Raw genomic sequence first — 56,661 nt, forward strand, 5'->3', positions numbered from 1 at the left:
TCCAGGAAGATGAACTGAGGAGGCGAAAGAGCCGATCCCTTCCCCTCGCCACTCGAGGGCCGGTACGTAGGTCCCGTTAAAGTAGGCCACAGTCGCATTGTACCTCGCAAAGGTAGAGGAATTGAATGTCTGAGACTCCTCGATTAACGGAGCGTACCTACGCGGCTCTTGGAACTGAACCGACAGGCTCCTTTGGACCCTATAGATTACGGAGGCGTTAGTCGGAATGAGAGTTAGGGATATTCGTTCCGTTGAGGAACCTGAGCTTAGGTTCAATGGAACCTCCACTGTTGCCATGGAGGAACCGTTAATGAACTGAAGCTCTACCGTGGCTGTCCCATTAACGTAGGAGTACCCTCCCACCTTACCACCTCCCGAGAGTCCGGCCCACACCACCTGGAGTCCAGGTGAACCGTTGACAACCACCCTGGCCAGTTGAGGGAGATCCGTGTAGACTGTGATGTTGAAGGCGCTAGCGTTGACTTGAATAGTGCCGTTATATCTAGTGGGCGTGCCAGTGGGAGACAACTTGTAAAGGGTGATGTTGAGAGTGGTCAGCGTCCGATGAACTGGTGTGAATTTATAAATTGAAGACTCTACATAGTAGAAAACTCCTTGGCGACCTAGAAAGGAGAACACCCTGAGGTCCGATACGTACCTCTGAAATATTGCTTGACCTTGAGTCTGTTGCGGAGAGGCCATAGCTCCCAAGGAAAGCGAGACCAAAAACAACGGGAGTAGTAATAGCTGACTTCCTCCCCGCCCTGGAAGGGCGATGGTTCCCTCCCAGAGGGCTCGTCGTTCCCACCATCGGTTCGGGTTTACATGTCTCGTTTGGTGGGCAGTCGAGTGGATCAGAGATCCACTCCCATTTGAAGAGGAGGGGACTTTCACCCATTACGTCTAGTCCCTTAAGAGAAGGAGATAATAGCTGCTCCTCCCTCAGTCCCATTAAACCTTAGATCGAGCTGGGGAGGAGCGTCGTTAGTACCACTAAGAGAAATTTTAACAAAGAAGTATAAATATGAGGGGGCTATCCGTCCCGCCGTGAAGGGCGAGACTTTACGCCCCCTCAACCCCGACTTTGTAACTTCTCATGTGATAGAAATCCTTATTCAAAATATATAAGGATTTTCAGAGGAACTGTAGGAACCTGATGTAACTAGAGCAAAGAGGCTGTACCCTTTTCTGTACGTGACGGAAAAAGGGAAACGAAACGCTCCGGCTCAACAACACTTCGTCTGTATTCCGTCATATTCCTTAAGGCGCGGCACGTTCTTCTCACGAGGGAACAAGTGGGTGTAATTCCTTTAGCGCAATAACACCAATATTACTCTCCTAGCCTAATCCCCGCCTCCGGTAGGAGTTTGGCCTAACTCTTGGGAAAGAGATCCCGGGATCCCAGTCTACTTTTCAATACATCGACTTACCTCACTCCCAAAACGTAGGTCATCACCATCAAGTAGTCCCTTATGTGTCTAGGCAGGAGGAAGTTCTGCCTCACGTGCTCCCTACCGTTGGCCCCCAATCTCTCAGCCACCTGTCTCCACCTCAGGAGGTACAGTGCGTAGTGGGCGGCTTCCTCTGGAGTGTTAACTAGGTATCCAGTAACATTGTTCACGACTTGGAGCGGTATTCCTCCGGTATTGCCGCCTATTACGGCCTTCCCCTTCCACAAGGCCTCGCTCACTGTTAACCCAAAGCCCTCCCTTACTGACTTCTGCATCACAACGTCAGAGCCACTCTGGAAGGCATTTATCTCTAGGTCGCTGTTTGGAGGCAGCATGAGTAGGTGGATGTCGCTATCGTCTCCCGCCTCCGCCACCGTCTTTCTGTAGACCTCCTCTCCTTCTGGGTCGTCCGAGGCGGGACTTCCAACGTAGGCGAGCTGCACGTCAACATGTCTTTTCAGCATCTTATACGTCCTTATTACCCCCACCGGGTCCTTGGCATAGTCGAACCTCGAAATTTGGGTTATGATGGGCCTGTCAGTATCGAGTCCAAACTTCCTGAGAACCCTCTCCGCTGTGACGCTGTGGATCTTCCTGTTCTTGATACTTAGGGGGTCTATTGAGGGAGGAACAACGAACTGAGGCACGCTCAAGTCCTCCCTACCGAATATGGGAACCGAAATTATGGCGGCGTCGTACTTCTCTATTCTCCTCTTCAGAAACTCCCACGTTGGGGGATATGGGGAGGAGATGTCTATGTGACACCTCCATATCCACCTTCCCCTCCTCTTGAAATTTATGAGGCCTGCGGGCTGTGGATCGTGCACGAAGACTACGTCGTAGTCCGTGTTGAGCTCTGAGGCATTGATGGTCTGCCACTTGTCGTAAGTCTCAAAGGCACCCTGAGGCAACCAAGTGCTTTGACCTTGAAGTGAGTTGTGGAAGCTCTTGGTCACCCTGAAGAACTCCCCGTCTCCCCTTATCACCTTCCACTCCACGTTGAGCCCCAACTCCCTCATCAGTGGAACCATTTTGTTCAAGATCTCCGCCACCCCACCTCCCTCCTTCGTGGAGTTGACGTGTAGGACGGAAATTCCATGTAGTTTCTGAGCTATCCTGAAAAGACTATCTAAGGACTCTTCCCCCACGAACTCTGCGTACTTCTCTATCACTTCAACAACTCACCTCTGAGCACGTTTAGGACGTCCTCCCTCATCCTCTCCTCGTCGGTGTACGTCTGCGGGTCTATCTTGGAGAGTTTGATGGAAACCTCGTCTAGGCCGAAGTTTTCTGTCAGCCACTGGGAGAAGTCGTTGGTCTTACTGTAGCCCATAACTCTCCTGAAAACGAAGTGATAAACGAGGGCCCTAGCTGGCATCATGGCAACCTGGTCTAAGAGTTGTCCCAGTGTGCTCAATTTCACATCTATTGGGTACACCACGGGAACACATGTAAGGAAGGAGAACGGCCTCTTGGCCTTCCTTTGACGCAGCTCCTCGCTAGCCCCAGAGAGGATCTTTATCAGGTCTCTCCTCACGTCCTCTACGGTCCTGGGCTCTTCTCCAGGCACGTCAGAGACCAAGTGCGCCAACGTAGAGTCCCCTAGTTCGTCCCGTATCCAGAAGGCGAAGTCGTTGTGCACGTCGTCGGGGATGATGTGACTGGAGAAAATTGGGTGGAAGACGTGATAGAACACGGAAAGTCCGTCTACCCTCTCGAGACCTCTTAATAGTCCCTCAACATCTAAGGCCTTCACGCCAGTGTAAATAGGTGGGTAGTACGCTCCGTAAAGTTCGAGCTCGACTCCTTTACCTCGACTGTCAAGGAGTTCCAGCATAGTTGTAAGTGATTTTCCTCGTCTGTTATAAAGGAGTGTGTTATAAAGGAGGAGGTTCTTCCTCTAAGGCCTTCTCCCTTATGAGAGGCTTCCCTCGAAAAGGAGGGCCCATGTAGATGTACAAATTTGGGGACAAAGAAGGGTTCCAGCCACTCAGAGGAAGTTTGGCTCCTCGTAAACTGAACCGACAGGCGTTTAGGGCAAGAAAACGACGGCTCGACACGTGAGTTCTCCAATTCATAGCGTCACGTCAGGACGTCAGCAAGGAGTTGCTTAGTCCTTTGGTTCTCCTTGAGAGTTCTCGAAATCCAAGGGTAACCTCCAAAAAAGGAAAGCGGAGGAAAATGCGAAGATGGCGACAGCGCCCCATAAAACGAGACCGTCATAAGGGAACCACCCCATCAAGCCCGCACTGATGGAAGTCCCTATTGTCCTTCCCAGGGAGGTGGTGAGACCGAAGGCACCCATGTACTTTCCCCTGTTGGACTTATCGGCTAGGTAGTTGGCCAGTGCATTGATTAGCGGGGAGGCAATCATCTCGGCCGTAGTTACCCCCACCACACAGACCATTCCATCAAGAAAATTTCTAACCAACGAGAACGAGAAGTATGATATCCCATAACCTATCATTGCTAGGGACAGCCCAAGGACCGGATTGAACTTCGCAAGGAACCTTCCCACAGGTTCCTGGAAAGCCACTATTAGAACCCCGTTCAAGGTGAAGAGTAATCCAGCGAATGTAGTCGATACCCTCACGGTGGACAGGTACTCTATGAGGGGAAAGCCCAGTTGTCCCATGACCGTGGCTGCGAGGAAGTTAGGCAATAGAAATCTTACGTAACTCCTGTTCACCCTTAAGGATAAGACTCTTATCCCCCCTACCTCTACCCTGGGAACTAAGGGTACTGAGGCTAGGGTAATCGCCGCGGAAGCTAGTAGACAAAGAGAGAAATTATAGTGAAACAATAATCCACCTAAGGCAGGACCAGCGGCCCAGCCTATGTTTATGCCAACGCGAACCCTGCTAAATGCCCTTATTAGGTTCCCGATCTCTGACGTGGTGTCCCCCACGGCTGCCGTGTTGGCCACTTGGTAGACGCTGTTGAAAAAGGTCTGAAAAAGGAGAAAAAACGTCACCCATTTTCCCTCCTCAACAATGAACCCCGCTAAGAGGGCCAGAGCTGACAACATAGCTGAGACCTGCATAGCCTTCTTTCTCCCTAAGTAGTCCGCGAGAAGACCCCCGATCAGATAGGCCACGGAAGTGACTCCTCCCTGAGCCGCGTAGAAGATCGCCACATCGATGAGTGATAGATGATAAACTGTGTTAAGCGCAACTCCCACGAATGGCCAAACCACGGAACCACCAAAAGCTCTCATGCCTCCCAATACGGAGAGCCTGTTTACGGGAGAGACCACAGATCGAAGTGCCCTCCTTAATCTTTAACGGTGACCCTCAGCGAGTGAGCTCTTTACATTCTCATGAAAACGACAAAACAAAGGATCCCACCTAATCTCTATTCGGTAGCTGAGTCTTTTTGCGTGAGCTGGCCGTGTACCTAGCCTCTATCTTGTGATCTAAGCCCTCCAGGGGATCGGTGTCGTCAATGGCTGGTAGTTTCCTTCTGAATCTGTTTCACTGTCCTCATTAAGACCTTAATTACCTCACTCCTCACCGGCTCTTCGTAGTTCGTCTGGCACATAGTATCAACTGCCAGAACGTAGGTAGTTTGGCTCGTGTCGAGTATCTTTATTGAGGGTTCCTCAACTACGAAGTCCAGTTCCTTTACAGCTTCCTTCACTCTTGGTATCACGATGTCTGGGTCCAAATCCTTGGATACCTCGTACTTAGTCCTCACTTTTCTCAGTTCTTGGCTACTGTGCACGAAAATCGCGGCCTGAACCATAATGCTGTTAGGTATCTTTATTGGGACATTCTCGTCGGTTACGAACGTGGTGTAAAGGAGCGAGATATCGACAATAACTCCAGTGTAGCCAGGGATGAGGAAGTCAGCCGACCAGAACTTGGGTGGGTAGGTGGGAGCGAGCAAGCCGTACTGCCAAGTGGAAATCGTCACCCTGTCCCCTATTTTATATGGTCTTGAAACAAGGATCATGATTCCACCGAACACGTTGGAAAGAACGTCCTGGGACGCCAAACCTAGGACTAGCCCTGCGAAGCCTCCGGCTGCTAGTGCGGCTCCCAGTCCAATCTTCAGTAGAACGAAGAACCCAGCTATGGCCAAGACGTAACCTACTAACCTGACTACGAAACTCAAGGTAGACGCATTAGGGGCCCCAAGTACCGAAGACGCCTTCCTCTGTATGAAAGTAGAAAGAAGATACGTTATCACTATTACTCCGGCCACCCAAATCGCCGCGTAGTAGTACTCTGAGTAAACGTCAGGGAGTACACCTAGCTTGGCAAGGAAGTAAACAGCTGCACCAACGACTAATGTTCCAGCTATTGCGGTAAGGACGAGCGCTAGAACTTCCCTTTCACTCAGCTTCCTTACGGACATGAAACATCGATGAAGTAACAAGAACCCTTAAATTTAAACCGAAATCCGATGCACTTAGATTATCCCAGAGTTCAAGAGTATTGCCACCACAGTCAGGATGGAAAAGAGTTGGTGGAGCGCGATAGAGGCACCTGGCTTCTCTGGGTTCGAGTTGACCGTCCTGTACACCAGTAGACCAACTAGGCCCTCTAGTACGGCTACTCCTAACGTTAACCAGTAGTGAAGCAAGATCAGGCTTATCACAAATATCCCAGCCGCTAACCCGTGGACCACCCAAACCCACTGGAGTCTTCCCTTTGGCCTTCGCACGTCCCCTATGGGCTTCCTCATCTTCCTTGTCCCAGTCACCCATCCTCCCATGAAAATCACGAAGTAGAGGAAGTGAGGTGGAAGGACAGCCTGTTCGAAGAAGGTAAGAAGGTTTCCCCTGAAGCCGGCGAAGAGCAGGAGATATATAACGAAAGTCGTGTAGGCGGCTATATCGTGGAGACCCTGGAACAGGGAAGGAAGCTTACCCGCTAAGACGTAGAGGGTTGCCATGCCCAACAGAGCAGTGGCAGCAACTGCGACGAGACCCAAAACCGTCGTCAAGCCCGGGTCCAGTATCAAAGCGACTAGGGCTAGTATCCCTGTTAACGTGGCGGTTATCCTGTGAATGGCCTCCGGATCGCCCTTTCTAGCGACGTCTATCATGTTGTTCGTATAAGGCCAGTTGGTTCCCAAGGAAAGCCCGTATCCGTACCCCTCAACTATGCCCCCAAGGACTATGGTACTACCCGCAAGTAGGGACGTCACAAGGGCAATCTCCTGAATCATAGGCGGGTAGTGGCGAAGGGCAACTTAAACCTTTGTAAAGATGAGATTTGGAGAAGTGAACGAGGAACGAGAAGTTAAACTTGTCCAGAAGCCAGCTTGTTCGTTTAAATATAAACCGCTCCACGAGGGCTCACTGCTCCTAGTATCTTCACATAATTACGTTTGTAGGCCTGTTCCTGGTTGGAGTGGGATTCTATAGAGCTCAGAAAAAGGACAGACAATCCGTCACGTCACCTCACTTCCTGAGTTCCTTTAGGAGAGGAACTTCATCCATCAGCTCCGAGGTTACATAGTTCCAGATGATGCCTCTAGGCTTTTGAGGTGGAGTATGAGACTTCAACGCTGCTGAAGGTGTGAAAGTCTCGTCCACTCCGATGTCGAAGGGCTCTACGGGGAGCGAATCCTCGACCAACTGAAGATCGTGGACTGAGGTCAAGATAGGTACCCCTGGGTTAACTAGTCCATAGTGAGAGAGTATTCCCCATTCAAGCTCGGCATAACCGTGTCCCTTTCCCAACCTGGTTCCATCCCTGTGGTTTACTGCTACCGACCCTACCACAACCACCTCCACGGGCGGTAAGGAAGATGGATGTACTCTTTCCCCACTCCTGAAGGCTCCCGCGATCGTGGAGGCCTCCCGAGGATCTAGTGAGTTGCCCTCGAGCACAAGGAAACCTTGTCTGAGACGTGGAGTCGCCATTACCAACGTTGAACCCTTCCTGAGGGCTCTCTCCCTGCACTTGGTCTGAGGTGCGTCTGGATTGACCTTTATTACTCTTGCCCTAACGAAGTCATCAGAGGAGGCTAACCTTGCACATGCGTCAGCACTCCCGACGAAGTTGGGTATCCTTCCGTGAGGGGGTAAAGGGAAGGTGGCTATCCTAGATTCTTCCATCCTGTCCCATATCCTTTTTCTGATCACCTCTTTCCTCTCCACTATCGATCCGTTCCTGTCCAACCTTCTATCCTCGGTGAGGAGCGAGGGGAGTAGTCCTTATAAGTATTACCAGAAGCAAGCTAAGGGTCATGAGTTGGACTTGCTCCATATGTGGAGGGGAGAACGAGGGAGACAGCCCCGCCTGCACCTCTTGCGGGGTAAGCAGGGTGGAGGGTACAAAGAACCTTCCCAAACAATCCTCGCCCCCACCAAGTAAACTTAAGGTTGAATTCATTAATGGACCCAGCACGCTCCCTGGCTCCAAAGTAGAATTGGAACTGTCCACTTTTCCAAAGGTTACAATAGGAAGGGGTACAGAGAACGTGATAATAGTTCCAGATCCAGAGGTCTCGAGGAAACACGCCACGCTTTACATGGAGGGCGATGAACTCTTTCTCGAGGACTCCTCGAGCACTAACGGAACTTACGTTTACGACGGCGAATCCTTCAAGAAGGTAGAAAAGAAGACCAAGCTCCCTCAGGGAGCTGTAGTGAAGCTAGGTAGCTTTACCACGCTGAAGTTCACAGCGGAGTGATGAAATTGAGCATCTCCCTCTCCCTCGAGACCAGTCATAGGCATCCCTATACGCAAGACGTCGCAATGAAGTTCAGACTCAACGTCGTCCCAGAGAAAGTGGTTCCCACCAACGACATGCACTACATGGTTCTCCTAGATGTGAGCGGTTCAATGGAAGGAGTGAAGTTGGAAACTGCGAAGAAGGGGGTAGAGTCTCTTTTGGCCAAGATCCCAGAAGGTAATAGGGCTACTATCCTAACCTTCTCTGACGACGTCAGAACAGTTGCAAACTTCGAGGAACCACGAAACGTCAACCTAGAGTTTAAGGCTGGAGGAGGAACTCAGTTGTACGCCGCTCTCAGAACAGCTTACGCGAAGTTCAGGGAGAGGGGAAAGCCAGGATACATGATCCTTCTCACTGACGGCAAACCAACTGACGTTCACGAGTCCGAGGCCTATTCTAAAATAGAGGTCCCCAGCTCACTCACAGTTTACGCCTTCGGAGTAGGTGAGGACTACAACGAATCCATTTTGAAGTCCGTGGTAGACTCCTGCGGCGGTAAGTTGTACCACCTGGAAGACCCGGAGACTATATCCCAGGAGCTCCCTAAGGCCACCGTAACGTACGTTGCGGCCAAGGACTTGACGGTGGAATTCAGGTGGCCTAGGGAAGTCAAGATCCTCAACTACCAAGGTCCTCCAGTCAGGATATCGGCCGTCCAAGAGGTCGTAAAAATATACGGTGAGACAGTTCTTCCCGCCAATGCCAGTGGTGAGTCCCTGAAGGCGGTGGTGAGTTATAGGGACCCCACTGACGGATCAGTTAGGATAGAGGAGGAATCCGTCCGACTGGACGATGGAGACTTCCTAAGTGGTCTCAATAAGGACCTCATGAGGGAGTATAGGTACTATGAACTTCTTAAGAAGTATGGAGACGAGGTAATGACAGGTGAACTCGATCAGGCGACCAAGACTTTGGACATGATGAAGAAGGTGGCTGAGGAAACTAGAAGGGTCGAGCTGGTGGAGGCTACCAGAAGGCTAACAAGGAGTTTCGAGTCGACGAGAAGGCTTGAAAGCACAAAGAGGACGAGTAGGCTCTCCAAGGAAGTAGCAAGCGAAGTAACGAAGGCCCTGAGGTAATACAATTGAGGTCCCTCGTGTTCAAGATTGGAGACAGAGGGTATGTCTACCGAGGCTCCTTGTACTACGTGAAGACCGACTTCCAGGTAAAGAACGAGGTTGTAGGGTACGTGGAGGAAAACGGGAAGAGGAAAGGGGTCGTGATAGACCTAGGTAAGGTGAGGGAAGCGAGGGACCTCTTCGTCGATGGTTACGTAGACGATCTGAGTTCGAACCTACTGGCTGACGGTAAGGGTAACGTTTACGTCTGGGTCAACTCCCCACGATTGCCGATGGGTTCCAGGTTCGATGTAGTGGAGGGAGTTCCAATTAGAAAAGGGGATACTCGCTCTCTAATCAAGGTAATGTCTCTAGGGGAAACTTTCGTGAAGTACGCTCTATCGGTGAGCCAAAACGAGGAAGTTCTTATGGAGGCTGTAAGGAAATCCAGCGAATGTAGAACGGTTCTGCAAGTGTTCAATAAGTTACAAAGTTTCGGAAGGGAGGAGGCGTTGGCCGCAGCCTCCTGCATGGAGAAGGAGGGGATGCTGAGAGAAGCGGCCCGACTCTACGAAAGGTTCGATGAGGTCAAGGCCAACGAGCTCAGAAGGAAGTTGAGGGAAGAGGCCGATAGACTGATCTCGAGCGGGGACCTTAAAGCAATGGCCAAGGCGATGGAGCTGTGTCCAGACTACCCAGAACCAGCGGTGAAGATCGGACTGGAACTTATGAGAAGAGGGAAGACTAAGGAAGCTATAGATTACCTCATCGAAGCGGTGAAAAGAGGAGAATCCTTAAGGAACCTTTCTATACTGGGCTGGGCCCTCCTTAAGGCTGGGAAGGAGGAGGAAGCGTTGAGGGTCCTAGACAGGGCTGACGCACTCCGAAGGACACCAGGTATAGCGTTTCTTAGAGGGATAATCCTAGAAAAGGTTTCTCCATCAAAGGCATCGAAAGAGTTCGCCTTCGCGTGTAGTGAGGGGATAGCGGAGGCGTGTACCAGGGTGGTAGACGTAGATGACGAGTTAGAAGGTACAACCCTTTACGGGTACCATCTGAGAAAGTTGGTGGGAGATGGTGGAATGGGGAAAGTGTATTTGGCCGAAAGAAAGAGCAGGAAGTTCGCGATGAAAGTGATGAAGGAGGACTCCAAACCTAGGGAAACGCTACAGGAGGTGGCCAAGCTGCAACAGCTTTCACAACACCCTAATGTCATAAGGATTGTCGGGAGTTATATAAACGATGAATACGACCCAAACTTCCCGCCTGCCATAGTGACAGAGTACATGGAGGGGGGAGACCTCACTAACATTCTTGTGTCAAAGGAATATGCTACACTCAGAGGCTCGGTGAGCTGGCCTCAAGTCGTGTCCCACGTTTTCAAAGAACAGGCCGCTGCTCTAATTCACCTCCATAGTAATGGCTACGTTCATTGTGACTTCAAACCATCCAACGTACTCTTCAACGTTCCTCTCCCATACTACGGTGTTGAGGCATTGGATTCCCTGTCCACGGGCAAGGTCGTGAGTAAGCTCTCCGACCTAGGCTCCTCGGTGAGAATAGGAGAGCCGGTGATCCATTATACTCCTTTTTACGCGCATCCGCTTCAAAGGTTCGGAGTGAGGGCCGATACCACGCTAGATATCTATTCGCTAGGCGTCTCACTTTACGTGTCCCTTACGGGGAAGTATCCCACTCCTGACTGGCTAGAGAGGGAACTTGAATCCGCTGCGTCAGGAAAGTTGGACAAAAGCGAGGCGCTGAGAGAGTTCCATAGGGCAGAGCCGGAACTCTCTCAAGTCCCTCCAGAACTTCGGACAGTAGTCTACGGTGCCTTAAAACAGGAATTAACAATGGAGGAGATACACAGGGAACTCAAGTCCTTCTCGGAATATGAGTTCCCAGTAGAGTTGTCGAAATATCCCTCCTCTAACAAAGTTCTCTAGGTCCTTGCTAGCTCTCTAGAGACCTCCTCCAACTTCTTAGCTGACCCAGCTAAGAGGTTCCTGAGGAACCGCCTAGCGAAGTACTCCATCGGACCTTCGTACTCGGCCCTTAATACGCATCTCCTCCCGAGAAGGAAGACTGAAAGTCGTAGAAGTAGCCTGGGAGAGTTAGAGTGACCTTCGTGGATCACCCCGTCCACGTTTAGGGACTTCCTCACCAGCACCTTCGCTAAGGGCACCGGCACTCCAGGCAGTTGGACAGTAGCTGTATACTCGTCCTCTCCTATCGGTTGAACCTCCTTGACTATGGCCCATAGCTGTGGGGAGTTCCTCTCGTCGTAGAGATACTTCAGTAGCGCTATCCTATCGACATCAACCTCCACTGCTCTTTCTTCTGTTATCAATAACCTCTATTCATAGAATAGAATGTAACACTTTTTAAAGGAAACTTCTGAAAAGATGCCCAAAGTCTTCTACGATGATTATGTACTTTCGCGACTCTTAGCCCTTGGACCTAAGGAAAGCACACTCTGGATTTGAGAGAAGAGGTCTGGATCGTCCCTCTTCACTCTAGAAAGGCTCCATGGCTTAAGTCCCCTGCTTTTAACTCCACGTATAACCGACCTCAACCAGGCATCGTAGACCACCCCTCCTCCTATCTCGTAGAATTTCCTCAACACGTCCAATGCAGTCTCCTCGTCCATCGACTTTACGTTGACGAGATACCTGCTTGCTACGTATAAAATGAACCTCTTTCTCCCATCACCAAGTCCTTTCTCTAACACTTTGTCTATCCATGAGTAATCCACTGTAGGAGGTGGGAAGATCCCGCGAACTTGGAAGAGGAGCTTCTTCCTACCCTCGTCTATCTGATAGACCTTAGTGGAGCTACCGTCGTAGACAGCGTAACCAGCAAGGGTACCATCTGGATAGTGGAGTTTGATCCTCCTGTCCAAGAGTCTCTAAAATAGGTAGGGAGAAGTAAAGAAAAAAGCTCACATGAACTTCCTTGCCAAGATGTAGCCTACAACTACCACAGCCACAGTGGCTGGAACTATGTATATCACGTAGTCGGGTGAAGGATCGCCTATTAGGTTAGTTGAAACCAGCCTTATTTCCATGCTTAAAGTGTGTACACTACCCTGGTCAGAGAACTGGGCACCCATGAAATCTGCGCCGTGAGTACTATTCGAAGTACCGGTGAGCTGAGCCGAATAGAGCAAACCATCCTGAAGGACCTCCACATAACCTTTAGCGCCAGCTTCAAGGGAATAACTTAGCTCTACTGGTGTCCCGAATACTGACTTGTTGTAATTTAAGTAGACGTGAAGGTAGGCCGATAGGTTATGGAGATTGGCCTTCAAAGACTGTCCGTTCACTTGAACCTCTCTTACACCACCTTGACCATAGCGAATACTAAGGTTGTAAGTGAGGTTTCCTAAGACACCATTCCTCATGACATCTATAGTCTTGTTGAGCAGAGTTGATAAGTTGGACGAGAGTAATTGTTGTATTAGGCTGTAGTTTGCGTTATAGAATGTAGAGTAGTCTATTTTAGTTGTGGAGTTGAAAACATTTAGCTCGCCCACAAGCGTAAAGGTGTTATTGAATGGATGTCCAGGAGACGTCTGTATGGTAAGTAGGGCAGTTCCGTTGACATCTCCAGATGTAAAGTTGATGCTGTAAATTACGTACTGTGTCCCACTTGAGGAACTTAGGGCTAGCGGCGCCAATAGTAACGATATCAGAAGAAGGGCAACATACTTCATGCATTCTGACCTCGTGCCCAACGTTAAAAACTTTAGTTTAGGTGATCAAAAAAGGCTCGTCCCGGCGTTCGGTCTTCATTGAATTTTCACGAATTAGTGCCCGATCCCCGGCCCTTGGGCTTCACCGAACTCCCTGGGAACGTTCGCCTCTCTCAGCCCCATTTGCGAGATCATCTCACCCAAACGAGTGTTACTATCAGAGGAGGAAAACCCCGCACGTCCTCAGTTCACCGCCATACCTCGTCTGGATATCTTCGCCCCACCTGGTGTTACTGCATTTTGTTTAAACCTCGAAATATATACTTCTCGACTACTCGGAAACTGTTGTCAACGGCGCTAACGGGAGATTCAGGGGTCCTTTGCGAATTCAGTTTATTCAGAAAAATAAAATGAATTTAATTGAATACCCCCGCACGGACTAGGTAGGGATTCACGCTTAACGATATCCCTTATTTAATCTATCTTTGCTATAATTACAATTCGCAATTGAAACCTGAATCGCCCGCGCTAACCCCTTTTGGTATTTTACAGGCTTTAACTAAGAGCCGCGAGAGAGTCCCCTTAAGCGAATAGTTGATATAGAAGTCTAACCGAGAGAAAGCAAAGATTATTTTACCAGTAGCTATAGAAGATTTAACGAATGATTGTAGAGGAGTTAAGGGACAGGTTCGGAGACAATTTCAGTACTGAACTATCCGAAAGGTTCTCCCATTCGTCAGATATGGGGTTCGTTCCTCACATCGTGTGGGCTGGAGTTAAGATAAACAATATCCCAGATTACGTAGTTTATCCTAAGACCGCCGACGATGTAATTGACTTAGTCAGGATAGCGCGAAAGTACAAGGTACCCTTAACACCATACGGTAGGGGAACAAATAGATATGGAAACGCCATCCCCACAGAGGGAGGTATAGTGGTAGACTTCTCCAAGATGGACTTCGTCGAGGTGAACGCCGGTGACAAACTAGCCACGGTTGGGCCGGGCGCCACATGGAAGGTTGTCGACATGCATTCGCAGCAGAAGGGAATGCAGTTGAGGACGTTTCCCTCCTCCTACGACTCCACTGTTGGAGGAGGAATAGCCGGGGATGCGTTGGGCATAGGCTCCTACGAGTACGGATTCGTATCTGACAACGTAGCCTTCGTGGAAATGGTGAGTCCAAGAGGCGAACTGGTCAGACTTCAGGGAGGGGACCTAGCCGTAGCCTGCGGAGCAGAGGGAACCACTGGAATTATAGTAAAGGCGGGGATAAGGCTGAGGCCTTTCTCAGCGACCGAGGCTGTTACGCTCTCTTACGATTCCTTTGACGAGGTGATAAAAGCGATAGGGGAGTTCTATAAACAACTCATACCGGCGTGGCACGTCCAAGTGAGAGGGAAGGCGATCTCCACGTACATGGCCGAGAAGTACAAGGCACCTGTCGAGCCGAACAAATGGAACTTAGTGATCCTTTACCCGTCCACCAGAGCGGCGCTAGTGGAGCCAAAATTGAAGAGGCTTTCCTTAGACACTGGAGGTAAATTAACCACGGGGGAGTGGACGGGTTGGTGGTCCTTCAACCACGGAGTGATCGCGGCGATGAGAACTAAGGGGCTCCTCATACACCAACATGGACTGGTGGAATACACTAAACTGAAGGAACTGATAGAAAGGTTAGGGAGACATTTGGGGGAATTGGGCAGATTGGAAGAGGACGGTGGCTTCGATGTTGACGTAGCTTTGGAGAGGAGAGAGACTCTCCTTGTTAACGCATTTACAATGAGCTACCTGAGGCCTTACGACAAGAAACTCATCTACGAACTGGCCAAGAACACCTTAATGATGGAGGAGATGATTGCGGTAGGGGGTTCTATGCTTGCCGTGGGAATGTTCGTTCATCAATACGCTAAGAATAGACTCAATGTGACAAGCAAGACCTTCACACAGCTAGGAGTGGACAGGTACGAGGCGATGAGGCAGTATAAGCAACAAAACGACCCAGACGAACTGATGAATCCTGGCAAGGTTTTCGAACCCAAAGAGAGGGGCAGGGGAGTGATGGATATAGCCAGAAAGCAGAGGGACGCACTTTCCTTCAGATTTGCCATAGGACTGGCAAAGGCCCTGACTTCTGGAGGAGAAGTAAGTGGTTATCAAGCAGTAAAAAGATACATGGACGTGTTTGTGGACTACGGGATGGAGTGTATAGACTGTGCCATGTGTATCACTGTGTGTCCGCAGTACAGACTAATTCCCCAGTACCCTTACGCTCCAAAGGGGATGTTTGACTTCGTTAAGGGGGCAATCTCGAGTTACCACATAAAAGGGGCCGTAGATGTTCCACTATCAGCCATAGCTGAGATATCTGGGTGTCACAAGTGCGGTCTCTGTGACGGTGTGTGCCCCGCTAAGATACCTATATCCACCCTTCTGGTCAAGCTAAACAACTTGGTGGCCAAGAAGATCCCTGAGGAGAAACCGGTGAGCCTGAAGTTAGTAGACGAGTCGGTTCAGGAGGTAGTGGATCCTAGTTCGGACATAGCTTTGTGGGTAGGGAAGAGCGGGATAGAGAACCTAGAGAATGCCCTAGTTACTCTGAAGGTACTTAAGACCTTGGGAATAAAAGTCAGGCTAATAGGGACTGAGGGAGACAGTGGCTTCCTGGACTATATCAGCGGTAATGGTTCATCGCTTCAAAGGAAGGTGAGGAAGAACGTGGAGTCGCTCTCAAGCGTAAACGAGATCCTAACCGTGGCGCCTGAGGACTACAAACTATTCTCTGAGGTCTACATGGATTACTCCAAGGTCCTGGGCACTGAGTTCAGGGCAGTAGTCACGCCATTGGACTCTAGGCTACTCGAAATAGTCGACATCAAGGGAGAGGAGGAAGTTCCGTTGCACGTAGCCTGCTTCTCCCAGGAATATGCCGACGAAATCTTAAGGAAGTTAAGAGAGAGGGGATTCAAGGTAAGGAAAGTCGAAGGATGTTCGGGGGCTCAACTTGAGGCCAATCTCGGCAGAAGGGCAGATATGATGGCCAGAACGATAGGAGAGAAGTATAAAAGAGTAGTAACTCTTTGTCCCTTTGCCGCCGCCAAATTTAGAAAAGTGGGCATAGAGGCAGTTACTCTGACGGAGTTCATAGCCTCTAAATTGGGGATCTCCATGGAGAAAAGACCTGAGGTCGCCCTCACTCCACAGGTGAGAGACGGCCTCAGGGATGTACTGATTAACTCACTGCGTAATAACGTTCTAGCAGTAGACCAGTTAGTGGCCGACACAGTGGCCTTCGCGACTGACGAGGAGGAATATAAGAAAATGATAGACCCTGTGCTAGCTCAGGCCGTAGATAAAGTCGCTGAAGATGTGCTGAAGTACATGGAAAAAGTAGTGGAGTCTACTAAAGGATCCTCAGACGCATCGATGCTCCTAACGAGAAAGGCACTCGTGGATGTGGTCTTATCCTCGCTCTCCTCTATAAATAGTGAACCTCTAGCCAGAGAACTCGTGGAAAAGGTGAAGGAGAAGGCCACCGACTCGTTCGATGAACAGGTGGTACTTAGGACCTTACTCTCCCTTATAACTGACAAGTACAACGATTTACGGGTGAAGATAGCCTCGTCGATGAACTATTCATAGACTAAAGTTTTTACAGAATCTTCTCGAACTTAGATGTTTTCGACTTGTCTTTCCCTTCATTATCGTAGAGGTTACGTCTATTATGCCATAATAGAGCCCCGTAAGGACGTGCGTCAATTTACGGACCTTTGAGTTTAACCCTTATCTCTATAACTCCTCCCCTTTACAAATTCCGATCATGGCTAAAGTGTTTCTAGGGCCAGCCGGTGTTCCTATAGCGGCCCAAGGTAAGGGAACTGAGGAAGGAATTAGGAAGGTGAAAGAACTAGGGCTCAACGCTATGGAAGTCGAGTTCGTGCAAGGAGTTAGGATGAACCAGACTACTGCCTCGAGAGTGGGTGAAGTAGCTAGGGAAATGGGAGTTCGCCTATCAGTTCACGCTCCCTACTTCATAAACTTATGCTCTGACGAAAATGAGAAGGTTGAGGCTTCTAAAAAGAGACTACTCGACACAGCGGATAGAGCGGAAAGGATGGGAGCAGACGCCATAGCGATTCACATAGCGTTCTACGGTAAGCGAGGCCCAGAGAAATGTCTACGATTCGTAGAAAGTCAGTTGGGTGACGTAGTTGACAAAGCGAGGAGTGCTGGAGCATACAGCGTCAAGTTCGGCGTAGAGACAATGGCTAAGGAGACTGCAGTTGGAACGTTAGACGAGGTCATAGAGTTGGCAAAACAAATTAAGGGGGTTATACCCTACATCGACTGGGCTCATACCTTCGCCAGACAAGGGGGACAAATAAACTACGGCGACATCATAGACCGACTTGTGCGCGAACTTGGACTGCAACATATAAATTCCCACTTCGAGTCAGTGACGCCAAGGAAGGGTAAGTTTGTAGACGTACATAGGCCGATTGAATACGAGACACCGCCCTTTCAGCCATTGGCGGAAGCCCTGGTTAGAAGGGACGTATCAATATCTCTTATATGTGAGAGTCCAAAGCTTGAGGAGGACGCCCTGAAGATGAAGGAGGTGCTTGAGAGAGTTGGAATCAAGATTTAGGATAATGGTGGCTTCCGACTTCGATCGGACCCTGTCGTCAGAGAAGGACGGCTTCGTCATGAGGAGAGAGGTGGTGGAGGAAGTCAATAGGTTCTCCAAGTCATATCACTTCGTGGTGGTGACAGGTAGGGAAAGGAAGTATATGGAAGTCCTAGCTCCAGGACTCAATCCCACGGCCTGGGTAATGGAGAACGGTGCCCTCCTAGTTCACAAAGTGATCGATGTAAACGCGCCTTCGAACTGGCCATCGGTGAGGACACTGGTGGAACAGACCTTAAGAAGGAGAGGTGTCAGATACAGTAGAGGAGAGGTCATAATCTACGTTGACGGGGGAAGATCTCAAAAGTTAGAACTAGACGTGAAAGGAGCGAGTATAGAGTGGAACAGGAACGACGCAATGATAATGCCGACCGGCGTTAACAAAGGTACTGGACTCACGAAATTGAAGGAGGCCCTGAACTTCCAAGGCAAAGTAATAGCGGTTGGAGACAGTGAGAACGACTTCGCCCTATTCAAGGTTGCCGATTTCAAAGTAGCGGTGGGAAATGCTCTCCCTGAGGTGAAGCGAGAAGCAGACCTAGTCTTAGATGAGGATGACGGTGAAGGTGTGAAGAAACTGCTTAAGATGATAGAGGAAGACGAATTGAAGATCTGAAGGGACCAATTTCAGGTAGTGAGAATGATAGCAGTCACGGATGAGGGACCTTTCAGTAGGGCAATCACGTCTGACTTAGAAGACGAGGTGAGAGTAGTCGACACTCCGTGGCGAGTGAGGGAACTCAACCCCGACTTCCTCATCCACACATACGAGGTAGGATATTATTCACGGAACAGGGCTGAAATTTGGAACGTCAACGTATGGCGCGTTCTGAATATGGCCCGAGCCGCGAATTCCGTCGGGGCAACCAACATCTTCATTTCGTCCTTCATGATCTTCGATGGAAACAAGGGAATGTACACCGAGAACAGTCCACCGTCTCCCTTGAATTACTACGGAGTGAGCAAGCTCGCAGGAGAGGCGGCAGTGGCTGCCCTAGGGAACTACCTCATACTGCGATTAGGGTTACTTTACGGATCACAGATTCACTCTATTCTTTCAGGAATGTTGAGGAACATGACGATTGGTAGGAGAACCTTATGTCCTCAAGGGTTCTACGTGAGTCCCATAGGCGTGAAGAGTCTATCTAAGATAATAAGTGAGCTAGTGAAAGCTAGAATCAAGGGTATATTTAACGTCGCAACACAGCGAATAGACCTTTACGAGTTTTGCAGGAAATTGGGTGAACTTTTTGGAGCTGAGCCCTCGCCAGTTCACGTGAGGAAGAGGGACTTCTCCCTAGACACCTGGCTACTAGGGACGCTTGGAATAAAAGTCTCAGTCAACTACGATATAAAGACTACCTTTGGAGCTGACGACTAGGGAAAGGATATATGAGCTTTTAAGAGCCTCTCCAAAGGCTCTAACCGGAAGGGAGATTGCTAGGAGAGTGAAAACTCGGGAAAGGGACGTGTACGAACACATCCTCCACATAGCTCTATCCTCTAGGAGAAGGGGAGAGGTAGTGGTGATCTTCCCGGCCAAATGCGAGGAATGCGGATTCGCGTTCGAACCTGAAAAGGTTAGGAAGCCCGGAAGATGCCCAGTTTGCCATAGCACCAAAATAGACGGACCTAGGTTCTTGGTTAGAGAGAGTGAATGGAGCCCGTAAACCGCCTTCCTCCCCGCCCTAAAGGGCGAGGCTTTCGTCGGTTTGTAGGCTATTAATAAGTGAGGTATTTAATCTCTACTGACTCGTCAAAAGGGACTTCCGTCCTTTTGCCCCACAACAGTTAAATCGAAGTCACTCTAAGGTCCTTTATGAAGGCCGTTTACGTCGATATGGGAGAGACTCTAGTGAGCTTTAAGCCAAGGTACCACTATCCAATCTACTCTAAGCTAAGAGAAATGGGATACGACGTCACTGAAAGACAAGTGTTCAGGGCAGTCTCGAGGCAACTTGGATCAAGGTACTTCCCTAACATGGACGGACTTTCTGAGCTTGATTACTGGGAGTTGTTGACTGACATGAGGATATTGCCGAGGAGAGAGGTGGTACAGGAACTCGAGAAGCTCAACCTCTTATCCAACAGCTACGAACTGTTTCCAGATTCAATCGACTTCCTAAATTACGTGAGGAAAAGAGGAGCTAGGGTAATTATGGTCACCAACGCTACGAGTTCGTTTAAGAGGATCGTGAAAAGTCTGGGCTTAGAGGAGCACCTAGACGGTATCGTTGCGTCGTGCGAGGTGGGCTATATGAAGCCACATCCACGAATATTTAGGAAGGCCGTGGATGTAGGAGGAGAGGGAATCTTTATAGGTGACGTCTATGAGATAGACTACGTGGGGGCGCTCAGAGCAGGACTCACTCCGATCCTAATAGACAGGGAGAACTACTACGAAGATCTTAATGTCAGGAAGGTGAGGGATCTATCGGAGGCAAAGGAGTTAGTAGACGAGATGTTGAAAGAGTAGTGAGTGAGGTAAGAGGCTTTCACAAACCTAATTTGGAACTGGAACAGTACGTCACACCCCCAGAGATAGTGTCTCAGTTAGTCTGGACCGCGTTCCTTAGAGGAGAAGTAGCGGGTAAGAAGGCAGTTGACCTAGGTTGTGGAACTGGTAGGTTCTGCGCGGCCCTATCTTACTTGGGTGCTGAGTGTATCTGTGTAGACGTGGATCCCACGACAGCATTGAGGTCTAACCCGAAGGTCTCTAGCAGAGTTAACGTTGTCCAGGCGGAAGTCCCTCACGTGGAGATTAGGGCCGACGTAGTGTTCCAGAACCCTCCCTTCGGAGTTCACAGGAGACATGCAGACCTCATGTTTCTTAAAAACGCGCTCAAAATAGCCCCTGTAGTCTATTCCATTCATAAAAGCGATCAAGGCCTCAGGAATATTGTCATACAATTAGTAGAAAACGAGGGGTTATTCTGGGAATACATAACTCAAAGTTACCCATTGAGGGCACAGTACTCGCATCACACTAGAAAATCAGTTCCCATCTTGGTTGACATCTTCTACTTCAAAAGAAAGGGAAAATAACAGGAACTCAAGGTGGAGAGCGCGACTGGTCATGAGACTCGTTGCTAAGCGGTTTCATATGTTTATCGAAGAAAGTTATATCCCTTTGTTCCGCGTGACTTCTCCAAATGAGGAAAACTAAGATTATAGCGACGCTTGGTCCGGCCAGCGAGAGATTAGTTGGAAATCTATCCAGGTACGTCGACGTGTTTAGGGTAAACATGGCGCACGGAACGCAGGAGAGTAGAAGGAAGTATGTAGAGCTCGTAAGGACCACAAAGGCCGCTCTTCTGATGGATCTTCCTGGGCCGAAGCTGAGGGTTGGGGACATTAAGGGGATGGTTAAGCTTAGACGCGGTCAGACAGTGGTCTTCTCAAAGAAGGGTGAAGGGATTCCTGTAACTGAAGATCTCTTCTATCGTTCCCTCAAGGAAGGCAGCGTAGTTCTCCTCGCGGACGGAATCATCAGGGTTAGAGTAAAGTCGGTCACTCCGGAGGAGGTCAAGGCCACTGTGGTCGACGGAGGGATCCTCACCTCTAGGAAGGGAATTAATATTCCAGATTTGAAGACCGCTCCCGGACTGACAGAGACCGACTTGGAGATGCTTAAGGAAGCCAACACCTTAGGAGCGGATATGATAGGCCTTTCTTTCATTATGTCGCCTAAAGAGGTGCAGGAGGCTAAGGGACTAACCAAGAGTTTCATCGTGGGCAAAATAGAAAAAAAAGGGTCATTGAAGGAATTGGAGGGGATAGTAAAAGAAGCGGATGCGATAATGGTAGCCAGGGGAGATTTGGGAGTGGAGGTCGGCCTAGAGATGCTTCCCCTAGTTCAGGAAAAAGTCATAAGGACGGCCAGAACTTACGGGAAGCCCGTTATCTTAGCAACACAAGTCTTCGAATCAATGATGTCGAGTCCTACCCCAACTAGAGCCGAGGTAGTCGACGTTGCGAACTCAATAATAAAGGGGGTGGATGCTATAATGCTGAGTGATGAGACGGCCATTGGCTCAAACCCCCTGAGAGCCGCGTTCTATCTAGACAGGACCATAAGGAAACTGGAGAAAGTGGTAAGGCCTAATGGAATAAGGCCAGCGGACGTCGGTGATGCAATAGCCTACTCCGCAGTCGACGCAGCCAACTTGTCGGGAGCAAGGGCAATCGTGGCCCACGGAGGCGAAGGAAACGCAGCCCTTAAGGTCGCTAAGTTCAGACCTAGAGTTCCAATAGTGACGTTAGTGTCGCAGGGTGCTCAGAGGTTCAAGACAGTTTGGGGGACGATACCTGTGCAAGTTAATGGAGGGGAAGGAGACATGTCTTCGTTCATCGATTCCAAGTTGAAGGAACTAAAGATCTGTAGGTCAGGGGACGTTGTGATAATAGTCTCCAGCGAAGAGGGCACTGCAGAAGCAGATGTAATGAAGATACATAAAGTGAAGTGAGATTAGATCATTCTGGCTAACTTTTCCATTCCTTGATTATCCCCGCTGTGGAGAGCAGAACGCCCTGCACTCCAGCGTGTTTCATAGAGTCTAATACGTCAGGGACCTCGTCCATTGAGATGAAGGGTTGCCCAACTGCCTCCAACGACTCAGCGTTCCTAGCAGTCTTTATAATCAGATAGGGAATGAGCTTAGACTTGTCTAAGTCTACGAGGTCCGCCGGGCTTCTAGCTCTCAACACTAGGAAGAAGTCGCTTGAAATGTTCATTCTCCTTTGAACTTCGTTCCTAGGGTAACGAAGACTAAGGAGTAGCCCGACGCTCACCTTCGGCTCCACTGCCTTCATGGTCTTAAGTCCCTCTTCTGAGGTCAGCGAACTGAACCTTTTTCCTAACTTGGGTAGATCGCCACGAGTGAGGACTACGTCGAGCCTCCAGAATCTCGCACTGAGTGCTAGGGACGCAAGGAAGAGTTCTCCCACATCGGAGACCCTTTGGTTGACAATGATCCTTTTGTCAGACGCTACAGTCCTAACTAGCGGGGCCAAAGAAAGCGGGTGCACCGCAGGGAGGCCCATGGGTCCGTCAGGAAAGTTGAATCCATCGAAGTTAGATATGGTAGAAATAAACCTTACAGTCTTCTCCATGGTTGATTTCGGGTGAATTTCGGCGAGTATCTGCATTTCACGTTACCACATTCTGATCAATTAAAAGAAGAACTGACTTTGATTCTACTCAAAAATTCCCGGTGGGATTAGAGGGCGGTTAAGAAGTTTTACCTTGAAGTCACTCTGGAGGAATCTCCTTATAAACTAGGGACAAATCTATTCCCTTCTTGGCGTTACTGAACCTAGCGTACAAATAGACCGCCAGGCTGCCAACTAGTGTTACACTTACGAACAGGGCTGTTATTGGATTTACGCTTGTACCTGTGAAGAAGCCGAACGCGGGGTTAACCCCTGCTTCTATGGTCAGAAACAGGAAATATATAGCCGAAAGGACTCCCGCTATCTTTAAGCCGCTGTGGCCGTTCTTCCTACCGTAGAATACGGCGGCGATGCTAACAACGAGGAAGTACAGGGAACCAAGAATGGTAGCTCCATACAACGCTACCGCACCCTGAGTTGACAACACCGGAATGGCTAAGAAGAACAGCGTAACGGCCAAATCTAAGAGGTGCGCGTAAACTGGAGAGCCCTTTGAGTTGACTTGCGAAAACCTTTCTGGAAGGACTCTGTCGAAGGACATCGCAAAGACGTACCTAGAGAAGACTATCACGCCGTAAGCTAGAATGTAGACCTCCCACGCAAAGAGTCCTAGCCCCAAGAACCACTGGACAACTGGATTGCCCGCAAGGGTAATTGCTGCTGTCCAGAAGTTGTATATCCCAGTAGGATATAACGAGGCGTTGAAGCCGTACCCTGCTACGACGTCCATAAGGAGGAAGGAACCGGTAACCACAAGTGCGGTCAAGACGAGCGAAATGATAACGTTGTACTTGAGTGTCCTCTTGCCCTTAAACTCTGAGGCTACAGCGGGGCCGGCTTGCATCCACGGATAGGTGAAAAGGGCGAAGAAAGGCAACATCAAGAGGGTGGCGACAAAGCTGAAGGAGGGACCTGTGTAGGGCTGGACTGTAACCCCAGTGGCCTTTATTGCGTTAACTAGAGGGAGAATAGAGGAAGAGAAATGCCCCGCTGAAGCCGCTATCACTATTATAGCACCTATAGTAGATGCTATGGAGAAAGTCCCCAGAGCCGTTACAATACTGTATCCCCACTTGGCCTTGACGATGTTGAGGCCGATAATTACTCCAAATATAGCGGCCGAGACTCCGTAAATGATCATTGATTGTCCTAATGTCGGTGTAACAGCGAATGGATTAACGATCACGTTGTTGGCGAGGTAAAGCAATGAAGTTGACTTATCCAAGGTCCCTATAGTCCAGAACACTGTATTTAGAGCCGAGGACGCGAAGTAGGCCGTGATGGCGAAGTAAGCTAAAGACTCTATCATTACGGCAAGCGCCATAACTGTTCCTATTCCCCCTCCTAGGGTCCTAGATATCCAAACGTAGTCTCCGCCGGTTCTTGGGATCCTCTTCGATAACACGGTATAGATGAAAGCCTGGGGTAGGGCGAGGACGAAGCCTATTAGAGAGGCAAGCCAGAGGACGGACCCCTGTTGAATGTAGGGCGAGATCGAAGTGAAAAGAGCTAGACCGGCTGACATGTTTCCTACATTGAGCATCACTGCGTCAACCATTGAAACATCCTTAACTAACCCCGAAGATTCCCTAACGAAGAGCTTAGACCGCTCCATTTAATTGCCCAATGGAAAAATGAGGATACAAGATTATATGTTTTTCGCAGATCTTATGAGTTTGATTTACTTCTTCATGTAAAGCCATTTTGTGATCTGAGACACAACATTCTTATCAAACCATAAACGTGTCGATTCCCTTTTCACTCAGTAAGTGTGATAGAAACTACCAGTACGTAGTACCAAGGGAGTCACCGTAAAGTTAATTACTGTGTCAGTTGTCACAATCATTATGCCTACCGTAAAGTTCAAGTACAAGGGAGAAACAAAAGAGGTCGATATTTCAAAGGTAAAGAAGGTATGGAAAGTAGGAAAGATGATATCATTCACTTACGACGACAACGGAAAAACAGGCAGAGGAGCAGTGTCAGAGAAAGATGCTCCGAAAGAGCTAGTTAGCAAGCTTGGTAAGTGAAGGGCTGGAATGGGCTTTAAATAAAGAAGTGAACCGTTTTTAGTTTCATCTGGGATAGCTATGGATTTACTGCTAAGTCTATAGGGTTTAGCAAGGAGAATCCAGTTCAGGGAGAAGAATTTCGCCCTTTAGGGTTTGAGATGGATAGGGCTCCCACCTATAGTTCCTGTTCCTCACTAGTTGGTGGCCTGCCCTGACAGCGGCCTCAGAGAGGACCTGCACTGCCTCCCTGACCTCTGGAGACTAGGCTAACTCGGTGTGTCTCAACTGGGCACCCACCACGACTGTGGAACTGCTCCTCTCTGTCTTCCTGATCTCCCACATCCTTTTGAGATCCATGAGACAGGAGGCCCGGCAAGTCCGAACCTCGTGGTAGGAATCAGTGTCTATCCCCCAGCCAAGTACCTGAAGTCTTCTCCCGTGGATTCTGCCACCTCCACCACCTCCTCGGGAGAGGGAGGCGCGACGTACTAGAAGGGTGCAGGGATCACGAGATAATTGAGCCAACTGCGGTTAATAGCTTTGCCTCACAACTTCAGAAGCCGCTCCACGTTGAAGTGGAACACTTTCTCTGCGTCCTCCTCCGGAGAGTCAAGTGGCTTACCATCGACGTTGGAGAGGACCTGCACACCCAACAGTCCTAGGTCCTTCACGCACCTCCTGACCTCGTCTACGGCCTAGCCAACCGCGGACAGGGTGATCGTGTTCACCGCCCTGAAACGTTCGCTCTACCTCTTCTGCAGGGAGGCGATCCCGTCGTTGGCTGTGCTCATCACCCTCACTGTTCTCATAATAGAGGTGAATGTCGTCTATTGTTGACGTAACGAGGGAGAGCACCTTCACTTCCACTCCGTACTTTTCCATTGCCTTGAACCTCACATCTAGGTCCGCCAGCTGGGGTGACTGTCTGACTAGGTCGGACACCCGAGTTAAGGAACCAACCAAATGAAGGTACTCCCTTGGGTAAACGTGGTTAAAGACGTCTATTTTCATTGAGAGTACTTCGGTGAATCAATAAAGAAGTTCTCTGCAATTGAAGTGAAGTTTACGGTCCTGGTAACTCCCAGGCTAATTCCCTCCCGAGAGGTCCTCAGTTGTTCTAACTCACCCTGAGGGAATGTCGGGGAGGTTGGAGGCCTCAAGTTTAGGTTCATCACCACAGAACCTCTGCGCACTTCTCGTGGTTCTTATGGCAAATGTCATTGAGATTCACCTTTCCATCAACAATTGTGATTTCCTCCCGTACCACCTTGTCGATCAGTTTGGAAGATGTGCCAGTGAGTTTCTTCGACTTCCTTAGTGAACTACCCCGCCCTCGCGGACGGGGCATCTCCCGGTGGGGATTTCCTGCTTCCCGGAGGAACCTAGATCCCCTTCCGTAGCGGAGGTTCAGTGGAACCTTTCTGTGAACAGTACGGAAGGGGGATCGCGGAGGGTTTCCTCTCCACGGGCGTGAGTTCCCCCAGTCCAGAGGGTGCGACCCAGCTCTCACAGTAGAGGTCGTAGAAATAGTATTTTGACAACCGTAAAGAGGTTTACATAAGGAAGCTGTCCGTCCCCACGGAAGGGGACTTCCGCCCCCTCAATCTCCTTTAAGTTAAAGAATGAAGCCGGTCATGTTGTGACAGTTCAGAGGAGTTTTAGACGTTAGTACTCTAAACATTTTAGCAAATCTACTGGCCCCCCAACTCTATAGGGGGCTTCGGCAGGACCGGTGGGGGGAGATTACGATCGCCCATAGCTGGACCTATAGAGGATGAGGGTGGGGGAATCGATTCAGAACTTCATAGTGAAGAGTGTATTTCTCCTACTGCCCTCCTAAAGGTACACGGGTCGACGAAGTGAACGATGAGTTCGCGAGATGATTGGAACAGAAGGAAATCAGATCAGGGTGAGTTGTCCCCTGAGATATAGGGAAAGGAGCATGAGCAAAACGCCAGTAATAATCGCGGCACCGTTAGCAAAGGGGTTGTTATAGCGAAAGTGAGCTAAAGCATATCTGGTCCACCTTCCTCCATTCTTAACGTAAATCCCTTTCTCAGTGAAGGCGTCTAACAACAGGTGTGAGGGGCCTGCTACAATTCCCATCGAAAGGATCTGGAAGAGTAGGCCACCACTTACGAGAAACAGAAAAAGGAAAATAAAAAAAGAAGGTATGAGTCCCCACAGTATACTCCTGCCTAACGTATGAGTCCTAGGAGTTCTCCTGACGTAGCCACCCCTCACTTCATGTCCCAATCTATCAATGATAGTATTAGAAGAGAGAGATATCAAGGAGGCGAGGATCAGTCCATAGTAAAAATTGGTCCCCCAACCCAGAATTGAAAGCATCCCCGTCGTGAACACGTAATGGGTGCTCAATCTCATTGTAACCATATACCCTCCACGCCTTTTTAAAGGGGGACGTCTCACACATTGATGTGAACTACTGGTTGGTCCCTATACAGGAGGACGTATGGGAAGTGGTAAGGGAGATGAAGATCTATGGAGCCGATAGAGATCTAAGCGATGTAATTAAGGTAGGGGACCAACTCTTACTATACGTCACTAAGTATTACGCTAAAATGTATGGCGGAAAGATCGTCGCGATAATGGAGGTAGAGTCGGATTGGTTCCAAGATAACACCCCAATATTTCCGGCCGAAAGGGCCAGGAACAGAGCCATATACGTCTATAGGATTAGACTAAGGGAGAGAGAACTAGGAGTTTGCGACCTGAGGTCCATACTAAAGGAACTCTCGTTCGTGGAGGAAAAGGACCAATTAGCGAAGTACCTTAGGAGGGTACCCGCTAACTTAGGAAGGCCGATCCCCGAGAGGGACGTTAAGGTGATCCAAGAGTGCATGAAAGAAGAGGAGTTCCCCTAATTCGATGTGGGCTTGGAGTCCGGAGTAAGGACATGGTTATTCTGATTTTAACGATAAATATCGATTCTACTCTTCCTACCTTTGGCGTTTATTATTAATGAAAAGGCCACAAAGGAAACTAACGTGATAAGCGAAGCGGTCTGTCTAGTTCCCAGAAGCGACGACGCCACCGGTACACCAAGTCCACCTAAAGCTGCCAAGTTGAGAGCGATACCAATTCCCTCCGGTTTGGCACCAAGTTCCGAGGCTAGGATGGGGGCCAACGAACTCAGACCTAGCCCCCCGAAAGTGAAGAGCACTAGAAACGCTGGGTTGCGAGTGACGAAGAACGCCACGCCTGACACCCCCTGTAGGGCCACAAGAGACGTGAGACCGAGTCTAGACTTGGAGTAAAGCCAAGGTAGGGCGAAATACATGGGAACCGCTGAACCATAGGACGCCATCATCCACGGAAGTACATCAGCTCCCTCCTGTTCCAACAACGTCGGAGCTAGCTGAAGTGCGAAGGCAGGCTCGAAAGCTGCGAATGCGACGAGGATGGAGAAGAGAGGTGGTATAGAGTATCTCGTTTCAGATTGAGGAGACTCCACAGTTAGAGGAGCGAGGGGGATCGCTATTAATCCAGCAAACGCTAAGAGACTCCAAAAGTGGACTAACGAGTAAGCTACGGCCGCCCCTAACCATCCGAAGGCCCATCCTGCCATCACTAGCCCCATGACCTTTCTGTTGCCAGTTGACGCAGCTGCCGCAACAGCGATGGACGTGGTGACGCCAAACGCAACTCCGACGAGAAATCTTTCAGCTAGAAGTAACACCAAACTTTGTTGGAGGCCGCTCACAGCAGATAGAGCCCCCAGAGCTACCATGGATAGGAGATAGCCTTTTCTCACTCCAACGACCCTATTTAGGGGCTGATATATCATTGAACCTATCACTCTCCCGGTGAATGGAATTGAGAGGAACGTGAAGGCCTCCCATTGGGTAAGATGCAGTTGATTCAAGACAAACGAGGGGGCAACAAGGACGAACGTAGGTATAGTGTAACCTAGAGCGACGCTCAATCTGTGATTAACTTTCATGTCTGCTTACTTTTACCTATAAGACGAGATATAAGCATAACGAACGAATTGTATAAACATGACTTAAGGGGCAGGGGAAAAATGACCATGCTGGAAGGTAATAATTTTAGAATCGAACTGTTAGGAGTAGTTTTGCGAATATTCTCCGAGAGCGTTAAGAGTAGTGAACATGTGAACGTGAGGAATACCGCGTGTTTACCTATGGTGCCTCTTGCTAATGTTCTTTTAGATCCTCCTCACTACTCAACGGGAGCAATCGGCCAGTGAGATCTCCTGCCTTGAAAGGGACCTACTGTTTCACGTCCTCCACCTAAGATTCTGCTCATTAGTACGTATTCACTATTCTACGTCACTGCTGGGATGGAGGGCCTCCAAGACTAGGTGGCACTCCCTACTCGCAGTGAGGAGAATGCCATATATTATAGATAAATAGTATAAGGATACTCCCCTTAGTGTCCCTCCCAAGCCCGCCAGGGTCTAGGATTGGCCAAGCTCGTTTTGAGCTCGCACGAGTGAAGCTACCTATCTTTCCGTTGTATTCTATCAAGGGAGAGTGTTCCCCGCTACTCCCGTAAGGCCCGAGGTGAGGGTTGAGTAAACTACTCCAGTTCTGACTGGACTTCCCGCTTCGTCACCTCGTCCGAAGATTGAGGGTCGAGCTCCACAGGAGAGGGTCTTCCTGGCCCTACGCTGAACCGATCTTCGCCCACGAAGTGCCGGGTGGGGAGGCCCACCACGTTAGGCCCCAGCTTAGGCTTCTTGGTGGAGTTCACCACGCGAACCACTATCGCTAGTTAACGGTATTTAGCGAATTCGTGCAAATATGGGCCATTAAGGGAAAGTCGCCCGTCCCCATTGAGATAGAGAACTACCTCACTCTGGCGGATGGGGGTCACAGATGCCAGAAGATGTGGCCAGAACCTTAGAGGTAGCTCGGCCAGCTAGTTTTTCATGATCTCCATTTTTTATAAGGGAAGAGGGAGGGTTGCTCACAGGTGCTAGGTTGAAGATAGCCATCGTCCACGATTCACCTAGGGTCACTGATTCCTCAAAACGGTTGCTAATGGAAGTGAAGTCGACTGGAAACAACGCTTACTACCTTAGAATATCGAAAATGGGACTGAAAGTTGGAGACTATGGATGTAAGTTCACATACGGCAGCAAAGAACTCCCTAAACTGGACGGGGCCATAATTAGAAACCTAGGGTTTTTACTGACAATAGAGCAGATGGCGAAAAGGATGGACGTACTGAGGGAACTAAAAGACGAAGGTACTTACGTAATCAACGACCCAGACTCTATGACCTTGGCTAGAGACAAGTTGGGGAGCATCCTAAGACTGAGGAGGGCAGGAATACCTGTTCCTGAGACTGCGGTGGCGGAGGATCCTTTCGACGTCATGAGGTTGGTAGAGGAGTGGGGAGAGGTAGTCATAAAACCCATCATGGGTAGCCTGGGCCTCGGAGCGATAAAGGTCTCTGACCCTGACGTGGGGTTCAGGGTCGCCAAGTCGGTCTTAGCTGTGAACCAGCCTCTCTACGTTCAAAGGTATATCAGAAAGCCAGACAGGGACATAAGGGTGTTCGTGGTGGGAGACGAAGTAGTGGGTGGAATTTACAGAGTCAACAAGTCCCACTGGAAAACCAACATAGCACAAGGGGCCACAGCTCAACTGATAGAGCCCGCTGTCGAACTCTACGAGTTCTCCATAAAGGTGACAAAGGCGATGGGTCTTGACTACGCTGGAGTTGATATAGTCGAGGACGTTGATGGAACCCGTAGAGTACTGGAGGTTAACGCGTCGCCACTCTGGGAAGGGATAGAGAGTGCCACCAAGAAAAACGTAGCTAGACATATTGTGGACTATCTCCTTAAAAAAACGAGGAAGTGAGGAGATGAGGAGCAGGCAAACCGTCTGAGGAGTGATGACGAGCTCTCGCATCCGATCCTCAGGTTCAGAACTCTATTACCTTGTTTTCCTTTACTATCCTGAGGACGAACATTGTATAGGTAGAAATCACCCCGTCTATGTTACCTATGTTGTCCAAGACTTTCGCCAGTTCCTCCCTCGTTCCCACTCGAACTTTTGCCAAGGCATAATATTCGCCGGTGACGTCGTAGACCTCTGTGACTTCCTTCATCGCAACGATTGTCTTGAGTATCTCCTCGTACTTCTTGGGTTCGGCCTTAATTAGGACGAAACCTAAAACACCTCTCCCCGCCCTCTCTGGATCAACGTCCGCATAGAAGCCGCGGAGGATACCTTGGTTTCTGAGTCTCTTTATCCTTATGTGAATGGTGGCCTCGCTCAAGTTCAAGGTTTTTGCTATTTTAGAGAATGGTGTCCTAGCGTCCTCCTGAAGGATAGCCAAGATTTTCTTGTCAACTTCGTCTATGTCGTAAGTCATAGAATCATCCGTCCAAAGAGCCTCAGCAGGTCTATCTTTCCGAAGTCCCCCAGGGCCACCCGCAACACCAGTTCTGGATCTGACCTAGTGAGGGCCTTGGACAGACCGGAGAGTTTAGCGTCACCTGACTTCACTCTCTTCACTATCTCTGCGTGCACCTGAAGTGTCCAGTACAGTTTGGACTTCTTGACTTCGGTGGTGAAGTCCTTACCAGAGAGTATGGAGTCTGCCTTAATCTTAGCCGACAGGATGGAGGGCCTTATCCCTTCTCCAGTCATGGCGTAAACAAAGCCTGCCGCCTCCCCTATACTGGTGGCGAGCTTCTCCGTTATCACGCCTGAGTCCGACACCCTTGCCCCTTGCAGGAGCCTGGGCTTCTTCCCCTCAACGAGGGGAGAGAGCCTTTTCTTTAGAGAGTCCACAGAGTCGTAGCCTCCGATACCAATCTTTGCCCCTTCTCTATCAGGAAAAACCCAGGCGTAGCCGAGGAGACCTGAGTAGAAGTAAAAGTCTACGGTCTCTTGGTCTGCCTTGGCGTCGGTCAGATATTGTATGGCTGGTATAGTGTCGTCCTTAGAGAGGGAGTAGTGACCTGAGGCGATGACTACCTCGTCAGCCTCCAATGGTTTCTCGTCGACGAGGTACTTGCTTTCCTTTCTGACTACCTTACTCGAGAACTTCACGTCTACCCTCTGAGCGACGTCGTAAAGCATGGCAGGCTTGTCCACTATGTAACCTAACGTTCTGTTGGTCCTTATGTCGTGCACTAGTTTGTTATCGAGGAATATCCTGAAACCCCTTATCTCACTTATGAGGGATGCTCTGCTCACGGGCAACATTTTCTCCACTCCCTCCATCACTCCCCAAGCGCAGGGCTTCTTCCCCACCTGATCTAGGGCCTCGTAAACGGTGGCATCGTATTTGGTGCCCTTCAGAAACCACGCTAGAGCCAAACCTGCGGGGCCCGCCCCCACGATGGCGACCCGAGGCAAAGGTCTTACCCCCTCGCGTAAAGGTACGCCAAGGACGCTATAATTACGGATCCTGCGTATATAGTTATTTCCTGATAGAAATTTGAAAAGAAACGACCTGCTATGGCCCCCAATAATACTATTAAGAGAAAAGCAAACATCCCCTCACCCTCCTTGAATATGGAGAGACCTATGTTGGGCCTCAATTGGTAAACAGAGAGTAAGAAAATGGCAATGGTTGGCAAAAGCTCTACTGCTCCTAAGGTAGCAATTCCTTTGGGATCTAATGGGAGAATGAGGAATATACCAACGACCACTCCTAGGGCGTAGGCTGCAGAGAAGAACAGAGCTGCCAAGGATGATCTAGGAGAAGTCCAAGGCTTACTGACGTAAATTAGGTAAAGCAGTACGGCGAGTCCTACTAAGGAGGCAGGAGCGTAGACGGATAACCTGTCTACCAATGCTGTAAGCGGCAAAAGGAAGAGCACGAACGACAGCGCCACCACTTGCCAATCCTTCATCTTCTCGCGTAGTTTCGCACGCCGGGAATTAAAACACTATCGTCAAGTTATTTATTAGGCACTCGAGGCTTAGAAGATGATATCATGAAGTACACAAGACCAGTCATCCTGATTCACGGGGGAGCCGGAGACTGGACCAGCAGAGACTCAGATACTGCACTAAGAGAACTCTCAAACGCCTTAGACAGGGGTTTCGAGCAACTAACGAAGGGTTCTTCCCTCGAGGCCGTAGTAGAGGCTGTGGCCTACATGGAGGACTCTGGGGCTTTCGACGCGGGTAGAGGTAGCGTCCTCAACGCCAAGGGGGAGGTGGAGATGGACGCTGGGGTGATGTCTGGGAAGGACCTGAGGGTGGGTGCTGTAGCTGCGGTAAAAGCGAGGAATCCTGTGAAGGAGGCATTGAAGGTCCTAAGAGACGGGAGACACGTCCTAATGGTGGGCGGGGGAAGGGAGGAGATGATAAACCAGACCGAAGTGTCTGGTGACACTGTTGGCGCGGTAGCGTTAGACATGGAGGGAAGCTTGGCCGCAGCCACCAGCACTGGGGGATACGGGGAAAGTTGCCTGGGAGGGTAGGTGACTCTCCAATACCTGGAGCCGGGTACTACGCGACGACTAACGTGGCAGTTTCGAGCACTGGGATAGGAGAGCTGATCCTGCGGGTCCTCCCAGCAAAGGAAGTAGACATGTTAGTATCTATGGGGTTTCCCCTCGAGAGTTCATTGGAAGCCGTCCTAGGGAAGATGACCTCCCTCTTCGGAGAAGGAATCGTGGGCATGATAGGGTTAGACAAGCAAGGGAATGGACACGCAGTCTTCAACACGAAGGGAATGGCCAGGGGAGTTATGTCTAAGGACGTGAAGAAGGTGGCGGTGTTTCAAGGGGATAGGATTTGAAGATCTTGGTGATGGGGAACATACGGTTCCCCGAACCTCACGTGGAGGGAGTACTTTCTTCCATAATAAAGAAGGAGGAGCCCGACGCCATATTGCTCAACGGAGACACAACCCAATGCTACTGGGATTACGAGTGCCCGAGAGTGATAGATGTTCTCTACGTCATACGTAGTATAGCTCCTTGGGCACAGATAGTTTACATACAAGGAGACATGGATCCTCACGCCATAAAGTGCATAATGGCTGAACCTAGGTATAGGGAGGAGATCCTAGGTACTACTATGTACGTTACAGAGATCTCCTCGTCCAAATACTTCGTAGTTCACGGCCACCAGGCCGAAATAGACCAGCTGAGGAGAAATGTAGCGGCTGGTCCGTGGGACTGGCTTGTAGTGGCCCAACATAGAAGACTGGAGATTGATAAGCTCGCCAGAGTGATATATAATGGTGGTATAACAAGCGACTTCCCCCAGAGGCCAGGGGATACCTTGTCATATCTGACTCTGGCCACTACATAAGGCAACTGATGGGGTCGGAGAGACACCTCAGGAGCTAGCGGAGGGAACTATCTCGGAGAGCTTTACGGAAACGGCGAACTCGTATATCGAGTCCTCAGGGGTCCCCCTGTCGTCCTCGTCCCAGACCTTTACAGAGTCCGCCACCACTTGGTTCCTTCTTCCCCTACTCACTATAACGTCAGTCACGAAGGGTATGTCCTTGAGGGACTTGACAAGCTCTAAAACCTCAGCGGTCCATTCTCTAATGAAAACTTGAACTATCACATTATTTTTTTAGTTAGCCTAACTTAAAACGGAATCATTCTAACTTGATGGTATTTCTCCTTGGTTTCCAGATATGCATATTAACTCTCATGGAATTCGATAATCCGTGAAAAGAGACCTTAGACCTATCGTCGTAATCTCGGCAGTTAAGAACGAAGAGCTCGTCGAATTTGTGAGGAGGACATTTAAGGACGCCAGGACGTTCGGGGCGAGGAAGGTGATAATACACAGCTTCAGTGGACCCAACTACTGGGACTTCTTCAGGGACTCGAGAGAAGCCATACTGGACAATATAGAGCTGGGGGTAGAGATATATACATGGGGTAGGGACGAAGTAGAGAAGATGCTGAAGATCCTTCCGAGGCCCGAGGAAATCAAAGGCATAGTGTTCCACTGTAGCGACGACGAGAAAATGTTTATTCGGAGGGTGCAGGACGTAATCCCAACTCAATACAAAGCATCTCTACTCAAGGACTACTGCCGTCAATCGTAAGAAGGAAGGCAACATTTATTTGCCACGTGGGATCAACAACTCAGATCCTATGAAGGAATCGTCGTATGACGTCTTAATAGTAGGAGGGGGATTCGCGGGCTCGACTACAGCTTGGTTTCTGTCAAACAGGGGATACCGTGTCCTTCTCATAGACAGTAAACCCTGGAACAGAATTGGAGATAAGCCCTGTGGGGACGCTGTGAGTAAAGATCACTTCGATGACCTCGGTATGCCGTACCCTCAGGGGGAGGAATTGGAACAGACGGTTCAGGGCATAAAAATCTACAGTCCAGATATGAAGACAGTGTGGACGGTGAAAGGAGAGGGTTTCGAGCTCAACGCTCCGGCCTATAACCAGAGAATATTGAAGGAGGCGTTAAAGAGGGGAGTAGAAGTTATGGACATGACGACGGCTTCATCTCCTATATTAGAAGGAGGAAGAATGAAAGGTGCGGTGATATTCAACAGAAGGACTAACGAGACGATAAGGGTCGAGGCCAAGGTGACGGTGGACGCCACAGGTAATGCTAGGAGTCTCAGGATGAAGTTGCCTCCTGGGATACCAGTAACAGAGGACTTAGACGATAAGGATGCTGACGTGGCGTATAGGGAGGAGGCGATAACTGCTGAACCTATAGAAGATCCCCACTTTCTAAGGATATTTGTGTCCCAGAGAGCAGCACCTGGAGGCTACTGGTGGTACTTCCCTAAGGGAGAGCAGAAGGTGAACGTCGGACTCGGAATACAGGGGGGGATGGGTTACGGATCGGTTCACGAATACTACAGGAAGTACTTGGGAGTCTATGCTCCCGACGTCAAGGAAGTCGTACTGAGAGGTGGAGCACTAGTCCCAACCAGGAGACCCCTGACTAGCTTAGTGTGGGACGGTATGGTAGTGGTGGGAGACTCCGCCTTCACCGTCAACCCAGTTCACGGGGGAGGCAAGGGCTCCGCAATGATCTCTGGGTTCTGTGCAGCCAAGGCTATAATGAAGGCAATGGAAGTAGGAGATTTCAGCAAACAGACGCTGTGGGACATGAATCTCTGTTACGTCTCTAAGTACGGCCAAAAACAGGCTAGCCTAGAACTCTTCAGGAAATTCCTTCAAAAACTCCCTGACGAAGATATAGACTTCGGCATGAGAAAGGGCCTCATAAAAGAGGAGGACCTCGTGGAGGTAAGCGTCAAAGGTACGTTGAAACTCTCAGTCGCAGAAAAGGCAATCAGACTCATTTCGGGACTCTCCAGGCCGTCCCTACTTATGAAACTAAAGACCGTGGCATCATACATGACGAAGGTGAAAGAAGTGTACAACAACTATCCTACTACCTTCTCCGAGCTAGAGAGGTGGAAGGCCGCTCTAAACGACATGTATGCCCAGTTCGATGCCGCCTTGGATCAGTAGGACAAGGACCATTATAGCCAACGGTGAGAAGATAGGTATCCATATTGTCTTAGTGGTGAAGGCTCCCACTTCCTCCAGAGCTTTTGTCAAGGAAGAAATCACTTTACCTATAACTCGCACAGAGTTGATTGTGAACACCTTCATCGATGCTTGTACCTGCTCCATATGATTCAATGCGTTAAGAATGGCGCTCCTCACGGCCCTAGAGAGCTCTGGGGAATATGACACAGGATAATATAGTGATTCTACGGACACTCCAGTACAGGAATGATCATCCGGAGTTACCAATAGAACATCCTCAGCTAAGTCGGCATTTTCCTCCCTAAGCTTAGAGTTTAGGGTATCTTCGGCGTTGTTCCCATAAAGGTACACTAGAACTAACCTTTTAGTGCCATCAGATAGAGCGAAGGCTTTCACCTTCTCACTGCAGAGTCCTCGACTCTTTCCTTCCACGAGCCCCTCTCCGTAGCCCAGGAAGAGTCGACTTTCACTACCGGTTGCCCTGATAAGTAGGGCCTCTAGATCACCGAGTTCACCTTCTTCTATCTCCTCCTTGAGAGATTGATTGTGGGAGTCCACGAGGAACGAATTACGAGAGATCATTGTAGTCCAGAGGCTGAGCGGTAAGTCGTCTATGCCTAAACCCGGCCTTGTTAGGAAGCTCAACTTGGCTTCGTTGAAGTTCATGGACCAAGCAGAGAAATTCCCAGAGGTTTCCCTTGTGAGGCCGAGGAACTTCAGCTTGCTCCACCCAGCGTTGACTTCCCTCTCTATTCTCTTTGCAACCGCCTCAGCTTCAGAAGAAGAAACCATGTCTATCTCGTGACTGCCTGGGCCGTGGAAGACAGTAGCGTTAGGTAAAACCTCCTCCACTTGATAGACAAATCTGGAGCTGCCCACGGAGCCAAATAGACCGAAATGGATCTTTGGGATTACCCAGTAATGAGTAGAACTCCCTTCGAACCTGAAGAGTACGACCTGAAGGTCCATGTTAGTTCCTACGCTCTTCAGGAACTCCTCCACTAAGCCCACTTTACCGTCAGTGAAGGACGATATGAAGGGCCTAGCCACTTTAAGAGCGGGTATACCTATCACCTTAACGCCCTTGCCGTTCAGGGCCTTGGAGTAAAGGTAGGTGACGATACCAACTACGACCAGATACACCACTACAAAGGGGAGGTCCCTAGCCAACACTAAGGAGCCTACCAGGGCCGGGACTGTGGCTAGTGAGACGGAAACTACTTCTCTATGGTAAGGAATCAGCGAGAATGACATCAGCGGTGCCAAGACACCAAATGCATAACTCGGCGCAACCGGGAGGAAGGTGAAAATAATATAGATAGCAACTGTCCCTATGCTGAAGAAAAGGGAAACCTTCATGTGACGCTTAAACACGAGGAAGGAAGTTACAACATAGGCTAACACTGCCAAGAAGGTCGGTAGTCCCACTTGTAGACTCCTTAGGAAAACGCCAACAAGCTCAAACGACAGTAGGGCGAACAAGGTTCGCTGCTTAGGTAGCTTTATTAATTTTCCGTAGTACTTTCTTACTACTTGCTCTGAGTTCAACGAACTCGTGGTTCATGCGAGGGATTTAAAATGTTGTTGAAGCCCGAACAGTTGGGAATAGAGAAGTTAATTCGTGTAGATGGTGGGGAGTGTTGGAAGTACATCGGAGAAGCGGGGGAAGAAGTCTTCACCCTTTACGTCTATAAGGGGGACCTCTCTCTATACTTTAAGGTCATACGGAATTCCACAGGAGAGGAGGGATGCAGAGGAGCTCTACTATCTCCTGTGGGGCTTTACGGTTTCGTGAAAAGTGAGGAAGAGTTGCCTAATGCAGTTAAGGAAAAATTGAGGAGGATGATCGACCGTGAAGCTTGAGGACTACGACCTAATCTTCTCAGACGTCGACGGAGTTTTAATGAAAGACGGTGATCCAATAGAAGGAAACCTTTCAGTTATAAGGAGATTGATTAGGGCTGGAAAGAGAGTCATTCTAATTACAAACAACTCCGGATTTAGCAGGGTCCTTCTCTCTAGGCAGTTAAGCGCAATGGGGGTCGAAATTCCTCCCACCGACATAGTTACGTCGGGGGTGGCAGCCGCAGTTTACTTAAAGGACAGGCTAAAAGTTAGGGACGCCTTCGTGGTGGGGGAGGAGGGATTGGTAGAGGAGCTTAGAGCGAGGGGCATAAGGGTATTGAGTCAAGAGGAAGTGAAGGAGTCCACCCCAGAGAGCGTGGTAGTAGGCCTAGACAGGTTCTGCACCTACGAGAAACTCTCGTTGGCCATGCACTCCATAATGATGGGAGCTAAGTTCGTCGTGACAAACATGGATAGACTATGGCCGTCCAAGAAAGGTTTCAAGCTAGGTGCTGGCGCTCTCGCTAGCAGTATAATCTTCTCTTTGAGAAGGGAGCCAGACTTCGTAGCGGGGAAACCGAACCCTTGGATCATAGAGGCCGCCAGATCTAGCCTTGGAATAGACGGTGAGGGGAAGATGATAATGATCGGAGATCAACTTGAAATAGATGTCAGAATGGGTAAGGAGCTAGGAATAGACACATTACTTGTCCTCACTGGAGTGTCAAAGCAGGAGGACATCAAAGGTTCATCAATAAAGCCGGACGTGGTGGTTCAGGATCTAACACATCTATACGACGAGGCGTAATTTTTTTAAACGGACAATGTAGCTCGATACGATGAGTCGTAAATATCACACAGTCCTCAGATTTTTCGGCCCCGCGTGGCTGGTGATGATGGCCGACATGGACGCCAGTAGCACTATTGGAGCGGCGCAGACTGGAGTTGAGTTCAGGTATGGGCTAATATGGTTCCTTCTCCTTCTAACGATCCCTTTATTCATAGTGCAGGAGGTCTCTGGTAGAATAGGAGTAGCCACGAGCAAAGGACTGGGAGAGTTAGTGCGGGAGCGCTATGGCCCCAAAGTAGCATACCTAACGGCGATCCCCATGGCACTCACAGACGTCGTAACATACGCTATAGAGTACGCCGGAGGCGCAATAGGGTTCGAGATGCTTGGCGTTCCACCTATGGTGAGCCTACCCGTAATTTACATCCTTCATCTACTAATCGTTACAAAGAGAAAGTATGCCGAAGCCGAGAAAGTTCTCCTTGGAGTATCGGGACTTCTGATCTTGGGCTTTACGGTTGCTCTATTAGAGAGAGGCCTAGAGCACTACTCGCCTATATTGTTTAGCGCCTCTCCCAAGTTCCTCCTGATTCTAGCCGTTAACGTGGGGGCAGTTGTAATGCCATTCATGTTGTTCTTCCAAGCGTCTGCCACAGCAGATAAAATCAATACAATAGGAGAATTGAGGAATGAAAGTAAGGAAAAACTACTCAAGCTCATGAGGTGGGAGACCCTAGTTGGGGCGCTTGTAACAGAACTGCTCATGGTAGTGGTCGAAATGGTATCCTCTGGCCTGCCTCAGACTACGAACTTCGCATCGGCGCGCGTCCTTTCTCAACTACTGTCCTCCGTAGCTGGGAAGTACTCGCCACTTCTATTCGGAGTGGGATTAATTGGCGCTGCCTTTCTAGCTCTAGTAGCGATTTCTATGGGCAGTGCGTGGGGGGTGGTGGAGGCCATAGGTGTAACTAGAGACAAGAGCTACTGGATCTACGTTATAGAGAGTTTACCCGCATTGATAGCTGTGACATTGATACCAAGCGAACAACTTGTGAATGCTGTGTTGTACCTTTTGGTGGTCTTCGTCTTCGTGCTAATAGGTCCCCTCCTAACCATGGGCATCGTATCCAGGGATAAGGGAGTAATGAAAGAGTATGCTAGTAGCAAAGGTTTAGAACTGGCTTACTGGGCCAGTGCTATCTTCCTTATATCTTTCGGTTTACTAGCGTTAGCTGCATCGCTATGAAAAATTGCGGATGAAACTGTAGTCCAGACTGAAAAAGGAGACAGGCGAAACATACTTAGATTTTCTCAGGTCCGCTTGACGGTCCGACATCTCCATTGAGCATCTCCATTGAGTGCAGAACCTCGTTGACCTTAAGATCCTTATACTGAAGGCTAGGTTACCTAAGCTTTTGTCAAAAAGCTTTAAAACGAATAAGGAAGAGCTATCAAATAGCGGGGTAGGGTAGCCTGGTTAGCCCGCGGGGCTCATAGCCTCAAAGGCGAGAGACCCCGAGGTCCCTGGTTCAAATCCAGGCCCCGCTACTACAATGATGAGTTCTTCGAAATGGATAGGTGACGTTAGCGGGCAGCCACTGAACCTTTGGAAAATTTTATGTGTAAGTTAGACCAAACCATTCACCCTGAGGACTGACAGGGGAGCGGACTCCTCCAATGGGTCCTTCGGAGTGAATGAAGAATGGCGAACCTGCATTGCCTGGGGATAGAAAAGGGAGACGTGCAACCACCTAACACCGTCAGTAGAGCAACTCCTCAGAAAGTCTGCGTAGGTGGGAACCACTCGCCGAAAAAGATCGCATGCTTTCCCTCCCCTTTTCTTGACATCGAAGCAATGAACGAGGAATTATCGTGGATTCCTTTTCAGTTTCAGTATCTCGACTATGACGAGTACACCGAGCCCAAGCCAGCGGGATTTCTATGGTTAGAGATCAAACGAGGTCTTATCGTAGAGGGGGATGAGATTCGTCAAATAGGAAAAAAGAGAGGAGACCCAAGGACTTAATCGCGATATTCCAAGACCTCCTAGACAGGGTGAGAGACTTAGCCTTCAAGGATAGAGCCGAATACCACGAGACCGCCAATAGAATAATGGAGATCGGAATAAAAATGGTTGAGTCTGACCTATCGGCGTCGGTGGAGCAGTGGTTGAGAAGAGCGTCATTGATAAAGGAACTTAGGTCTCTAGGTTACTCGATAATTCCATTGGATGCACTCATGAATCCTAACGCCGACGGAAAGGACGCTAGTGCGGTGGGTACGAAGACTGGGGGCTTCCTCTCAGCGAGAGGATACGAAGTGTCGTTCTTGGCAGACGTTGTTCAACTCATGATCGCCGGTTCTAGCGTTCATCTAATCAACGACAGTAAAGAGTTGAGGCTCACGATCGTGATGCCTACTGGTTCTACGTCAGCACTCCTGGAGTTCACGTGTCACTTCGTCGATGGGTTCCTCTCCTCTTACGGCTACAGGAAGCTGGAGGAACAGAAGGTCTCGACGGACTTCGTTAGTTTAAAATACGCTAAATCCTAGCCTATGAAGTGCCCCGTCGTAAGAAAGGTACCAAGAAAGACAGATGTAACACCTGGGTTGAATGTGAGATCTATGAAAGGCTCAAGGAACTGTCTAGGAGAAGGGGTAGCAGTGTTTACAACTACATTAACGAACTTGTAGAAACGTCAATAGAGCTAGAAGATAGGGGCGTCACGGCATCGGCTGCTGGAGAGGTACTCATAGCGTGGAACTTACTCAAAGCAGCGGGGCTGATAGTGAGCCCGATCCTCGGAGGCTCGTTAAATGAGTGGAAAGGAGCGGGGGTGAGACTAGGGACTCTGATAAAGCACAATTCACTCGACGTCAACATGGCTATAAAGGTGTTCTCCATGATTATGGAGTGTTTGGGACATGTGGAGGTGCAGGGCGACAGAGTTATAGTGGCAGGAATACGGAGTAATGAGGATACCATAAAGTCCACGGTCGAAATGATTAACGCAGCGTCTAGCACTGCGGGAATCAAACTAGAAGTCAAGTACGAAAACGGGGTAGTTTTGTTGGAAAGGAAGGAGTAACCTATAGGTGGAATCTTGAGGTTCGCTGGAGTGGACCCAGGGAGCGGGACTTACGCGATCGCCACAGTTGATGAGTTGGGAGAAGTTATAGACTACTTCGAGGTACCGACAAATGTAGTGGAGAAAGATGCGTTGAGGCTGGTGAAGTACGTGGAAGACGAGAGGCCCTACCTAGTTGCTATTCCCTCAGGTCACGGACTACCCCTGTTGTCCACTAGGGAGCTAACCGAGAAGGAGTTTGGACTCTTGGCTCTAGCTGATCCGTGGGGCGCTGGGCACCTTAGATCGTTCCTAAGGGCGGCTAAAATGCTCAATGGATTCACCGTGCCAGGTGTGGTGGAACTTGAGTCTGTACCCGAAGCGAGGAAGGTGAATAAATTGGACATGGGTACTGCTGACAAGGTAGCCTCAGCCTTCTTCTACAGGACTATGATGGAGAATTTCGTCTTACTGGAGGTAGGAACAAAGTTTACCTCCCTAATAGTAGTCAAGGACGGGGTGATAATTGATGGTTATGGAGGCACTTTACTCCCTGGACCCTCCTCTCCTGGTGCCCTAGATGGGGAAATAGCCTATCTCCTCTGCAGGTTCTCGAGGATCACGAAGGAAACCATATACGAGGGTGGGAACAGTGACTTGACAGTAGCGCTAGCCTTAGCTGAATACTACTCGAGGAAGTTAGATGTTCCTATAGTGGTCTCGGGAAAGAGAAAATGGGAAGTTCCCGTGGGCGTGAAAATGGAATTCAAGTTCAAAGAGGCGGCCGTGGGAGCGGCGTTAATAGCGAACGCTGTGGGAGGGGGATAATGAGGAGGTACGTGGAAATGCTCAAAAGTTCAGGGACTCCTCTATCCCACGTGAGGCTCAAGGGATGGGAAGAGGTCACTTCTTCGATAGAGACGTACTGGTCTCGAGGGATGGTTCAATTTACGTCGTGATAGGAAACGCACATCCTCCAGGCTACGTTCTAGCTTACTTGAAATACGTGAGGGGTGAAGGGCCTTGGAGAGGTTACAGGAGGGTGCTGAAACAATACGGCGTTAAGAACCTCATCTCCTCACCTCAAACCATGAGCTTAGAGCCCTGCTACGACGTGACTTTTCCCATACTGCCAGTGAGCCAACTTGAGTCACACCTCCTCCCCGAGGAGGGTTTTCTGAAACTCCTGAGCAGGGCCGCGGACAGACAAGGAGAAGCGTTAATGGAACTCGCGCTCTCTTTAGGAACGAAGGAACTGGGTGTAACTGGGTCTCTCCTCACTGGGACCTATCACATGGACTCCGACGTAGATGTACTGGTTTACGGATGCAGGAGAGCCATACAGGTAATGGAGGAGTTCAAGGGATTTCAAGAGGACGTAGAGTGGATATCTCAGACCGCTAGAACTTACGGACTTTCGATCGGGGACGCTAAGGCACTCTACGACGTGAGAAGGAGAGGAAAAGTCAAGGGGGTAGGGTACTCGGTCGGTTTCGTTGATGATAGACCACACAAGTACTGCGAGAGGACTTGCAGAAAGTTGGGACCTAGGGAGGCGGTAGTGGAGGTGGAGGGTTGGTGTGATGCGCTCTTCTACCCAGCTTCAGCTCAGGTTATTAGAGGCGTAGAAGGTAAGGTCCCATCTAAGGTCTTGAGTTACGAGGGAGTGTTCTCCCCTCTACTTTTCGGAAGGAGAAAACTAAAGGTGGTCGGCATGTCAATGGATTGTGAAGGGGAGGACGTACTTGTCCTAGGTGACAGGGAGGTGACGGGATATGTCAAGGAAGTGTGATTTAATAGGTGCTTTAATGTCCTCCGCCACCCAGATAGAAGCCTCCACCTGGAAGCCAGGGAACACTTCACTGGAACAGATAGCTAGAGGTGTGCCGCTGAGTGAGTTATTGACGGCCGCTGCAATAACCAGAAGATACTATTCCCTCGCCTGCAAGGGCGTGAAACCTACATTCTCAAACCTCAGGGTAGCAGTGAGCGAAGCGCTGGCCCGGGGTTTGAAGTACGCCATTTTTGGAACAGCATTGACCCTGCTGCCCATGGCTGCTTCGAAGGTGGAGGATCCCTCTCAGCTTAGAGAAGTAACAGAGACGTTAAGAACTATGGGAGAGGATGAGGCTAGGGACTTCCTGAGGGCCTTGGAGCTAGTCTCACCCTCCTACCTAGGCCGCATGAAAAGGCAGGACTATAGGGAGTATTCGGGTACGCTTTGGGACCTCCTAGTTGCGTCCTCTCCGTTCGACTCAGTGAGCAGGAACCTGACGAGTGGCTACAAGTACACCGAGATGGCCTACGCCGAGATCGCTAACTCCAGGAACCTCGAGGAGGGAACTCTTAGGGCGTTCCTCAGGGTTCTAGCGGCTGTCCCAGACGGCCTGATATACAGAAGACATGGAGGCAGGGTCGCTATGTGGGTGTCGGAGAGGGCCTCCGAACTGTTCTCCTCTGGTACGGAACAGGAACTCGAGAGTTTTAACCAAACCCTGTTAGAGCGTGGATGGAACCCTGGGTCAACGGCCGACGTGGTAGCGAGCGGGATATACCTATACCTGGTGAGTTCCAAATGAAGGTGGTGATGGTATCTAGCGGCTGGTGCGAGTTGTCGGTGATGAGAACCCTATCTAAGCTAGAGGTCGATCTGTTCGTTGGCCTCGGAGACCTGGAGTGCCCTAACCTCTTACCTAGGTTCCTTGGAATCCTCGGAGAGAAAGATGGGGTCTTCGTAAAACACTTCTTGGACCAAGGGAGGTACCTGATTTCAAACCGAGAGCTCTCTTCCGATTTCTCGACCGACGTATGGATAAGTCATTTGGCACCTCGCGGCTCGTCAACAGGACTGATAGCGGGGTTGGAGGTCGGGGATTCGAAACTGACGGAGAAGGCCTTAATGCTGAGACCTAAACTGATCTTTCACGGCCATAGCGAGGTACAAGCAGTGAATACTCTCGGAGAGACAACTGTGGTGTCTCCAGGTCCTCTAAGTAGGGGACTGTTCGCACTTTACGATAGCTCCAGTAGGGAGTTCTGGTTGAGCTCCCTAGCCATTAGGTAAGCGTCCTCTCCATCCATGTAGTAATGTCTTAGCGTTTTCACTCTTCTGAAACCGAGCCTCTCGTAGACGGATATGGCAGGATAGTTGGTGATCCTTACCTCCAAGTAAACCTCATCTGCTCCATACGCCACTCTCATTCCCTTCATTGAAGCCTTCAGCAAGTTCGTGCCTATTCCGTTCTTCCTGAACGGTTCCAACACAGCTATGGAAACTACGTGGCCCTTCTTAACTAGAGACGGAAGTTGCCTCACTTCACTGAAACCCCACTCTATCCTAGGCATAACGTAGCCTATTACATCGTTCTCTATTTCAGCAACGAAGAACGCTTGACCGTAGTCCCTCAGGAGCTCGGAGAAGACGTAATAGGGATAGTTCTCGGGGAGAGTGGCCCTATTAATCTGCATTATTCTCTCTAAGTCATCCTCCTTAGCGTTCCTGAGAGTGTACTGCCTTCGCTCCTGAAGCTCCATCTTGCCACCAACAACCGTTAATAGCGGACGCTTAAATGTACTTCTGATGATCCACCCCTCAAAGGCCATAATCGGCGAAATCTCCAGTGAGCTGAAGGGTAGGACGATAGCACTTGGAGTGACTGGGAGCATATCTCTCTACAAGAGCATAGATCTGGCGAGGGCAATGATGAGGCGGGGGGCAGAGGTACGAGTAGTCATGACTGAGGCGGCCACTAAGCTGATATCGTCAGAGGTGTTTAGGTGGGCCACCGGAAATCCGGTGGTGACGGACCTCACAGGTGAACTGGAGCACGTTACCTTAGCTAAGGAGTCCAGCTCCATGGTGGTGGCCCCCGCTTCGGCAGACGCCCTGAATAAGATGGCCTTGGGAGTGGCCGACAACTCCCTCGTGGCTACTTTCCTAAATGTAGTAGGTTCGGGAAAGCCGGCCCTAGTTGCACCCGCAATGCATGGTCCAATGTACTCTGCACCGCAAGTCAGAGACTCCATCAGGAGGCTCAAGGAAATGGGGGTTAAAGTGGTGGAACCTTTAATGGTTCGGGACGTAGCTCACTACCCAGAGCTCGATCACCTTGTTACTCTAGTAACTTCGTACACCTTGAGGGGTGACGATCTGGATGGAGTCAGGATCCTCGTTACAGCAGGCCCTACTAGGGAGTACTTAGATCCGGTGAGATTCCTCTCTAACCCTAGCAGTGGCCTTATGGGAATATCTATAGCCAACGAGGCCACAGCCAGGGGGCCGAGGTTACGGTAGTGAAGGGTCCTACGGAGCTTAGATCCTTCGCACAAGAGGAGATCAGCGTGGAGACCACAGACGAGATGACCAAGGAAGTGAATGGGGCATTGAGTTCTAAGCCTTATCACGCTGCGATCCTAGCCGGAGCTCCAGCGGACTTCAGGTTCCAAGGTGTAAGAAACTCTAAGGTAGATAGCCACAGCGAGGTCCCAGAGGTGAAGCTAGAGAGGACTCAGAAAGTGTCAGAAGTCCTCAGGAAGTACGACCTCTTGAAGGTGGGATTTTCCGCCGAAACTGTGAGTTCAGAGGAAGAGTTAAGAGAAAGAGCAGTAAGGAAGATGGACAGACACGGATTTGATGTAGTCGTGGCCAACAACGTAGCCAGGAGGGATATAGGCTTCTCATCTAAGGAAAACGAGGTAATAATTATAACTCCAAAGAGAACAATAAAGGTTGAAAAGGCTCCTAAGTGGGTAGTTGCAAGAACCTTAATAGACGTTGTGAAGGAAGAGCTTAAATCTCGGGGATGAAGTAGCGAGATGGTGGCTCGGGTAGCTTAGATTGGTAGAGCGCCGGGCTGTGGACCCGGAGGTCCCGGGTTCAAATCCCGGCCCGAGCCCCACTTTTAGGTTCTTCTTCCACGGATATCCTTAGATTTTCATATAACGTATAATATTGAGTGTTAAACGTTATTGCTTTCGTTCATTTTCTTTTACAGATGACTTCTCGTCGGAGGTGAGCGATATTCCTAAGGCGATAGATGTGTGAAAAAGAGTGAACGTTACTTACAGAGGTTTGGAAAAAGACGTAGGGTCTCTTTTTCGTTGACCGATGTTCCTTGTACAACTGTGAACTACCACGCCCTCACGGACGGGGCGTCCTAGCGGTGAGTCCCGCACCTCGGAGCGATATCGTCCCCGTCCGTAGCGGAGGTTCCGTGGAACCGTCCTGTGAACAGTACGGGAGAGGGGTCACGGAGCGTTTGCCCTCCACGGGCGTAAGTTCCCACAGTTCCTAGGGTGCCCAGCCGTCACGGCCGAGGTCTGAGGATCGCTTTTCCTTACGTAAAAACCTTATCTATAGACGGGCTATCCGTCCTCACGGAAGGGCTCTTCCGCCCCTTAACCCCACTCAAGTTAAACGCCCTCGAAAGATTCCTTCAACTATATTAGCGTTATAATTCGATCGAATAACGGGTCCAGGGAGAGTAGAGTAGTGAACTACCCCGCCCTCACGGACGGGCATCCCCACCTCGTGGTGGGGATTTCCTGCTTCCCGGAGGAACCTCGATCCCCCATACACCCACAGCGGAGGTTCCATCGAACGGAACCGTCCTGTAATGCCCCGTGTGGAAGAGGGGTCACGGAGGGTTTCCTCTCTACAGGCGTGAGTTCCCCCAGTCCCGAGGGTGCGACCCAGCTCTTACAGCCGAGGTCTAGGAATATTATAGTTTTCTGGTATAAAAGGTTTCTATAAGGGGGCTATCCATCCCCTCCCTTACGGAAGGGGACTTTCGCCCCCTTAACCCCGTTAAGTTAATTTGCTTATAGAAGACGGACTGATTACGGATTCCCCCGAGATCCTCGAGTCCCTTTGAGTGAAGAGTCTCTGAACAATCCACCTTTCCGACCGAGACGTTAGTCTCGTACCTATGACGAGAACCACCCTGGAGGAGGAACCCTCAATTGTGAGAAGGAAGTTAGAAGGGGTTTGAGCTTCACAGGATTTCACAATATTTGAGATCGATCCTCCCCTTCGGCTTCACCGAAGTCTCTGGAAACGCTCAACTCTATTGACAGGGCGGTCTAGACTCATCGGACCGTTGACCATAGATGGGGAACGCACGCCCTCTACCCCACGTGGTCGGGGTGAGAGTTTACCCATCTAATGTGACTGTACTTTATTTCGACTTCAAAAACTTCCCTGGTTAAGGGAACTGTAGACAGAGGCAAAGGAATTTTGTCTCGTGGCTTGTTTCGTTTACATATGGAGGAACTTAGGATGATAATGAGGGAGTTACCCCTCCCAGTTGTAATAGTTACAGTGAACTGGAGGGGTAATCAAACGGGGATGACGGTGAACACGTTTAACTCGCTTTCTCTTCGACCTCCCCTCATACTATTCTCTGCAGACCGCAGCAAAGGGAACCACTTGCCTTTCATCGAAGCCGACTCCTTCGTAGTTAACTTCGTCGAGGACGAGAAACTCTCTGACCGCTTCGCTAACGTTCCTCCTGAGGATAGGTTCACCGGACTGAAATTCCACAGAGGTGTGACGGGAGCGCCCATCTTGGAAGACGCTTACGCTTATATCGAGGCCAAAAAGTCCAAGGTAATAGACGAGGGTGATCACTCGATTTTGATAGGGGAGGTGTTGGAAGGAAAGATCGTGAGGGATGGCCGGCCCCTTCTCTATTACAGGAGGAGATACTGGAGACTCAACGAGTTCGCTTAGGCGCCTTCCTAGGCCTGAAGGTGTGTGCGTGGGAGGGGTCGTAAACACTGGACCTTACTTCTCCCTTGTACTTCTCGGGCTCCACTACTTTCCCAACTAATATAATGCTATCTTTACTAATCTTCCTCTTGCGTACCTGGTTAACCAGTTCGCTTAACCGGCACTTGAAACTCAGCTGTTCAGGCCAGGTTGCTTTGTAGACTATAGCTACAGGCGTATCGTCGGCTAATCCTGCCTCTCTTAACTCTCTCACCACCTTCTCCACCACATGAATTCCGGTATATATGGCCAGGCAGGCACCCTTATTGACCAAAGGTGCAAAATCCCTAAGAGAGCCCTCCATGGGAACGGCGACAGAGGCCCTTGTAATTATAACCGTCTGGGAGATCTTGGGCAAAGTCAGCTCTATTCCTAAGGCACTAGCTGCCCCCAGTGCTGCGGTGATCCCAGGAACTAACTCGTAGTCGATACCTGCGTCCTGAAGGGACCATAGCTCCTCCATGAGCGCACCGTATATGGAGAAGTCCCCCGACTTCACCCTCACTACCAGCTTACCTTCCTTCGCCCTTTCTACCATTATCCTGGATATTTCCTCCTGTGTCAGGCTGGCAGTGTCTATAATTTCCGCCTCCCTCCTGGCATATTTCAGGATCTCCCTGTTCACAAGTGAGCCAGCGTAGAGAACTACGTCCGCGTCCTCCAAATAGTTCCTTCCCTTTACCGTGATGAGTTCTGGGTCTCCAGGGCCCGCTCCTACGAACACCACCCTACCTCTCACGGTGCCTCACACCTATTAGCATCGAGAAGTAGTCTCGTTCGTGGGTTCCATCCCATTTCTTGAGGACCTCCTCAGTCATGTAACACCTCCTTGCGTAAAATAGATCGAACTCCCTAGCTAGAGAACTCGCTATGTCCCCCAAATCCTCGTTGCCCTTCAGGATCACGACCGTATCAACTAGCTCGAGCGTGTTTAGCTCCCTCGCTTTGGCAGCAGGGACGAGTAAGACAACCTGATCTCCCATCGCAAGAGGCAAATTCAGCCTACAGGCACAGGCCGTTATAGAACTCACACCTGGTATTAGCTCTACTTCAACATTCGCTAAGAAATCTGCCAGTCTGAAATAGGTGCTGTACAGTGTTGGATCTCCCAGCGTAACGAACGCGCCGACCCCACTGACTTTGAGCCCTTCTTCGAGCTCGCGAGCTAATTGTTGCAGGGACTCGGTCTTTACGGTCCTCCCCATTGGAAAGCCTAGGAACTTCAGTTGAGTTCTGGGCTGGATATACGGAGAGATCACCTCCAATGCTAGGCTCCTATTAGTACCTGTCGAGTACGGGACGAAGATCACTCTGACCTGGGACAAAACTTCCACGGCCCTCACCGTTAACAGCTTCGGATCCCCAGGCCCTAACCCCAGGACGTACAACTTCAAGGCTTTTCCGCCCCCACCACGAATATCGGGTTCCTCGCCATCATAGCGTGCCCTCTTCCTGTCTTAAGCGACTTAGCTACAATTAGCTCCGTCACCTCCAGGTTCGTGAAACCCAACTCTTCCAGCGTCGAGATTGCTTCCACGACAGTTTGAAGTAGAATCGCATCCACCACCACTTTTCCTCCATTTACTAACAGGGACCTAAGTGTCGTCAAGGTTTCCCTCAACTTGTCGGAACCCCCAACGAAGGCCCTGTCGACCTGCCCCGGTATGGAAAGGAGGGCCTGTGGGGCCTCGCCCAAGGAGACAGCCGTCCTGTGAACAAGGTTAAACCTACTTAAGTTCACTTTCGTGAGCTCTACCGCCTTGGGGTCCTTATCTAGGGCGTAAACCATACCCTCGTTCCCCACTGCATTGGCGAATTCCACGGTAGTGCTCCCAGAGCCACATCCGACATCTATCACCCTTTGCCCCCTCCTGAGCCTCATCTTGGAGACTACTACAGCCCTCACTTCCTCCTTGGTCATGGGCACCCTCTCCTCCCTAACGAAGAGTTCGTCCGGGATGCCAGGTACGTCGAACGGCCAGCTCAAGCGTCACCCACCTTAGCCAATACTGCTCCCTCCTCGTCGCACGCTACGACACCCAATGAGGCGCTTCCCAGTTCTCTTAACCTCGCTAAGGCCCTCTCTGCAACGATCCTCATCACCACCTCCTTCTTCTCACCCAGAAAAGTGAGGGCTTCTCCCACGGTCTTGGAGGAAGCGACCCTCAGCAGAGTTTCGCCCTCAACTCCAGCTAGAACTGACGCGTGTGTTATAGTCTCCACCCGAGCGTCCCCGAACCTGTTGTGCGTGTTCATAATTCCTGAGGCCAGCTTCACCAGTTTACCCGGCATACTGACTACCACGATTCTCTTGAAGCCGCGCGCTATGGCCTCTGAAACGGACTCTCCAATCCTGTCCCCCACCTTCACAACCACGTCACCATAAATGGCCCTTCCTACCCGAGCACTCGTGTTCCCTGGCGCTAAGACGGCCAGCTCAGAGGAAAATCTCAACGAGCAGAGCTCGACCCTAATGTGGTCGAGGTAATCTTCGTCACTCACAGGAACCTCCACTCCCGTTGTACCGAGTATGGATACTCCTCCTTCTATTCCAACTGCCGGGTTCATTGTGTTTGCTGCCAAGGACGGGCCGTCTGGCACTTCCACCACTACTCTCACGCCCTGGTCCCTCCCAGCTAGGGCCTCCTTTACGCTCTGCTCTATCATCTGTTTCGCGGTGGGGCTTATGGCTGTCTCGCCTACCTTACCTCTGAGGCCTTGTCTTACTACCCTGCCCACTCCGTGTCCTCCTTCCACGTGTACACCGCTTCCCTCAAACTTACTACAACATGCCATGACTTCGGCTCCGTCTAATACGTCGGGATTATCCCCTGCCACTTTCCTGACGCTGGCGCAACTCTCCTGATCCCTCGCCAAATACCTCTCTATGGGTATCTCCAGTCTCAGTCCTATAGGTGTAGGGACCACCACCGCCATTGGTTTCGCGCCGTCCAAGAGACTACAAGTGGCTGCCTTAGCTGCGGCGGCTGCGGCGGCTCCAGTAGTGATGCCGAACCTCTTGAGGCTTAATACGATCAAAACCGATACCTCCTATCGTAGCCTCTGGGGGTTATCATCCTACCGTTGCACACGTAAGTTCTCGAGTTACCCACTATCAATGTGGTCACCATGTTTACCTCGTTCAGATGACTCTGCCACTCTCCCAACGTTGTGAGGATCACCTTCTCTTCAGGTCTGTAAACCCCTCTAACTAGTCCCACCGGCGTCGATGGGACCCTGTACTTGGACACCACCTGCATTGCCTCCTTAAGAAGCGAGTGACTGATCGGGTTGTAGAAGACTAACTCGAAGTCTGCCTCAGCTGCCCTGTCCACCTTCCTCAGGATTTCCTCCCTCGGAGTAAGGAGGTCGCTCAAGCTCACCGCGGCGAAGTCCATAGCCAAGGGAGCTCCCAGTTTGGCAGCCGCCGCTGTCGCCGCGGTCACGCCTGGAACCACCTCTACGTCCAGGTCGACTCCTCTCCTGCACATCATCTCCATGGTGGGACTCGCCATTCCGTAGACCTGGGGATCTCCGCTAGAAACTAGGGAGACCACCTTCCCTTCCTGTGCCTTCTCGATAGCGATCCTCGCCCTGAAGAGTTCCTCCTTCATGTCTGCCGTCACCACCTCCTTTCCACCAAGCAAATCGCCTATGAGTTGGGCGTAGGTTCTGTAAGTCACCACAACGTCGCTTTCCTTCAGTGCCTCTACAGTCCTCAGGGTCCTAAGGTCAGGGGATCCCGGCCCAGTGCCTAGGAGATATATCTTACCCCTCTTCAACTGAACTCACCCTCTTGACAACATAATTAAAGGCCGCTACAGCCAAATTGCTCCCACCGTAAGATCCCCTTACTACTATCGAAGGTAAACCAGACTCAACTAGTTCCTCCTTTACCAATGCTGAATTGGTGAAACCCGGGGAGATGCCACCACGAAAGGAACCTCGACACCTCTACGCAAGGCCCTTAAAACCTCCAGCAGAGCGGTAGGAGCGTTACCTACCACTGGGACCTTTGGACCACCCTCAGTTAGTCCCTTCCTCATTCCCAATTGTGCCCTGGTCAATCCATTCCTTTTGGACTCCATTACGACGTCTGGATCTCTGATGTGCAACTCCACTTTACTCCATCTGAGTCCTGTTGCCACCATACCGATGTCGGCCACAACGGCCACACCCCTCTGAAGGGACTCCCTAGCTACAGTCCAGAGCTCCTTGGACACATGAACCACGTCCGCGATCTCTGGATTACCGCTGGCATATACTAACCTGGCAACTAACTCCAACATCTCTTCTGCGAGCCCACCGTTCCTTTTGGTAACTATTTCCTTGGCAAACTCTAAGCTCCTCTCCTCTATCTCCATCGGATCTTCAACGTACTCCTCCTTCCTTCCTCCCAGGGCCCTAGATATCCTCAGGGAGAGAGCCAGCTTTACCAATTGGGAGTCCGCCAGTGGCTTCGTGAAGTAAGCCTCGAACTTCTTCCCATGGAAGTTGGCTTCCTCCCATCTCTCGAACTCTTGGACACCCAAGAACCCCATTACGTCCCTGGCAACGTGATTTCCTCTACCCAAGAAAGCCAAGGCAAAGACAACCCTCCTCATGCCAGAAGAGAGGAGTGAGGCGAGAGCATCCCTCCAGTTGGGATAGGAGAACTCGTTGTGGGCCAAGATGACCTCCGATTGAAGTTGGTTACTCAGGTAATCTGAAAGCCCACCCAAATCGTCCAAGAAAGTCTCCCGCCTAGAACCGTGCGTTATCACCACAATTGCCAAGTCTCGCCCTCGCGTTGAAGTATCCACCTTCTCACCTCCTCACGAACATAATGACGAGGTCACTGAAGCTCTCGCCGGTCTGAATTAGGGCCTCCGCCGTCGTCTTAACGATCCTCTGGTCGGGATAGGTAACTTTCTCCAAAACGTAAACGTCCCCTTTATGTCCTAACTCAACTAGCCTCCTAGCTACCGACCTCACACCATCCCTGCGGGGTGGAGGTATCACCATGAGGGATCTCCCCAAGCACCAGGCCGAGTCGAGTTGAGATAACAGTTCACTCTCGTCACCCCTAACGTGCAGTGTAACGAACACTACGTTGGCCATATCTTCCTGCACTAAGGCAAGAGAGGTGAGCAAGGAGGATACGCCAGAGACAACCTGTACTTCAGTTCCAACCTCGTTGGCCGCAGCCCTTATTTTTCTTATAAATTGAAAGTCGGAGACCGAGGGATCCCCGTGATCCAAAATAGCCACGTCGAAGTGTTTGGAAAGGCCTGTCAACCTCTTAATCTCTTCAACTTCGTTTTCATACCTAAGCGGGACGATTTCCTTAGAGTGAAAATATTTCGTAAACCTAGATAAAACGCTCTCCCATCCACTCACGACCTTCGCCCCCTCAATGATCTCTAATCCCTTAAGGGTAAGGTAAGATGGATCCCCTGGACCCACTCCCACAATGTAGATCCTCCCCATTCCTCTCACCCATAAGCGGCTGCCGCCACTGTCATCTGGCCCCTGTAGGGGATCTTCCGCATTAGAAGTCGAGACCCAGGACCTGCAGCCATTAGCGCGCAGGCCTCTGCCACTCCCCTCACGCCAATTTCCCTCAACTTACGGGAGGGGGAGTTAAACAGGTCCAATCAACTGATTCCAATTGTTCCGTCGTGAAGAGCATGAAAGGAACTCCGAACTTCTCGGCCACCTCACTCACTACTCTCCTGATAGACGAGAGTTTCGTGACTCTAGACCAGCTCAAGCCTAACCTAGCGAGGACGTGTGTCAGTCCTTCCTCCACCACGTCAGCAGTAGTCTCCTCCTTCGCTCCAACTCCAAGAGATACGTTCAAGAACTTGAGGTAGACAGTATTGGGGTCATCGCTTTCTTCATCGCTCACTCTTATCCTGTATTCACACTGGTCCCCAGAGAAGTCAAAGTTTCCCCTCAAAGCTTCTCTGGGTAGTCCCGGTACGTCAACACAGACTCTCTCGCCCCTCACTATTGCTCCGTTGACCTTGACGGCAGCTCTCAGGTTAAGGATCTTGGCCACCGCGAGCTTAGCTATGTCCTCCACACTGCTGTATCCGAATTCCTCGGCAGCTGTGGTGATGACAGCGGTCGCTCCGAGAATTTCCGCCACTTCCCTTGCTGCGCTATTGGCTCCCCAATGAGCACCTAGAACGGGTACTACATACTTTCCTGAGTCGTCTACAACTAAGACTGGAGGATCGACCTCCTTTCCCTTAGCGAACCTGCAGACCGTCCTCACGGCACCGCTCACTGCCATCACGAAAACGATACAGTCCACACACTCCCAGAGCCTCTCGAGGTCGGTATCGGCATACTGAAGAAGTATTGTGGGAACCTCTTTCGATCTCAATTCGTTTTCAATACGTTCGGCCGTGGAGAGCCCCATTGGGTTTGCGTAAACAACAGCCACTCCTCTCCAAGCGCCTTCTATAATCATTTGGATAACCTATCCTGGTTAGCCTATCCAAATATATAAAACTTGATCTCGGTGGATTGTCAGAACTCGAGATAGACGCGATTAGTAGGAGTCCAATCGTATAGTGGACTCCAATTCCCCTCAGCGAAATTAGCTTGGTTTGACCGATCAGGCCCAGACTAGGACCGCGTAACCCTTCTTGAAGTCCCCCATGTCAGGATCCACGTCTACAGCAACATACTTGTCCTCAGGATCCTCCAAGTTGAGGATCCTAGTATTGAACCCCACATAAAGGGAACTCACACGCTCCAAGTCTAATCGAGCCTGAGCTAAGTCCTGAGACACTGAAAATATCGCGGCAGACTGCAATATGCTGCTTCCCAAGAAGGATTTCAATTCAATAATATTGGGAAGTAGCCTCTTTTAAGCCTTGTTCGACCTAATGCAATCTCGTGGAAAGCCTCAGGGTGAAGGTAATATACGGTCCATCGGGAGACCTAGGTTTGCTGCCCTTGGTTTACAGCATAGCTAAGATGGTTCCTGGAGTTGACGTCGAACCAGAATTCGACTTGATGGAGGAGGAGGCGTTAGTAGAGGTGAACGGTGTGAGGATAATTTACGATGCATCGACCTACAGTGAAGATGTCATAAGAGCCTTAATATTTAAAGGGACGTTGGGAGCGGCTCACATCCTAAGGAGGGAGGATGGTGGTTCGACTTACTTTCTAAAGAGAGATCCTTCCATGCAGGACGGTGCTTTGAGTTAAGTCTTTAGGACTCTGAATCCGAATCCATCCGAGTAAACTACCCCGACCTAACGGACGAGGTCTCTGGTGTTAAAAGATGAAAGCTAGCTACTCACTTCGTCTTCCCGACGGGCCTCCTCACCCTTTTCTCCACGCCCTTCCTGGGCCCCTTCAACTCCCTCCTCCTGTCCTCCCTGCTCTCCTCCCTCTCCAACTCCCTCGTAGATGGGCTGGGGCACGAGGTCAGGGGAGGCTTCGTGAGGAGGACCCCCAGGACCCACACCCTCCCCCGCTCCGTGCTCTGGGGACTCCTCCCCTCCCTACCTTTCCTCTTCCTGTTCCGGGATCCCCTACCCCTGGCCCTAGGCCTCCTAGTGGGCCCCTCCCACATGTTCCTGGACGTCTTCAAGGAGAGGGGGATATACGTTAAGAAGGGCGGTAGGAGGAGGATCGCGTTGGCCCACTTCTCCTACGACGACCCCCTGGTGAACGGTTTAGCGGTACTGTTAGGAGCGTTAATGTTGTTTGCATCAATGCGGCTACACACTTATCACTATTACAACTATTATTCCTAATGAGATAATAAAGGAGAAGAGAAAAATTTTTAAATCTCTTTTCTACATCTCATATCGTGGTTTGTGAGAAGTGGGAATTGAAGTTCGTGTTTAGGAATGAGGATAACTAATCTAGAAGAGCTGTCAGAATTTTTGGCTAAAGAATTTTCTCATGAGGAAGTTGTAATGTTAATTTTTGATAAATTGTATTTTCTCAGAGAGGA

58 protein-coding genes, 2 tRNA genes and 7 pseudogenes (2 of these 67 running past the window's edge) are annotated in these 56,661 nt (G+C 50.1%); 36 read left to right on the forward strand and 31 right to left on the reverse strand.

Features of this window, described 5'->3' with window-relative positions:
- From HS1genome_RS03920 to HS1genome_RS03955, 7 genes are all read right to left on the reverse strand, one after another.
- Positions 1–702 carry the 5' portion of a hypothetical protein gene (locus HS1genome_RS03920; protein WP_158613713.1) on the reverse strand. Its footprint begins 102 nt before the window's first position, so only the first 702 of its 804 coding nucleotides appear in the window; it begins with the start codon at positions 700–702; its stop codon lies beyond the left edge, outside the window.
- A 724-nt stretch (positions 703–1,426) separates the two neighbouring features.
- The gene (locus HS1genome_RS03930; protein ID WP_126449703.1) at positions 1,427–2,623 is read right to left on the reverse strand and encodes a glycosyltransferase; all 1,197 of its coding nucleotides are present in this window, start codon (positions 2,621–2,623) and stop codon (positions 1,427–1,429) included.
- Complete coding sequence (locus HS1genome_RS03935; protein ID WP_126449704.1) at positions 2,620–3,288, reverse strand: DUF5752 family protein; 669 nt, start codon at positions 3,286–3,288, stop codon at positions 2,620–2,622. The genes HS1genome_RS03930 and HS1genome_RS03935 overlap by 4 nt, the downstream gene beginning before the upstream one ends.
- Before the next feature lie 273 nt (positions 3,289–3,561).
- The gene (locus HS1genome_RS03940) at positions 3,562–4,707 is read right to left on the reverse strand and encodes an MFS transporter (RefSeq protein WP_126449705.1); all 1,146 of its coding nucleotides are present in this window, start codon (positions 4,705–4,707) and stop codon (positions 3,562–3,564) included.
- Between the two features lie 185 nt (positions 4,708–4,892).
- Entirely contained in the window at positions 4,893–5,810 is a 918-nt protein-coding gene (locus HS1genome_RS03945) for a mechanosensitive ion channel family protein (RefSeq protein WP_126449706.1), read from the reverse strand.
- A gap of 54 nt (positions 5,811–5,864) precedes the next feature.
- On the reverse strand, positions 5,865–6,626 hold the full coding sequence (locus HS1genome_RS03950; protein WP_126449707.1) for a cytochrome C oxidase assembly protein: 762 nt from the start codon (positions 6,624–6,626) through the stop codon (positions 5,865–5,867).
- Positions 6,627–6,861: 235 nt separating this feature from the next.
- On the reverse strand, positions 6,862–7,584 hold the full coding sequence (locus HS1genome_RS03955; protein WP_197721525.1) for a 5-formyltetrahydrofolate cyclo-ligase: 723 nt from the start codon (positions 7,582–7,584) through the stop codon (positions 6,862–6,864).
- 68 nt (positions 7,585–7,652) lie between these two features.
- On the opposite strand from HS1genome_RS03955, the gene HS1genome_RS03960 reads away from it, so the two are divergent.
- From HS1genome_RS03960 to HS1genome_RS03970, 3 genes are read left to right on the forward strand one after another with little or no spacing between them, the layout of a single operon-like run.
- Positions 7,653–8,099, forward strand: coding sequence for an FHA domain-containing protein (locus HS1genome_RS03960; protein WP_126449708.1), 447 nt, complete (start codon positions 7,653–7,655; stop codon positions 8,097–8,099).
- Complete coding sequence (locus HS1genome_RS03965; RefSeq protein WP_126449709.1) at positions 8,099–9,223, forward strand: VWA domain-containing protein; 1,125 nt, start codon at positions 8,099–8,101, stop codon at positions 9,221–9,223. Before HS1genome_RS03960 ends, HS1genome_RS03965 begins: the two co-directional genes overlap by 1 nt.
- Positions 9,224–9,228: 5 nt before the next feature.
- Complete coding sequence (locus HS1genome_RS03970; protein ID WP_126449710.1) at positions 9,229–11,148, forward strand: protein kinase domain-containing protein; 1,920 nt, start codon at positions 9,229–9,231, stop codon at positions 11,146–11,148.
- Here the strand turns inward: HS1genome_RS03970 and HS1genome_RS03975 are convergent.
- From HS1genome_RS03975 to HS1genome_RS03985, 3 genes are all read right to left on the reverse strand, one after another.
- Positions 11,145–11,552, reverse strand: coding sequence for a hypothetical protein (locus HS1genome_RS03975; RefSeq protein WP_126449711.1), 408 nt, complete (start codon positions 11,550–11,552; stop codon positions 11,145–11,147). The genes HS1genome_RS03970 and HS1genome_RS03975 overlap by 4 nt on opposite strands.
- 78 nt (positions 11,553–11,630) lie before the next feature.
- Positions 11,631–12,104 carry a DNA primase noncatalytic subunit PriX gene (gene priX / locus HS1genome_RS03980; RefSeq protein WP_126449712.1) on the reverse strand — a complete coding sequence of 158 codons (474 nt, stop codon included), beginning with the start codon at positions 12,102–12,104 and terminating at the stop codon, positions 11,631–11,633.
- A 39-nt stretch (positions 12,105–12,143) separates the two neighbouring features.
- Positions 12,144–12,917 (reverse strand): hypothetical protein, encoded by a 774-nt coding sequence (locus HS1genome_RS03985; RefSeq protein ID WP_126449713.1) that lies wholly within the window; start codon positions 12,915–12,917, stop codon positions 12,144–12,146.
- A gap of 640 nt (positions 12,918–13,557) precedes the next feature.
- On the opposite strand from HS1genome_RS03985, the gene HS1genome_RS03990 reads away from it, so the two are divergent.
- The 8 genes from HS1genome_RS03990 (at position 13,558) to pyk (ending at position 22,047) form a co-directional block, all read left to right on the forward strand.
- Positions 13,558–16,536, forward strand: coding sequence for an FAD-binding and (Fe-S)-binding domain-containing protein (locus tag HS1genome_RS03990; RefSeq protein ID WP_126449714.1), 2,979 nt, complete (start codon positions 13,558–13,560; stop codon positions 16,534–16,536).
- Between the two features lie 178 nt (positions 16,537–16,714).
- The gene (locus HS1genome_RS03995) at positions 16,715–17,542 is read left to right on the forward strand and encodes a TIM barrel protein (protein WP_126449715.1); all 828 of its coding nucleotides are present in this window, start codon (positions 16,715–16,717) and stop codon (positions 17,540–17,542) included.
- Between the two features lie 4 nt (positions 17,543–17,546).
- The gene (locus HS1genome_RS04000) at positions 17,547–18,197 is read left to right on the forward strand and encodes a phosphoglycolate phosphatase (protein ID WP_126451305.1); all 651 of its coding nucleotides are present in this window, start codon (positions 17,547–17,549) and stop codon (positions 18,195–18,197) included.
- A 24-nt stretch (positions 18,198–18,221) separates the two neighbouring features.
- Positions 18,222–18,962, forward strand: a complete 741-nt coding sequence (locus HS1genome_RS04005) for a sugar nucleotide-binding protein (RefSeq protein WP_126449716.1) — start codon at positions 18,222–18,224, stop codon at positions 18,960–18,962.
- Complete coding sequence (locus HS1genome_RS04010) at positions 18,946–19,251, forward strand: transcriptional regulator (protein WP_126449717.1); 306 nt, start codon at positions 18,946–18,948, stop codon at positions 19,249–19,251. The genes HS1genome_RS04005 and HS1genome_RS04010 overlap by 17 nt, the downstream gene beginning before the upstream one ends.
- A gap of 149 nt (positions 19,252–19,400) precedes the next feature.
- A complete protein-coding gene (locus HS1genome_RS04015) occupies positions 19,401–20,057 on the forward strand; it encodes an HAD family hydrolase (protein ID WP_126449718.1) in 657 nt (218 codons plus the stop codon).
- Entirely contained in the window at positions 20,057–20,626 is a 570-nt protein-coding gene (locus HS1genome_RS04020) for an METTL5 family protein (protein WP_158613714.1), read from the forward strand. The genes HS1genome_RS04015 and HS1genome_RS04020 overlap by 1 nt, the downstream gene beginning before the upstream one ends.
- A 107-nt stretch (positions 20,627–20,733) precedes the next feature.
- A complete protein-coding gene (gene pyk, locus HS1genome_RS04025) occupies positions 20,734–22,047 on the forward strand; it encodes a pyruvate kinase (protein WP_126449720.1) in 1,314 nt (437 codons plus the stop codon).
- A 16-nt stretch (positions 22,048–22,063) separates the two neighbouring features.
- Here pyk and HS1genome_RS04030 read toward each other — a convergent pair whose 3' ends face one another.
- Both HS1genome_RS04030 and HS1genome_RS04035 read right to left on the reverse strand, forming a co-directional pair.
- A complete protein-coding gene (locus tag HS1genome_RS04030) occupies positions 22,064–22,729 on the reverse strand; it encodes a hypothetical protein (protein ID WP_126449721.1) in 666 nt (221 codons plus the stop codon).
- A 103-nt stretch (positions 22,730–22,832) separates the two neighbouring features.
- Positions 22,833–24,368 (reverse strand): APC family permease, encoded by a 1,536-nt coding sequence (locus HS1genome_RS04035; RefSeq protein ID WP_126449722.1) that lies wholly within the window; start codon positions 24,366–24,368, stop codon positions 22,833–22,835.
- Between the two features lie 232 nt (positions 24,369–24,600).
- On the opposite strand from HS1genome_RS04035, the gene sul7d reads away from it, so the two are divergent.
- Positions 24,601–24,783 (forward strand): Sul7d family chromatin protein, encoded by a 183-nt coding sequence (gene sul7d, locus HS1genome_RS04040; protein ID WP_126449723.1) that lies wholly within the window; start codon positions 24,601–24,603, stop codon positions 24,781–24,783.
- A gap of 527 nt (positions 24,784–25,310) precedes the next feature.
- Here the strand turns inward: sul7d and HS1genome_RS12995 are convergent.
- The gene (locus tag HS1genome_RS12995; protein ID WP_268243614.1) at positions 25,311–25,436 is read right to left on the reverse strand and encodes a hypothetical protein; all 126 of its coding nucleotides are present in this window, start codon (positions 25,434–25,436) and stop codon (positions 25,311–25,313) included.
- Between the two features lie 43 nt (positions 25,437–25,479).
- Here HS1genome_RS12995 and HS1genome_RS13000 point away from each other — a divergent pair, with 43 nt between their 5' ends.
- Complete coding sequence (locus HS1genome_RS13000; protein WP_268243613.1) at positions 25,480–25,602, forward strand: hypothetical protein; 123 nt, start codon at positions 25,480–25,482, stop codon at positions 25,600–25,602.
- Positions 25,586–25,732 carry a hypothetical protein gene (locus HS1genome_RS11975; RefSeq protein ID WP_158613715.1) on the forward strand — a complete coding sequence of 49 codons (147 nt, stop codon included), beginning with the start codon at positions 25,586–25,588 and terminating at the stop codon, positions 25,730–25,732. Before HS1genome_RS13000 ends, HS1genome_RS11975 begins: the two co-directional genes overlap by 17 nt.
- A gap of 932 nt (positions 25,733–26,664) precedes the next feature.
- Here the strand turns inward: HS1genome_RS11975 and HS1genome_RS04045 are convergent.
- The gene (locus tag HS1genome_RS04045; RefSeq protein ID WP_126449724.1) at positions 26,665–27,150 is read right to left on the reverse strand and encodes a DUF1286 domain-containing protein; all 486 of its coding nucleotides are present in this window, start codon (positions 27,148–27,150) and stop codon (positions 26,665–26,667) included.
- 53 nt (positions 27,151–27,203) lie between these two features.
- Between HS1genome_RS04045 and HS1genome_RS04050 the strand changes: the two genes are divergently transcribed.
- Complete coding sequence (locus HS1genome_RS04050) at positions 27,204–27,650, forward strand: EVE domain-containing protein (RefSeq protein WP_126449725.1); 447 nt, start codon at positions 27,204–27,206, stop codon at positions 27,648–27,650.
- Positions 27,651–27,697: 47 nt separating this feature from the next.
- On the opposite strand, the gene HS1genome_RS04055 is transcribed toward HS1genome_RS04050, so the two are convergent.
- A complete protein-coding gene (locus HS1genome_RS04055; protein ID WP_126449726.1) occupies positions 27,698–28,729 on the reverse strand; it encodes an MFS transporter in 1,032 nt (343 codons plus the stop codon).
- 599 nt (positions 28,730–29,328) lie between these two features.
- Positions 29,329–29,502, reverse strand: a complete 174-nt coding sequence (locus HS1genome_RS11980; RefSeq protein WP_158613716.1) for a hypothetical protein — start codon at positions 29,500–29,502, stop codon at positions 29,329–29,331.
- A 230-nt stretch (positions 29,503–29,732) separates the two neighbouring features.
- Between HS1genome_RS11980 and HS1genome_RS04060 the strand changes: the two genes are divergently transcribed.
- Positions 29,733–30,620, forward strand: a complete 888-nt coding sequence (locus tag HS1genome_RS04060) for an ATP-grasp domain-containing protein (RefSeq protein WP_126449727.1) — start codon at positions 29,733–29,735, stop codon at positions 30,618–30,620.
- Between the two features lie 64 nt (positions 30,621–30,684).
- Here HS1genome_RS04060 and HS1genome_RS04065 read toward each other — a convergent pair whose 3' ends face one another.
- From HS1genome_RS04065 to HS1genome_RS04075, 3 genes are read right to left on the reverse strand one after another with little or no spacing between them, the layout of a single operon-like run.
- Positions 30,685–31,137 (reverse strand): Lrp/AsnC family transcriptional regulator, encoded by a 453-nt coding sequence (locus tag HS1genome_RS04065; protein ID WP_126449728.1) that lies wholly within the window; start codon positions 31,135–31,137, stop codon positions 30,685–30,687.
- Positions 31,134–32,129, reverse strand: a complete 996-nt coding sequence (locus HS1genome_RS04070; protein ID WP_126449729.1) for an NAD(P)/FAD-dependent oxidoreductase — start codon at positions 32,127–32,129, stop codon at positions 31,134–31,136. Before HS1genome_RS04070 ends, HS1genome_RS04065 begins: the two co-directional genes overlap by 4 nt.
- Before the next feature lie 5 nt (positions 32,130–32,134).
- Positions 32,135–32,629, reverse strand: coding sequence for a hypothetical protein (locus HS1genome_RS04075; RefSeq protein WP_126449730.1), 495 nt, complete (start codon positions 32,627–32,629; stop codon positions 32,135–32,137).
- Between the two features lie 84 nt (positions 32,630–32,713).
- Between HS1genome_RS04075 and HS1genome_RS04080 the strand changes: the two are divergent.
- Positions 32,714–33,525, forward strand: a pseudogene (locus HS1genome_RS04080) (isoaspartyl peptidase/L-asparaginase).
- A pseudogene (locus tag HS1genome_RS04085) lies at positions 33,522–34,081 on the forward strand (metallophosphoesterase). Before HS1genome_RS04080 ends, HS1genome_RS04085 begins: the two co-directional pseudogenes overlap by 4 nt.
- Here the strand turns inward: HS1genome_RS04085 and HS1genome_RS04090 are convergent.
- Complete coding sequence (locus HS1genome_RS04090) at positions 34,071–34,307, reverse strand: hypothetical protein (protein ID WP_126449731.1); 237 nt, start codon at positions 34,305–34,307, stop codon at positions 34,071–34,073. The pseudogene HS1genome_RS04085 and the gene HS1genome_RS04090 sit on opposite strands and share 11 nt — an antisense overlap.
- A gap of 106 nt (positions 34,308–34,413) precedes the next feature.
- Here HS1genome_RS04090 and HS1genome_RS04095 point away from each other — a divergent pair, with 106 nt between their 5' ends.
- Positions 34,414–34,800, forward strand: coding sequence for a DUF5751 family protein (locus HS1genome_RS04095; RefSeq protein ID WP_126449732.1), 387 nt, complete (start codon positions 34,414–34,416; stop codon positions 34,798–34,800).
- Positions 34,801–34,849: 49 nt separating this feature from the next.
- Positions 34,850–36,205: a digeranylgeranylglycerophospholipid reductase gene (locus HS1genome_RS04100; RefSeq protein ID WP_126449733.1), complete on the forward strand. Its 1,356-nt coding sequence runs from the start codon at positions 34,850–34,852 to the stop codon at positions 36,203–36,205.
- On the opposite strand, the gene HS1genome_RS04105 is transcribed toward HS1genome_RS04100, so the two are convergent.
- Positions 36,161–37,774, reverse strand: a complete 1,614-nt coding sequence (locus HS1genome_RS04105; RefSeq protein ID WP_126449734.1) for a DUF2070 family protein — start codon at positions 37,772–37,774, stop codon at positions 36,161–36,163. The genes HS1genome_RS04100 and HS1genome_RS04105 overlap by 45 nt on opposite strands.
- A gap of 30 nt (positions 37,775–37,804) precedes the next feature.
- On the opposite strand from HS1genome_RS04105, the gene HS1genome_RS04110 reads away from it, so the two are divergent.
- From HS1genome_RS04110 to HS1genome_RS04155, 10 genes and pseudogenes are all read left to right on the forward strand, one after another.
- Entirely contained in the window at positions 37,805–38,089 is a 285-nt protein-coding gene (locus HS1genome_RS04110; protein WP_126449735.1) for a hypothetical protein, read from the forward strand.
- Entirely contained in the window at positions 38,079–38,879 is an 801-nt protein-coding gene (locus HS1genome_RS04115; RefSeq protein WP_126449736.1) for an HAD-IIA family hydrolase, read from the forward strand. The genes HS1genome_RS04110 and HS1genome_RS04115 overlap by 11 nt, the downstream gene beginning before the upstream one ends.
- A 31-nt stretch (positions 38,880–38,910) precedes the next feature.
- A complete protein-coding gene (locus HS1genome_RS04120; protein WP_229768203.1) occupies positions 38,911–40,107 on the forward strand; it encodes an NRAMP family divalent metal transporter in 1,197 nt (398 codons plus the stop codon).
- A gap of 211 nt (positions 40,108–40,318) precedes the next feature.
- Positions 40,319–40,409: transfer RNA gene (locus HS1genome_RS04125), tRNA-Met, on the forward strand.
- A 507-nt stretch (positions 40,410–40,916) separates the two neighbouring features.
- Positions 40,917–41,414: a hypothetical protein gene (locus HS1genome_RS04130; protein ID WP_126449737.1), complete on the forward strand. Its 498-nt coding sequence runs from the start codon at positions 40,917–40,919 to the stop codon at positions 41,412–41,414.
- Between the two features lie 8 nt (positions 41,415–41,422).
- Positions 41,423–41,950 carry a hypothetical protein gene (locus HS1genome_RS04135; RefSeq protein ID WP_126449738.1) on the forward strand — a complete coding sequence of 176 codons (528 nt, stop codon included), beginning with the start codon at positions 41,423–41,425 and terminating at the stop codon, positions 41,948–41,950.
- 15 nt (positions 41,951–41,965) lie between these two features.
- Positions 41,966–42,888, forward strand: a pseudogene (locus HS1genome_RS04140) (DUF1464 family protein).
- Complete coding sequence (locus HS1genome_RS04145; protein WP_126449739.1) at positions 42,822–43,721, forward strand: nucleotidyltransferase domain-containing protein; 900 nt, start codon at positions 42,822–42,824, stop codon at positions 43,719–43,721. The pseudogene HS1genome_RS04140 and the gene HS1genome_RS04145 overlap by 67 nt, the downstream one beginning before the upstream one ends.
- Positions 43,705–44,508: a triphosphoribosyl-dephospho-CoA synthase gene (locus tag HS1genome_RS04150; RefSeq protein WP_126449740.1), complete on the forward strand. Its 804-nt coding sequence runs from the start codon at positions 43,705–43,707 to the stop codon at positions 44,506–44,508. Before HS1genome_RS04145 ends, HS1genome_RS04150 begins: the two co-directional genes overlap by 17 nt.
- Complete coding sequence (locus HS1genome_RS04155; RefSeq protein ID WP_126449741.1) at positions 44,505–44,993, forward strand: metallophosphoesterase family protein; 489 nt, start codon at positions 44,505–44,507, stop codon at positions 44,991–44,993. The genes HS1genome_RS04150 and HS1genome_RS04155 overlap by 4 nt, the downstream gene beginning before the upstream one ends.
- On the opposite strand, the gene HS1genome_RS04160 is transcribed toward HS1genome_RS04155, so the two are convergent.
- A complete protein-coding gene (locus HS1genome_RS04160; RefSeq protein ID WP_126449742.1) occupies positions 44,942–45,463 on the reverse strand; it encodes a GNAT family N-acetyltransferase in 522 nt (173 codons plus the stop codon). The genes HS1genome_RS04155 and HS1genome_RS04160 overlap by 52 nt on opposite strands.
- Positions 45,464–45,509: 46 nt before the next feature.
- Between HS1genome_RS04160 and coaBC the strand changes: the two are divergent.
- From coaBC to HS1genome_RS04175, 3 genes and pseudogenes are all read left to right on the forward strand, one after another.
- A pseudogene (gene coaBC / locus HS1genome_RS04165) lies at positions 45,510–46,735 on the forward strand (bifunctional phosphopantothenoylcysteine decarboxylase/phosphopantothenate--cysteine ligase CoaBC).
- A 15-nt stretch (positions 46,736–46,750) separates the two neighbouring features.
- A tRNA-His gene (locus HS1genome_RS04170) sits at positions 46,751–46,827 on the forward strand.
- Between the two features lie 1,364 nt (positions 46,828–48,191).
- Positions 48,192–48,659, forward strand: a complete 468-nt coding sequence (locus HS1genome_RS04175; protein WP_229768202.1) for a flavin reductase family protein — start codon at positions 48,192–48,194, stop codon at positions 48,657–48,659.
- Here HS1genome_RS04175 and cobM read toward each other — a convergent pair.
- From cobM to HS1genome_RS04225, 9 genes and pseudogenes are all read right to left on the reverse strand, one after another.
- A complete protein-coding gene (gene cobM / locus HS1genome_RS04180; RefSeq protein WP_126449743.1) occupies positions 48,643–49,437 on the reverse strand; it encodes a precorrin-4 C(11)-methyltransferase in 795 nt (264 codons plus the stop codon). The genes HS1genome_RS04175 and cobM overlap by 17 nt on opposite strands.
- Positions 49,427–50,092, reverse strand: a complete 666-nt coding sequence (locus tag HS1genome_RS04185; RefSeq protein ID WP_126449744.1) for a cobalt-factor II C(20)-methyltransferase — start codon at positions 50,090–50,092, stop codon at positions 49,427–49,429. The genes cobM and HS1genome_RS04185 overlap by 11 nt, the downstream gene beginning before the upstream one ends.
- Positions 50,089–50,685, reverse strand: a complete 597-nt coding sequence (cbiT, locus tag HS1genome_RS04190; RefSeq protein WP_126449745.1) for a precorrin-6Y C5,15-methyltransferase (decarboxylating) subunit CbiT — start codon at positions 50,683–50,685, stop codon at positions 50,089–50,091. Before cbiT ends, HS1genome_RS04185 begins: the two co-directional genes overlap by 4 nt.
- A complete protein-coding gene (gene cbiD / locus HS1genome_RS04195; protein ID WP_229768201.1) occupies positions 50,682–51,737 on the reverse strand; it encodes a cobalt-precorrin-5B (C(1))-methyltransferase CbiD in 1,056 nt (351 codons plus the stop codon). Before cbiD ends, cbiT begins: the two co-directional genes overlap by 4 nt.
- On the reverse strand, positions 51,734–52,480 hold the full coding sequence (locus tag HS1genome_RS04200; protein WP_126449746.1) for a precorrin-3B C(17)-methyltransferase: 747 nt from the start codon (positions 52,478–52,480) through the stop codon (positions 51,734–51,736). The genes cbiD and HS1genome_RS04200 overlap by 4 nt, the downstream gene beginning before the upstream one ends.
- A pseudogene (locus HS1genome_RS04205) lies at positions 52,467–53,500 on the reverse strand (precorrin-8X methylmutase). Before HS1genome_RS04205 ends, HS1genome_RS04200 begins: the two are co-directional and overlap by 14 nt.
- A gap of 4 nt (positions 53,501–53,504) precedes the next feature.
- Complete coding sequence (gene cbiE / locus HS1genome_RS04210) at positions 53,505–54,167, reverse strand: precorrin-6y C5,15-methyltransferase (decarboxylating) subunit CbiE (protein ID WP_126449747.1); 663 nt, start codon at positions 54,165–54,167, stop codon at positions 53,505–53,507.
- A 5-nt stretch (positions 54,168–54,172) separates the two neighbouring features.
- Positions 54,173–55,158, reverse strand: a pseudogene (gene cbiG / locus HS1genome_RS04220) (cobalt-precorrin 5A hydrolase).
- Positions 55,159–55,305: 147 nt separating this feature from the next.
- Positions 55,306–55,533, reverse strand: coding sequence for a hypothetical protein (locus tag HS1genome_RS04225; protein WP_126449750.1), 228 nt, complete (start codon positions 55,531–55,533; stop codon positions 55,306–55,308).
- 56 nt (positions 55,534–55,589) lie between these two features.
- Here HS1genome_RS04225 and HS1genome_RS04230 point away from each other — a divergent pair, with 56 nt between their 5' ends.
- From HS1genome_RS04230 to HS1genome_RS04240, 3 genes and pseudogenes are all read left to right on the forward strand, one after another.
- Positions 55,590–55,904 (forward strand): hypothetical protein, encoded by a 315-nt coding sequence (locus HS1genome_RS04230; protein ID WP_126449751.1) that lies wholly within the window; start codon positions 55,590–55,592, stop codon positions 55,902–55,904.
- A gap of 140 nt (positions 55,905–56,044) precedes the next feature.
- Positions 56,045–56,458 (forward strand): DUF1286 domain-containing protein, encoded by a 414-nt coding sequence (locus HS1genome_RS04235; protein ID WP_229768205.1) that lies wholly within the window; start codon positions 56,045–56,047, stop codon positions 56,456–56,458.
- Between the two features lie 56 nt (positions 56,459–56,514).
- Positions 56,515–56,661: pseudogene (locus tag HS1genome_RS04240) on the forward strand (type II toxin-antitoxin system RelE family toxin) (it continues 148 nt past the right edge of the window).

Origin of the sequence: Sulfodiicoccus acidiphilus (genome assembly GCF_003967175.1) — an archaeon.
Lineage (GTDB): Archaea > Thermoproteota > Thermoprotei_A > Sulfolobales > Sulfolobaceae > Sulfodiicoccus > Sulfodiicoccus acidiphilus.

Excerpts from the sequence above, each read along its gene's own strand:
- HS1genome_RS03935 (WP_126449704.1), bottom strand. The coding sequence starts at position 3,288 with ATGCTGGAACTCCTTGACAGTCGAGGTAAAGGAGTCGAGCTCGAACTT.
- HS1genome_RS03945 (WP_126449706.1), bottom strand. The coding sequence starts at position 5,810 with ATGTCCGTAAGGAAGCTGAGTGAAAGGGAAGTTCTAGCGCTCGTCCTT.
- HS1genome_RS03950 (WP_126449707.1), bottom strand. The coding sequence starts at position 6,626 with ATGATTCAGGAGATTGCCCTTGTGACGTCCCTACTTGCGGGTAGTACC.
- HS1genome_RS03960 (WP_126449708.1), top strand. The coding sequence starts at position 7,653 with ATGAGTTGGACTTGCTCCATATGTGGAGGGGAGAACGAGGGAGACAGC.
- HS1genome_RS03965 (WP_126449709.1), top strand. The coding sequence starts at position 8,099 with ATGAAATTGAGCATCTCCCTCTCCCTCGAGACCAGTCATAGGCATCCC.
- HS1genome_RS03985 (WP_126449713.1), bottom strand. The coding sequence starts at position 12,917 with ATGAAGTATGTTGCCCTTCTTCTGATATCGTTACTATTGGCGCCGCTA.
- HS1genome_RS03990 (WP_126449714.1), top strand. The coding sequence starts at position 13,558 with ATGATTGTAGAGGAGTTAAGGGACAGGTTCGGAGACAATTTCAGTACT.
- HS1genome_RS03995 (WP_126449715.1), top strand. The coding sequence starts at position 16,715 with ATGGCTAAAGTGTTTCTAGGGCCAGCCGGTGTTCCTATAGCGGCCCAA.
- HS1genome_RS04000 (WP_126451305.1), top strand. The coding sequence starts at position 17,547 with ATGGTGGCTTCCGACTTCGATCGGACCCTGTCGTCAGAGAAGGACGGC.
- HS1genome_RS04005 (WP_126449716.1), top strand. The coding sequence starts at position 18,222 with ATGATAGCAGTCACGGATGAGGGACCTTTCAGTAGGGCAATCACGTCT.
- HS1genome_RS04015 (WP_126449718.1), top strand. The coding sequence starts at position 19,401 with ATGAAGGCCGTTTACGTCGATATGGGAGAGACTCTAGTGAGCTTTAAG.
- pyk (WP_126449720.1), top strand. The coding sequence starts at position 20,734 with ATGAGGAAAACTAAGATTATAGCGACGCTTGGTCCGGCCAGCGAGAGA.
- HS1genome_RS04030 (WP_126449721.1), bottom strand. The coding sequence starts at position 22,729 with ATGCAGATACTCGCCGAAATTCACCCGAAATCAACCATGGAGAAGACT.
- HS1genome_RS04035 (WP_126449722.1), bottom strand. The coding sequence starts at position 24,368 with ATGGAGCGGTCTAAGCTCTTCGTTAGGGAATCTTCGGGGTTAGTTAAG.
- sul7d (WP_126449723.1), top strand. The coding sequence starts at position 24,601 with ATGCCTACCGTAAAGTTCAAGTACAAGGGAGAAACAAAAGAGGTCGAT.
- HS1genome_RS11975 (WP_158613715.1), top strand. The coding sequence starts at position 25,586 with ATGTCGTCTATTGTTGACGTAACGAGGGAGAGCACCTTCACTTCCACT.
- HS1genome_RS04045 (WP_126449724.1), bottom strand. The coding sequence starts at position 27,150 with ATGAGATTGAGCACCCATTACGTGTTCACGACGGGGATGCTTTCAATT.
- HS1genome_RS04055 (WP_126449726.1), bottom strand. The coding sequence starts at position 28,729 with ATGAAAGTTAATCACAGATTGAGCGTCGCTCTAGGTTACACTATACCT.
- HS1genome_RS04065 (WP_126449728.1), bottom strand. The coding sequence starts at position 31,137 with ATGACTTACGACATAGACGAAGTTGACAAGAAAATCTTGGCTATCCTT.
- HS1genome_RS04075 (WP_126449730.1), bottom strand. The coding sequence starts at position 32,629 with ATGAAGGATTGGCAAGTGGTGGCGCTGTCGTTCGTGCTCTTCCTTTTG.
- HS1genome_RS04100 (WP_126449733.1), top strand. The coding sequence starts at position 34,850 with ATGAAGGAATCGTCGTATGACGTCTTAATAGTAGGAGGGGGATTCGCG.
- HS1genome_RS04110 (WP_126449735.1), top strand. The coding sequence starts at position 37,805 with ATGTTGTTGAAGCCCGAACAGTTGGGAATAGAGAAGTTAATTCGTGTA.
- HS1genome_RS04120 (WP_229768203.1), top strand. The coding sequence starts at position 38,911 with ATGAGTCGTAAATATCACACAGTCCTCAGATTTTTCGGCCCCGCGTGG.
- HS1genome_RS04145 (WP_126449739.1), top strand. The coding sequence starts at position 42,822 with ATGGGAAGAGGTCACTTCTTCGATAGAGACGTACTGGTCTCGAGGGAT.
- HS1genome_RS04150 (WP_126449740.1), top strand. The coding sequence starts at position 43,705 with ATGTCAAGGAAGTGTGATTTAATAGGTGCTTTAATGTCCTCCGCCACC.
- HS1genome_RS04155 (WP_126449741.1), top strand. The coding sequence starts at position 44,505 with ATGAAGGTGGTGATGGTATCTAGCGGCTGGTGCGAGTTGTCGGTGATG.
- HS1genome_RS04160 (WP_126449742.1), bottom strand. The coding sequence starts at position 45,463 with ATGGAGCTTCAGGAGCGAAGGCAGTACACTCTCAGGAACGCTAAGGAG.
- HS1genome_RS04175 (WP_229768202.1), top strand. The coding sequence starts at position 48,192 with ATGGAGGAACTTAGGATGATAATGAGGGAGTTACCCCTCCCAGTTGTA.
- cbiE (WP_126449747.1), bottom strand. The coding sequence starts at position 54,167 with ATGGGGAGGATCTACATTGTGGGAGTGGGTCCAGGGGATCCATCTTAC.